This is a genomic window from Burkholderia sp. SJZ089 (assembly GCF_007828315.1).
Lineage (GTDB): Bacteria > Pseudomonadota > Gammaproteobacteria > Burkholderiales > Burkholderiaceae > Burkholderia > Burkholderia gladioli.
Map to the genome: position 1 here is coordinate 1 of NZ_VIUM01000034.1, position 41,484 is coordinate 41,484.

Below are 41,484 nucleotides of genomic sequence, written 5' to 3' on the forward strand. Positions count from 1 at the left end.
TGGCTGCCGATGTAGATCCAGCTGCCGGCCGTCATCTGGCCGTACATCATCAGGCCCTTGCGGTCGAGCTCGTTGAAGTGATCCCAGTTGGCCCAGTGCGGCACCAGGTTCGAATTCGCCAGCAGCACGCGCGGCGCGTCGGCGTGGGTGCGGAACACGCCCACCGGCTTGCCCGACTGGATCAGCAGCGTTTCGTTATCCTCCAGGTCCTTCAGCGAGGCGAGGATCTGGTCGAAGCAGTCCCAGTTGCGCGCCGCGCGCCCGATGCCGCCATAGACCACCAGCGCATGCGGATGCTCGGCCACCTCGGGATCGAGATTGTTCTGGATCATCCGGTACGCCGCCTCGGCAAGCCAGGTCTTGCAGGTTTTCTCGCTGCCGCGCGGCGCGCGGATCACGCGCGTCGGATCGAGACGCGGATCGATGTGCTTGGGATGGTTCATGACAGCCCTCGAAAGGAATAAAGCCGGATCGGCACGATCGGCTGCAGCGCAACCGGACAGGCACGAGTCTATCCGGCCAATGTTGTCTAGACAACGCGTTTTCAATAAAAAACGGTGCTTCACGGCCGAACCCGGTGTTTATCCCGATGCCGGAAAATCAGGCTAGAAACCCGGCAAGCGCACAGACGCCAGTTCACCGCACGAGCACAATCGCGCGGCCAACTTGGCTAGACAAATCGAGGAGAAAAACGAAACGCGCCACCGGCGGGCACGCGATGAAATGGCAGGGAAACGCGGGGAAGGATGCGAAAAAGCCGTGTGGAAAACCCCTGCTCAGACGCTGCCGGCCAGATGAAAACGCGAGGCCGGGTGCCACAGCTGCACCGAGGTGGCCACCGATTCGCCGACCCAGGTACGCCGCCACATCATCAGGCAGGGCTCGCCGATCTCCATCGCGAGATGGCGGCGGATCGGCGCGTCGGGCTTGTTGGCGTAGATGCGGAAATCGGCACGCTGGATCGGCGCGAGCTTCACCATGTAGCGGTTCGGCGTCTCGGTCGTGAAGTCCTGCTCGAGGTAATGCGGAAACACCAGCGGGTTGACGTAGCGATCCTCGTACTGGATCGGCTCGCCCTCCTCGTAATGCACGATGAGCGAGTGGAACACCGGCCCCTTCGACAGGTTCAGCGCGGCCAGCGCCTCCGGGTCCAGGCTGGTATCGAGCGCGAGCACCTTGGCGGTATGACGATGCCCGCGCGAGACGATCTCGTCGGCGATGTTGCGGATGTCGAGCACGGTCGACTCGACGTCGCGCGGCGCCACGAAGGTGCCCGAGCCCTGCACGCGCTTGAGCACGCGCTCGCTGGTCAACTCGCGCAGCGCGCGCGACACGGTCATGCGAGCCACGCCGAACTCCTTCACGAGCTCGGTCTCGGAGGGGATCATCTCGCCGGGCTTCCAGGTGCCGTCCGCGATATGGCCGATCACATAGCGCTTGATCTGTTCGTAGGCGGGTGCCAGCTTGCGCGCGGCCCGGGGCTGCGTCGCGTCGTCCACTGCGTTTGTCGTCATCGTTATTCTCGACTTCCTTCGTGAGGGGCTATCGGCCCGGCCCCGCGTGCGCTCGGGCGCGTCAGCCGCCGATCGCGGCCGGCAGCACGTCGTTGGCCGAGGCCAGCGGACCGCCCGCCGAAGGCGGCGCCGCATCGGCCACCAGGGTGCCGTCCACGGGCCGCACCTTGACCGGATCGGGCAGCGGCGGCGGCTCGCCATGGGCGATCAGGCCGAAGGCCAGCGTGATGTCGTCGGCCAGCGGGCGGTCGTCGCGATAGAACGCGACGTCGTGGCGGATGCGTGCGTAGAGCCGGTCCGTATAGGCCGCGCGCGGCGCCTCGACCGGCTGCAGGTCGTAGGCCTGGGCGGCGGCGAGCAATTCTATCCCAAGTATCCGGCAGCTATTTTCGATCACCGCCAGCGCCTTGAGCGCGGCCGGCGTGGCGTGACAGAGATGGTCCTCCTGCAGGCCCGAGGTGACGCCGCCGTCGAGGCTGGCGGGCGCGGCCTCGCGACGGTTCTGCGCGACCAGCGCGGCCGCCGTGTACTGCGCGATCATGAAGCCCGAGCGCGTGCCGCTGGCCTGCGCGAGGAAGGCCGGCAAGCCGCTGACCAGCGGATTGACGAGCCGGTCGACGCGCCGCTCGGCCATCGCCGCCACCTGGGCGACGGCGATCGTCAGGCTGTCCATCGCCAGCGCGATCGAGGCGCCCACCGCGTGCGCCTGCGAATAGACGCGCGGCGCCTCCGGCGTGCCGGTGACGATCGGGTTGTCGGTGGTCGAGGCCAGCTCGCGATTGACCACCTCGGCGGTGGCCGCGAGCACGTCGCGCGCGGCGCCGTGCACGTGCGGAATGGTGCGCATGCTGAGCGGATCCTGGGTATGCCGCCCCAGCGCCGCGGCCAGCAGGCCGCTGCCGTCCAGCGCCGCGCGCATGCGCTCGCCCACGCGCGCCAGGCCCGGCGAGACGCGCAACGCCAGCGAATCGGCATCGAAGGCGGCCATCTGCCCGCCGAGGTTCTCGAAGCTCATCGCGGCAACCGCGTCGGCCCAGTCGAGCATGCGCTCGGCGCGCCGCAGGGCCAGCGCGGCCAGCCCCGTCACGCAGGGCGTGCCGTTGACCAGGCTCAGGCCTTCCTTGGCCTCCAGCGAGAGCGGCGCGAGGCCGAGCCGTTGCAGCGCCTCGGCACCGCCCAGGCGCTGGCCGCGCCAGCGCACCTGCCCCGCGCCCACGCACACCAGCGCGATATGCGCCATGTGGCTCAGGTAGCCGACCGAGCCCATGGCGGGCACCTCGGGCAGGCAGTCGGCATCGAGCAGCGCCTCCAGCCGCTCGACCACCTCGGCGCGCACGCCCGAATGACCATGCGCGAAATTGTTGATCGCGGCCGCCATGATCGCGCGCGTCTCCTCGCGCCCGAGCGGCGCGCCCACGCCCACCGCGTGGCTCATCAGGATGTTGTGCGAGAGATCGTGCTGGTCGGCCGGCGACACCACCACGTCGCAGAGCGCGCCCACGCCGGTGTTCACGCCGTAGGCGCGAATCCCGCGCGCCACGATCTGCTCGACCAGGTGCCGGGCGGCGGCGATGCGCTCGCGCGCCTCGCCGGACAGGTGCAGCGCTTGCCCGGCGGCGACGGCGGCGATATCGCGCCAGTCCAGCGGGCGATCGGTACGGATGACGGCCATGGCGGTGTCCTGCGGATCAGACGAAAAACGATGTGGGTGAAAGGGCGGCCCCGCTCGGGGCTCAGTTCGCGTTGCGGTCCTCGTGGCCCGACACGAAGCGGCGGAAGCGTTCCGACTTCTGCTCGCCGAACACCTCGTCGGGCGTGCCGTCGGAATCGACCTGCCCCTGGTGCAGGAACATCACGCGGTTCGACACGTGGCGCGCGAAACCCATCTCGTGCGTCACCACCAGCATGGTGCGGCCTTCGTCGGCCAGCGCGCGCATCACGCGCAGCACCTCGCCGACCAGTTCCGGGTCGAGCGCCGAGGTGGGCTCGTCGAACAGCATCACCTTGGGATGCATGGCCAGCGCGCGGGCGATCGCCACGCGCTGCTGCTGGCCGCCCGACAGATGCGCCGGATAATGGCCGCGCCGCTCGCCGAGCCCGACCTTGGCCAGCAGCGCCTCGGCCTCCTCGACGGCTTGCGCGCGGCTGCGCTTGAGCACGCGCATCGGCCCCTCGATCACGTTCTCGAGCACCGTCATGTGCGACCAGAGGTTGAAGTTCTGGAACACCATGCCGAGCTGCGAGCGCACCCGGTCGACCTGGCGGCGGTCGCCCGGCTGCAGCGTGCCGTCGCGGCGGCGCTTCATCTTCAGTTCCTCGCCGCCCAGCGTGACCGAGCCGTCGTCGGGAATCTCCAGCAGGTTCAGGCAGCGCAGGAAGGTGCTCTTGCCGGAGCCGCTCGCGCCGAGGATCGAGATCACGTCCCCCTCGTGCGCGTCGAGCGAGATGCCCTTGAGCACGTGGTGATCGCCGAACGACTTGTGGATGTTGTGGGCGGACAGCGCCACCGGCTTAGCGGATTGCATGCGTTTCTCCAGGATCAGGCAGGCGTTCAGGGCGCGGCGCGCCGCGTCTCGAGCGAGGCGACCGGGCGCGACACCACGGCGGGCGCGGCGCGCAGGTGGCGTGACAGGCGCGTCTCGAGGAAACCGAGCAGGCGCACCACGACGAAGTTCAGGAACAGGTAGATCAGCGCGGCGCAGACGAACACCTCGGTGGTGCGATAGGTCTGCTGGATGATCTGCTGCGCGACGCCGGTCACTTCCCAGACCGTCACCAGGCTGGCCAGCGCGGTGGACTTGACCAGCAGCACGGCCTCGGTCGAATAGGCCGGCAGGCACTGGCGCAGCGCGATCGGGCCGATCACCCGGCGCAGCAGCGAGAAGCCCGACAGGCCGATCGCGTAACCGGCCTCGATCTGCCCGACCGGCACCGCCATCAGGCCGCCGCGGATGATCTCGGCAGTGTAGCCGGCGGTGCAGAGCGCGAGCGAGAGCACCGCGCACACATAGGGCTCGCGCAGCACCGGCCACAGGAAGCTCTCGCGGATCACGCCGAACTCGCCGAGCCCGTAATAGACCAGGAACATCTGGATCAGCAGCGGCGAGCCGCGGAACACCAGGATGTAGGCGCGCGCGAAACGGTTCGGCAGCCAGTGGCGCGACACGCGCATCGCCACGATCACCAGGGACAGCAGCCCGCCGATCACCAGCGACAGGAAGAACAGGCCCAGCGTGGTCGGCACGGCGGCGATCAACTGCCGCATGGTGTCGAGCAGGAACGGGAAATCGATATGCATGATGGGAGCCGTCCTCGGTCAGTTGCGGGCGAAGTTGCGCTTGAAGGAGCGGCCCACGTGCGCCTCGGCCTTGCCGAAGATGCGGTTCGAGGCGCCCGTCATCAGCAGGTACAGCACGCCGCCGGCGACGAAGAACAGGAAGTATTCGTGGGTGGAACCGGCCGCCACCTGGGTGGCGCGCAGCAGCTCGGCCAGGCCCGTCACCGAGATCAGCGCGGAATCCTTCAGGCTCAGTTGCCAGACGTTGCCCAGGCCCGGCAGCGCGAAGCGCAGCACCTGCGGGATCAGGATGCGGCGCGCGGCGGTCAGGCGCGGCATGCCGATCGCGCGCGCGGCCTCCAGCTCGCCGCGCGAGACGGCGAGCACCGCGGCGCGGTAGACCTCGGCCTGGTAGGCACCGGAGATCATGCCCACCGCCACCGCGCCGATCGCGAACGGCGGCACGCCGACGAAGCCGTCGGCGCCGAACCACTGGCCGATGGTGGTGACCAGGCTCGAACCGCCGAAATAGAACAGGTAGATCACGAGCAGCTCGGGCACGCCGCGGAACACCGTGGTGTAGCAGTCGCCGAGCACGCGCAGCAGGCGAAAGCGCGAGAGCTTGGCGGCCGCCACCAGGCCGCCGAACACGGAGCCGATCAGCAAGGCGGACAAGGTCAGCACGATCGTCATCAGCGCGCCGAGCAGCAGCACGCTGCCCCAGCCTTCCGATCCGAAACCGAGCGTGGAGATGAGAGAGGACATGGCGACTACCCCAGGCAAAGCAGGCTACGCGGCGGGCGCGCGCAGCGACATCGGAGTGGCATCGCGCGCGCCGCCGGCGGCCAGGCGCGTGATGCCGCGAGAGCGCGCGAGGCTTACGGCGTCACGTCGGTCTTGAACCACTTCAGCGCGAGCTTCTTGATGGTGCCGTCGGCCTTGGCCGCGGTGATCGCCGAATCGAACTTCGCCTTCAGGTCGGTATCCGTCTTGCGGAACGCCAGGCCCTCGCCCGGGCCCCAGATCGGGCCGGCCACCACCGGGCCGGCGGGCACCACCTTGGTCTTGCCCTGGTTGGCCGTGTAGTAGGTGATGTCGTCGAAGGAGGCGTCGATGCGGCCGTTGGCGAGATCCAGGTCGCGCTCGGGCGCGCTCTTGTAGACGCGGATCGAGGCGACGTCCTTGAAGTTGTTGTTGACGAAGGCCGTGTAGATGGTGCCCGACTGCAGGCCGATGGTCTTGCCCTTCAGGGCCTTTCGCAGGTCCTCGACGGCCGGCGCGTTGCTGCGCGCGTCGTTGTCCAGGCGCAGCGCCGCCACGTTGGGGGCCGACTTCGGCAGGATCTTGGTGTCCGCCACCGCGAAGGTGGCCGGGGTGGCCGCATAGGGCTGCGAGAGCGCGAGGATCTTCTCGCGGTCCGGCGTGATCGAGATCGCATCCATCAGGACATCGAACTTGCCGGCCTGCAGGCCCGGGATCATGCCGTCCCAGTCCTGGGTGACGAGATTGCACTTGAGTTGCGCGTGCGCGCAGAGATTCTCGACCAGCTCGGGCTCGAAGCCGCCCAGCTTGCCGCCGGGCAGCGTCAGGTTCCACGGCGCATAGCTGCCGTCGAGCGCGATCGTCACCGTCTTCCAGTCCTTCGCCTGCGCGGCGCCTGCCATCATCGCGGATCCGAGAACCGCGCCGACCAGCAGCGAAACGAGACGGCTGTGCTTACTCTTCATGTCGACATTCCCCATGGGTTTGGAACTACTTGCTTAAGCTAACGAGCGTTCTTGTATAGACAAGAATGGGTCAACAAAATCACCTTGGCAAGCAATTTCGAGAAAACCGGCGGGGACCTAGGGCATACCCGGAGACGCTTATCCAATATGGCTTTCAGGCGAATTCTCGTGATCGATTCCGGTGCAGGATTTCGCCTTGGCGAGGCATGTTCGCCAAGCTGGGGCAAGTCATCTAGTCAACTGAACAAAGCTCGATACTGTTGCCCGAGCCGCCGAGGCGCCGCGCGCGGCACGCGCCGGCCCGGTTGCACCGCTCATTGCAACCCGCGCGCGATCACGCGCTCAGCGAAGGCCTCGGCCACGCGCGGCAAGGTCCGGCCGCGCCGCTTGATCAGCGCCACCGGCCGCACGAAGGCGGCGTCGTCGATCGGCCGCGCCACCAGCTCGGGCTCGGCCAGCACCTCGCGCGCCGAGGCCGGCAGGATGGTCAGGCCCAGCCCGCCGCGCACCATCGCCACCGCCGTCATCATGTAGGTGGGCTCGCAGGCCAGCTCGGGCGTGCAACCCGCGCCGGCCAGCGCCGCGTCCACCACGGCGCGCACGCTGGTGCCGCGCGCGGTCAGTACCAGCGGCTCGGCCGCCACCTCGGCGGCGCTCACGCGGCGCCGTTTGGCCAGCGCGTAGGTGCGCGGGCAGATCACCACCAGCCGGTCCTCGCCGGCATGCAGCACCTCCAGCGCCGGATCGGCCGCCGCGCCGCCGGTCAGGCCCAGGTCCACCTCCTCGCCGCGCACCAGCGCCTCCACGCTGCTGGCCACCCCGTCGCGGATCTCGAAGCGCGCCTGCGGCACCTGCCGGCGGAAGTCGCGGATCAGCTCCGGCAAGGCGCTGGCGGCGAAGGTCGGCAGGCAGGCCAGGCGCACCGTGCCGGCGGTGCCGTCGCCGAGCGCGCGCGCATCGCGCAGCACCCGTTCCATGTCGTCGAGCGAGCGCTGCAAGAGCGGCAGCAGCGCGCGGCCGGTCTGGGTCAGCGCCACGCTGCGGCTGTTGCGGTCGAACAGGCGCGCGCCGACGGTCTCCTCCAGGCGCCGGATCTGCACCGTCAGCGCCGGCTGCGAGAGGCTCAGCCGCGCGGCCGCGCGCGTGAAGTTGCCGACCTGGGCGACGGTGACGAAGGCGCGCAATTCGCGAAGATTCAGATCCATAACGGTTCTTGATTGCTGCAATCAAATCATTTCAATTGTCTTATCGCGCTCCAAAACTTACGCTCGCCCTCACCAAAAGACAAGATCGGAGACACCATGATGCTGCCGTTACTGGGGCTCGCCACCATCGTCGTGCTGCTCGGCGCGATCCTCTCGAAACGCATGTCGCCGCTGGTCGCGCTGATCCTGGTGCCGATCGCGGCGGCCCTGCTCGGCGGCTTCGGCCTGCAGACCAGCGGCTTCGTGATCAACGGGCTGAAGAGCCTGGCGCCGGTGGTGGGCATGTTCGTGTTCGCGATCCTCTACTTCGGCGTGATCACCGACGCCGGCACGCTCGACCCGATCATCGACCGGATCCTGCGCGCGGTCGGCACGCGCCCCACCCGCATCGTGATGGGCACCACCCTGCTGGCCCTGCTGATCCACCTGGACGGCTCGGGCGCGGTCTGCTTCCTGGTGACGATCCCGGCCATGCTGCCGCTCTACGACCGGCTCGGCATGGACCGCCGCGTGCTGGCGGCGGCCGTCTCGATGGCTGCCGGCATCAACTTCCTGCCCTGGACCGGCCCGATGATCCGCGCCTCGGCCTCGCTGCACCTGCCGATCTCGGCGCTGTTCAATCCGCTGATCCCGGTGCAGGCGGTCGGCCTGGCCTTCGTGTTCGGCGCGGCCTGGTGGCTCGGCCGGCGCGAACAGCGGCGGCTCGGCGCGGGCCTGGCCGGCGGCGGCGCGATCCCGATGCCCGAGCGCGCGCTGACGGCCGACGAGCAGGCGCTGCGCCGCCCGCGGCTGTTCTGGTTCAACCTGGTGCTGACGGTGATCGTGCTCGGCACGATGGTGGTGATGGGCGAGAAGATCCCGCCCGCGCTGATGTTCATGGTCGGCTTCTGCATCGCGCTGCTGGTGAACTATCCCGATGTCGAGATGCAGCGCCGGCGCATCGACGCGCATGCGCGGGCCGCGCTGATGATGGCCGGCATCCTGCTGGCCGCCGGCGTGTTCACCGGCATCATGCAGGGCAGCGGCATGCTCAAGGCGATGGCCGCCGCCGCGGTCGGTTTCGTGCCGCCCTCGATGGCGGGCCATATCCCCGTCGCGCTGGGCCTGCTGTCGATGCCGCTGAGCCTGCTGTTCGATCCCGATTCCTTCTACTTCGGCGTGCTGCCGGTGATCGCCGAGGTGGCCGGCCAGTTCGGCGTGCCGGCCCTGCATGTCGGCCAGGCCGCCCTGCTCGGCCAGATGACCACCGGCTTCCCGGTCAGCCCGCTCACGCCGGCCACCTTCCTGGTGGTCGGGCTGTGCGGCATCGAGCTGGCCGAGCACCAGAAATTCACCTTCCCGCTGCTGTTCGGCGCCTCGGTGGTGATGACGCTGGCCTGCGTCCTGTTCGGCGTGTTCGCCCTGTGAGGCACGCCGCGACGGCCGTGGCAGCCCGCCGATACCGTCCAACCAAGTCGCGCAAGCGACCGGAATTCCCGTCATGACAGCTTCCGCATCCGCGTCTACCTCCGCTCCCTCCGCCCCGGCCGGCCGGCGCGTCCGGCTCGGCGCCGGCGCCGGCTACTCCGGCGACCGCATCGAGCCCGCCGTCGAGCTGGCCGAGCACGGCGCGCTCGACTACCTGGTGTTCGAATGCCTGGCCGAGCGCACCATCGCGATCGCGCAGCAGGCGCGGCGCGCCGAGCCCGCGCTCGGCTACGACCCGCTGCTCGGCGCGCGCATGCGCGCGGTGCTGCCGGCAGCGGCCGCGCGCGGCGTGAGGATCATCTCCAACATGGGCGCGGCCAATCCGCTGGCGGCCGCGCGCGAGACCGCGCGGATCGCCGCCGGGCTCGGCATCGCCGGGCTCAGGATCGCCGCCGTCAGCGGCGACGACGTGCTCGAGCCGGTGCTGCGCGGCGGCTTGCGTTTCGTCGAATCGGGCGAGGCGGTGGCCGACTATCGCGAGCGCATCGTCTCGGCCAATGCCTACCTCGGCGCCGAGCCGATCGTCGCGGCGCTGGCCGCCGGCGCCGATATCGTGCTGACCGGGCGCGTGGCCGATCCCGCCTTGTTCGCCGCGCCGCTGATCCACGAATTCGGCTGGCGCATGGACGACTGGGCCCGGCTCGGCCAGGCCACCGTGGTCGGCCACCTGCTCGAATGCGCGGGCCAGGTGACGGGCGGCTACTTCGCCGACCCGGGCTGGCTGGACGTGCCGGACCTGGCGCGGCTCGGCTTCCCGATCGGCGAGGTGGTCGAGGACGGCGCGGTGACGATCACCAAGCTGGCCCGCTCGGGCGGGCGCGTCAGCGCCGAGACCTGCAAGCAGCAACTGATCTACGAGATCCACGATCCGGCGCGCTACCTGCAGCCCGACGTGACGGCCGATTTCAGCCGCGTGACGGTGAGCGAGGAAGGCCCGGACCGCGTGCGCGTGACGGGCGGCACCGGCCGCACGCGGCCCGATACGCTGAAGGTTTCGGTGGCCTATGCCGACGGCCATATCGGCGAAGGCCAGATCTCCTACGGCGGCCCGGGCGCGCTGGCGCGCGCGCGGCTGGCCGGCGAGATCGTGCGCGAGCGGCTGAAGCTCACGGGCGTGCAGCTCGACGAACTGCGCATCGACCTGATCGGCGTCGATTCGCTCTACGGCGCGACCGGCATCGACGCACGCGAGGCGCGCGGCGAGCCGGCCGAGCTGCGGCTGCGCGTGGCCGGCCGTTGCGCGACGGCCGCCGAGGCGGCGCGCATCGGCAACGAGGTCGAGACGCTCTATACCAACGGGCCGGCCGGCGGCGGCGGCGCGACCAAGACGGTGCGCGAGGTGCTGGCGGTGCAGTCGGTGCTGCTGCCGCGCGAGCAGGTGCGGCCCGTATTCACGATGCTGGAGGTTGACGATGCAACTGCGTGAACTGGCGCATTCGCGCACCGGCGACAAGGGCAATACGCTGAACGTCTCGGTGATCTGCCGCGACGCGCGCGACTACGCGCACCTGCGCGAACACCTGAGCGCCGAGCGCGTGAAGGACTGGCTCGGCGCCTTCGTGCTGGGCGAGGTGGTACGCCACGAGCTGCCGATGCTGGCGGCCTTCAACTTCGTGCTCGGCAAGGCGCTGGGCGGCGGCGTGACGCGTTCGCTCGCGCTCGACGCGCATGGCAAGTCGGTCGGCTCGGTGCTGCTGGCCATCGAGGTGCCGGCGCCGCCGCGCGGCTGAACGACTGAGCTGCGCGCTCAGGAAATGGATCGCGGTGCGTGAGCCAGGGTCATGTTTTGTGCCAGGTCGTGGTTGACCCACAGGGTGGCCCCTTCCCGCTCGAGGATTTCGTCGATCCGATTCATCGAGGCGATCGATCCCAAGGCATCCGCGTTGAAGGCGGGAACGCATCTGCACTGGAAATTGCGGCGGTTGTGGGCCACGTCGCCGCTGAGCAGCACCACGCCGCTGTCCGGCAGGTTCACCATCAGCGAACAATGGCCGGGAGTATGACCGGGCGTCGAGATGATGCGAACGGCGCCGTCGCCGAACACGTCATGATCGCCCTCGATGACCTCCGTGTCATTGCCCAGCAGCGATGCATAGAGCTCGGGCTTGAATCCGAACGCACCGGGATCGGGGCCGAACATCGCCTCGTATTCGGCTTTCTGCGCGATCCATCTTGCCCGGCGAAACAGCCTGCAATTGCCGACGTGATCGTAGTGCGCGTGGGAAATGGCGAGTATCGCGATGTCGTCCGGATCCACGCCGATCTCGGCAAGCTGGGACTCCATGGTTCGGTTCACGCTGCCATGAATCCCGTGCGCGATGACTCTTCCTGCCGGTTCCTCGATCAGGTCGTCCTGCGTCCCGGTATCCCACAGCATCCATTGATTCCGATGCCGGATCAGATACGCGTTGCAGCTCAGCGTCATCGGCTTTCCAACGTCGAAACCCGGCGAATAGATCGACGCATCCTCGACCCGGGCGGTACCGCCGTCGAGAATGTAGATGCGCTCGACCGATGCCCTGCTTTCCATCGAACCCCTCCCGATATCAGGCAAATCTCACGGACAGCTCGCCCAGCCCCTCGATCGAGGACACCACTTCATCCCCGGGCGCGAGCCATCGGCGCTGTTCGCGCGGCACCTTTTGCCCCCAGATCACGCCTGGCGGCGTGCCGGTGAACACGATGTCGCCCGGCTCGATGCTCATGATGCTGGTCACGTAGCTGACGATCTTCCGGCAATCGAAAATCATGTCGGCGGTATTGCCGTCCTGCACCAGCTCGCCGTTCATCCAGGTGCGCAGCCGCAGCGCGTTCGGGTCCGGCACCCGGTCACGCGTCACCAGCCACGGACCGAGCGGGGCAAAACCGTCGGACATCTTGCCCGCCATGAACTGCGAGGTGATGTTCTGCAGCCCGCGCGCGCTGATGTCGTTGCCGATCGCATAGCCGGCAAGCACGGAAAGGGCATCGGCCTCGGGCACGTCGCGGCATCGCTCGCCGAAGATCAGCACCAGCTCCGTCTCGTAGTCGAATTCGCGATCCATTCGCGTGGGCAGCGTCACCTCGCCGCGATGGTGATTGAGGGCGTTCGCGTACTTGGCGAACAGCGGCGGCGCCTTGGGAACCGGCGTGCCTGTCTCGGCGGCATGAGCCTGATAGTTGAAGCCCACGCAGACGATTTTTCGAGGCCGGGTGACGAGCGGTGCAAACACGACATCGGCCGCCTCCAGGCCCGCGTGGCCCCCTTTGGAGCGGACCCGCTCGACGATCGCGCGCACCTGGTCCGCCAGGCCATTCTGGATCAGGTCGTCGATATCCGCGGGCGCCGGCAGGTTCAGCTCGCGGCCCGCGCGCGTGATGTTCACGATCCTGCCGTCGATCTCCGCGCCGAGCGCCAACGCGCCATCGGCACGCAGATTGGCCAGCCTCAGGTCGAGCGCGCCGACCTTGGCGCCATTTCCAGCGATACCCATATGCAATCCTCGAACAAGTGCGATGAATGGGGAGCCGCATGACGGCGCATGGGGATTTCTCGAAACCGCCCGGCGTGCGACCAATCTCCTTTGGTGGATTATATCTACGATAGGAGAATTATCAAGGGGACATGATCGGGCCGGATTCGTCTTGTTCCGGATCGACCTGGCTGGCGCTCAATTGAAACTTTCTCCCATAGTGGAAGATAATGATCGGCCCTGTAGACTGACACGATGGCCTTGAAAAACGATCGCTCATCCGTCCCTAACGCGAATGCCGATGCATCGAGCGAAGCGGACGAACTCTCCGAAGCCTTCGGCGCCCGGGTGCGCAAGCTTCGTGCCGCCGCCGGGATGACCCTGGAGCAGTTGTCGGATCGTTCAGGCGTGAGCCGCGCCATGCTGTCCAAGGTCGAACGCGGAGAAAAGAGCCCGACCATCGGCATCGCGACCCGCATCGCCCAGAGCCTGCGCACCTCGCTGACGGAACTGGTGGGGGGAAGCGCCTCGAAAGGCGCCACGGTGTTGATGCGCAGGGCCGCCCGTCCGATCTTCCGGGATCCCGAAAACGGTTTCGAGCGGCATATCGTGTCGCCGGCCACCGGCGGTGGACGTGTCGAACTCGTCTATCACCATCTCCCGCCCGGCGTGTCCACCGACCGCCTTCCCGCCTATCCCGAAGGAACCGAAAAACAGATCGTGGTGACGATCGGCCATCTCGTGGTCGACTTCTTCGACGCCAGGGAGTACCTCGGCCCCGGCGATTCGCTGTTCTTCCAGGCGAACGTCGATCATGCCTTCGTCAACCAGACCGACGAGCCCTGCGGCTACTACATGGTCATATCGCGACGCGATTGAGATCGGAAGACGACGCGACGGACGGTGCGCCGGCCCATCGCCGAAGCGGGTAGCCAACCGCCTTGCCCTCGTGCTGCGCGCAATCGAGGCAGACGAACATCGAATGCGCGCCCGGCATGCCGAACACTCTGCATACCGAACGAATCGACCTCAGCCCGCCCTCGCCTCGCGCCGCACCGCCTGCGGCGGCACCCCGAAGCCGCGCACGAAGGCCTCGCGCAGATGGCGCCGGTCGCGAAAGCCGGTCTCGCGCGCGATCACCTCCAGCGAATGCGTGCCGCGCTCGATCATCAGGCGCGCCGCCTCCAGGCGCAGGCCTTCGATCGCCTTGGCCGGCGACTGCCCCGTCTCGCTGGTGAACACGCGGCTGAACTGGCGCGGGCTCAGGTTCGCCGCGGCGGCCAGCTCCTCCACCGAAACGGCGCGATCGAGATGCTGCCGCGCGTAGTTGAGCGCGTTCTGGATGCGATCGGACTTGGGCGCGAGCGCGAGCATCTCCGAATGCTGCGACTGGCCGCCCGAGCGGCGCTGGTGCATCACCAGCTTGTGCGCGACGCTGCGCGCCACCTCGGCGCCGAGATCGTGCTCGACCATCGCCAGCGCCAGGTCGAGGCCGGCCGTCATGCCCGCCGAGGTCCAGACCGGGCCGTCGACAATGTAGATGCGATCGTCCTCGACCTGCACCGCCGGATGCTGCTGCCCCAGCGCGCGCGCATAAGCCCAGTGCGTGGTGGCGCGCCGGCCGTCGAGCAGTCCCGCCTCGGCCAGCATGAAGCCGCCGGTGCAGATTCCCGCCACGCGCCGCGCGCGCAAGCCGGAGCGGCGCAGGAAGGCCAGCAGCGGCCCGGGCGCCGGCACCGCCAGCGGATCGATCACGCCGGCCACGATCCAGGTGTCGACGCCCGCGCGCGGCGACACCGCGCGCGTTTCCACGTGCATGCCCAGCGAGGAGCGTTGCAGGCCGCCCTCGATCGAATAGTTGTCGACCGCGTAGAACGGCTCGCCGGCGGCCTGGTTGGCCACCTCGAAGATGGTCTGGGTGGCCAGCGCCATCATCTGGAAGCCGTCGCAGAGCAGGTACCCGATTCGATGCATGGCCGTCTCCCGGCGTCGATGTCATGAAAGATGTATTTATACACGATTCAAGACATGGCCGTGGCAAGGCGCTTCGGCCGTGCGAAGCGCAGCCGCGAAGCCGCGATACCGCCGGAACGGAACATCCTTAGCTGAAAAACTTGGTTGGATCGTCGGCGCGCGGCCGCGACCATGTCGGGTTGCTTCATATCGCATCAAGGAACACGGATGACCGCCCCCCTGCCCCGCTTCGGCGTCTGGGCGCTCGTGCACGGCTCGCGCGCGGCGCTGCAGGACCCCGACGAACCCTATGACGCCTCCTGGGCGCGCAACAAGGCGCTGGTGCTCGAGGCCGAACGGCTCGGCTACGACTCGGTGCTGGTCGCCCAGCACACCGTCAACCCGCACCAGCCCTCGCTCGATCAGCTCGAGGCCTGGACCGCCTCGGCCGCGCTCGCGGCGCTCACCGAGCGCATCGAGATCATCGCGGCCATCAAGCCCTACCTCTATCACCCGGTGGTGCTGGCCAAGATGGCGCAGCAGATCGAGCTGATCAGCGGCGGGCGCTTCGCGATCAACCTGGTCAATGCCTGGAACCGGCCGGAGCTGGAGCGCGCCGGCATCGGCTTCGCCGAGCACGATGCGCGTTACGCCTATGGCCGCGAATGGATCACCGTGGTCGAGGCGCTGCTGCGCGGCGAAACCGTGCGCTTCGCCGGCGAGCATTTCCGCATCGACGACTACGCGCTGCGGCCGACCGATCCCTATCGGGCGCGGCCGCGCATCTACGTGGGCGGGGAATCGGAGCCGGCGCGCGCGCTGGTGGCCGACAAGGGCGATGTCTGGTTCATCAACGGCCAGCCGCTGGAAGCCGTCGAGGCGCTGATCGCCGACGTGGGGGCGCGCTCGCGCCCGGGCGCGGCGGCGCCGCTGCGCTTCGGGCTGTCCGCCTTCGTGATCGCGCGGGACAGCGCGGCGCGGGCCGAGGCGCACCTCGCGCATCTGTTCGCGCTCGCCGAGCGCGACAAACCCTTGCGCGAGCAACAGAAGGCCAACATCGATCCGAACGCGGTGATGTTCCGCACCTTCGCCCAATCGGCGCGCGTCGGCTCGAACGGCGGCACCGCCGCGGGGCTGGTGGGCAGCCACGACCAGGTGGCCGAGCGCATCGTGGCCTTCCATCGCGCCGGCATCGAACTGTTCATGCTGCAGTTCCAGCCCTTCGAGGCCGACATGCGCGACTTCGCCGAGCAGGTGGTGCCGCGCGTGCGCTGGCTGCTGGCGCGCTAGCTTCGGGCGCCCGGCCAAGCCGCCGCCGGACGGCGGCGGGCTCGGGCGGCGCCCCGTCTCAGAACGGGTTGGCGATCTTGCCGGTGGGCGCCGGCGGCTCGTCGGCCAATTTGGCCGGCAGGTCGGGCACGGCCTTGAGCGTATCGACGATGCTGGCCAGCGCGGCCAGCAACGCCTGCGCCCGCTTGAGCCCTTCCTGGTCGCGCGCGATCTCGAGATCGCCGCTGATCTGGATGCGCGACGGATCGTTGCTGACCGTCAGCGCGTCGCCGGCGATGGTGACGACGGTGCTGTCGTCGGCAAATGCAGTGAAATTCGCTTTAGACACCGGACAACCCTCCTGGCTTGTTATCCTTCAGACGCTCCGGCACGCCGGGGAAACGCAACCCGCTGGCGGCCTCCAGTTGATGCACGGTCACGATATCGTACCGTTTCGCGTCGCTGTTCTTCACCACGATCGCGAAGGCCATGTTCCGCGACGGCAGATAGACCAGCTTGTAGATCTCGGTCGGCACGATCACGCGGCTCTCGCCGATGGTCTGCAGCTCGCTGCCATGGAACATCGGGCCCGTCACCACATAGGCCTCGCCGTCGCGCACCGCCATCGCGCGCACCGCTTCCTCGACCCGCGCCCACAACCGGCGGTTGTTCTGCGGATTCTGCGGGATCATGTTCGCCAGCGAGAAGGACTCGGCCATCGCCTGCGGGTTCCAGCGGTCGCCGGCCGGGCTCATGTGGCCGCGGTCGAAACCGCTGCGGCGATAGTCGGCCAGCGTCGCGCCCTCGCCAGCCGGCAGGCGCCGCTCGGCGAAGAAGCGATTGGTGCGGACCTCGTCCTTCGCTTCGGCCAGGTGCGCGGCGCTCAGGTGCTCGGCCGACCACAGCGGCGTGTGGGTGATGCCCGAGTGCAGCACGGCGAAATCCGAATAGCAGATCAGCCGGGCCTGCCGGACCATCTTCGGGTTGGTGAGTTCGGGTTCCAGGCCGGCGGGAGAGAATTGCGGACACGACGAAGCGAATGCCGTCGCGGAGATCGACAGCGCGCAGAGCGCGGCGAACCATTTCATGTGCGTCTTTTTTCGGGAAAAAAGGGCGCATTGTAATGGAGGGCCCGGGCGGCGCGAAACCGGCGGCCCGGGCCCTTGTGTTGCAAGATGTATCGCGCCGTCAATCGGCGCGGAGGTCGGCCCGCAGGTCGGCGCGGCGAATCCAGCGCAGCAGCTCGCCGCCGCCCGAGAAGTAATCGATCCTCAGCCAGTCGCCCTCGCGCGCGAGCACGGCGGCGACGTCGCCCTTCACCAGCCAGGCACGCGTGACGGCCTGCATGCCCGGCGCCGAATAGAGCGGCGCGCGCGGGCTCGCGACCGTGATGAAGCCGCGCCAGTCGCGCGCCTCGCCCAGGCTCAAGGTATCGCCCACGGCGATGGTGGGCACGTCGCAGTTCGGCAGATCGCCGAGCGCCTGCACCGTCCATGCGCCCCGCGCGTCCCGCTGCATCACGATGTGGCCGCCGCGCTCGCCCGCGAAGCCGGTGGCGAAATCGAGGCGGCCATGTTCGTCCGGCCGGCCCGTCATCAGGAAACGGCAGGTCGGATCGCGATCGGGATTATTGGCCGCCGGCGCGGTGGAAGGATTGTCGAACCAGCCCGTCACGAGGCCGTGGTCGACCGCGAGCCGCAGGCTGCGATAGTCGAGCTGCGCGCCGGGCAGGCTGCGCAACGCGTAGATGCCGGCGCGCGGTTCGCCGCCGGCGCGGGCGGCCGTGCTGCCCGCCAGGGCCAGGGCCGCGGCGAGGACGATGAAGATGCGCTTCACTGGATGGTTCTCCTGCTCTCCCGTTCGGCCGGGCCGCTGCCGGCCCGTGCGTCAAAACGTTTACAATATGACCCCTGCCTGACCTCACCTCGCACGCGCTTCATGACCACTGCCGACCTCACCGACGATCTCCCGCCCCTCCACGAAGACACCCTCTGGCGCGACAACGGCTGGACCGCCCGCGTGATCAAGAACGAGGACGACGACGGCTGGGCGGTGGAGATGATCAAGGACGGCGAGGCCGAGCCGGCGCTGGTCGGCCCCTGGACCATGGGCCGCGACAAGAAGAATCCGAAGCCGCTCGACGCCAATGCGTTCCGCACCCTGGTCAAGACCGCCTCGGAAGTCCTGCGCCGCCACGAGCAGCAGCGCGAGGCGATGCTGCACAAGGAAGTCACGGTGTGGACCGACGAGCGCAGCGTGTCCGTCACGCTCGACATCGTGCCCGACGAGGACCAGCCCTACGCCATCCTGAAGGCCTTCGACGACAGCGGCGAGCAGCTGGGCCAGGCCACCGTGCAAGCCGGCTTCCGCCTCGACAAGGCCAGCGCGACGCGCTGGATCGCGCGCGACTTCGAACGTCCCGACTGAACCTGCCGCCCTCGTCGATTCAGATTCAATCCTTCAAGGCATCCTGCAGGGCCTTCTTCTCGGCGCGGCGCGCGGGCGTCGCGTTCTCGCGCGCCGCGCGTGCCCTCAGGAAGGCCTGTTCGTCATACACGCATCCGGCCGCGTAATGGCCTTCGTCGATCGTGAAGGCCCGCAAGGCGTGATCCGCGTCGAGGTCCTTGCGCACGATCGCGTCCTGGCCCATCCGCAGCTCGACGCGTAGCCCCTCGCGCGGCACCATCGCCAGCAGGTCCTCGACCGGATGCGCCGAGGCCACCACCAGGAACACCGCGCTGCGACTGTTCAGCAGCACCGTGTCCGAGCTCACGCCGAGCGTGCTTAGCGCCGGGTCCACCTTCCAGGCCACGCCGGGCGCGCCGCCGAGCGTCGTCGCCGAAGGCAGGCCGACCGCGTGCCGGTCGACCTGCTCGTTGAAGGCGGCCAGTCGATCGAAGGAGACGCGGCACTGCACGATCTCGCCGAGCAGCTTGCGCGAATCGGCAGCGGTGGTGGCCCCGGTGGCCGTGGCTGCATGCACCGGCGCGGCCAGGCCCTGGGCCAGCGCGAGGCCGACTAACAGCGCGGCCAACAGCGCGGCCAGGCGCGACTTGATCAGCGCGCCCATCACTTCACCACGCAATCGGTCAGCGACAGGTAATCGGTGTGCAGGGTGTAGCCGATCGAGCAGATCGCATTGAATTTCGCCCCCACCGGCAGCGCGTCGAGCTTGCGCGCCTCGGCGTCGTCGAAGCCGCTCAGGCGCGCGAGTTCCTCGTCGGGCTGGGACGGGTCGCCCGCCGACAGGATATTGCCGCCCACCAGCGCCTGCGAATGCTCGACCACCACCGCGCTGAAGCGGATCCGCTTGTCGTCGCCGAACTCGGGCAGGCCCGACACCATGTTGTCGTTCTTCGCGTAACGCGAGTACAGCTCGATCAGGCGCACCTTCTTGACGACAGGGGCGGCGTGCGCGACGGGCAGCGCCATCGCCAGGGAAGCGGCCAGCATCGCGCCGGCCGAGACGAGTCGGATTCTCTTTGCAAGCATGCTTGTTCTCTCGGCGTCGGGGTTGTTGTTCTACGCGCCGGCGTCCAGCGGCATGCGGCGCGACGCGACGCGTAATGTATCAGAAGGACAAGACATCCATGACCACGCGCCGGCGCCCGCGAACCCGTTGCGCGAGCAAGCAGAAAACGAAACGCGCGACATGCCGTGGGACATGTCGCGCGTTTCGACGAGGCGACCGGGAAACAGCGGCGCAGCCCGCGCCGCGCCGGTTCAGCAGCCGGTATTCCTCACCCGCTCGACCTCCAGCCCGAACCAGGGGCGCAGGCGCGTGCCGAGCACGTTGCCGGCGAACGCGCAGACCAGCCACAGCCAGCCGTGCAGGCTGCCCGAGACGATCCCGCTGAAGTAGGCGCCGATGTTGCAGCCATAGGCCAGGCGCGCGCCGTAGCCCAGCAGCAGGCCGCCCACCACGGCCGCCAGCAGCGAGCGCCGCGGGATGCGCCAGACCGGCGCGTAGCGACCGGCCAGCGCCGCGGCGGCCATCGCGCCGAGGATGATGCCGATGTCCATCACGGTGGTCACGTCGTGGCTGGCCGGCGCCGACAGCGCGGCCGCGTTCGGGCCCGCGAGCCAGTACTTCCAGCTCGCCACGTCGAGGCCGAGCGAGGCGAAACCCTTGGCGCCCCACAGCGCGAAGGCCGAGGTCACGCCCCAGGGGCGGCCCGACAGCGCGAGCGTGGCGAAGTTGAGCACCGCCAGCGCCACCGCGCCGGCCAGCATCGGCCAGGGGCCGTGCAGCCAGGGCGAGGCATGCGGCGCGCGCTCGGGCGCGTTGACCAGGCGGCCGTGGCGGCGTTTCTCGATGGCCACGGTCAGCGCGGCGATCGCGGCGAACACCGCGAGGTTCAGCACGATCGCGGGCGCCACGCCGAGCGCGTGCACCAGCGAGAGCGGCTTGAGTTGCGGCATCGAGGTCCAGAACGGCATGTGGGCGGTGGCCACCACCGAGCCGACGATGAAGGCCAGCAGCGTGACGATCATGCGCGTGCTGCCGCCACCGACCGTGTAGAGCGTGCCCGAGGCGCAGCCGCCGCCGAGCTGCATGCCGATGCCGAAGATGAAGGCGCCGACGATCACCGAGGTGCCGGCCGGCGAGACCAGCCCGACCACCGGCTGCCCGAACAGCGACCCGGCCGACAGCGCCGGGAAGAACAGCAGCACGCCGATCGCGAGCATCAGCATCTGCGCGCGCAGGCCGGCGCCGCGGCCGTCGGCGATGAACACGCGCCAGGCCGAGGTGAAACCGAAGGCGGCGTGGTAGAGCGTCATGCCGAGCAGCGCGCCCACCAGGTAGAGCGCGGCCTGGCGCAGGCTGACGGTCTGCGCGAGATAGATCGCGCCGAGCAGCACCAGCACCAGCGCGATGCCGAGCGGCTTGGGATTGATGGAATCGAAGGCGCGCGGCGCGGGAGCCGGCGACGAGGGCAAGGTCGACATGGGCGGATACGGCGAAAACGTGAGAGGAGGAACGAGCGGACCGGCGAGGCGCGGATCGCGGCCGGCGGGATCGCGGCACACGGAATCAGGCGGAATCGGGCGGCCTCGATCGGCCGGGGCGCCGATCGGATGGATCGGGCCGTCCAGGCGGCCGGCCTCGCGCGATCGATGCGAGGGCGGCGGGCCCGGGCTGGCGTAGGCCGGGCGCAAGCGTAGCATGAAACGCCGTTCGCGGCCGGGGCCGGAACGGCGGCGGCGATGGTGGCGGCGCAGGCACGCTGGACGAACGCGCGGAAGTTCAGGCTCGCGATGGTTTGCGGGCCACCACCGTCATGCGAAGCGAATCGTGGTGCACATTCCCGGCGCGTCGATGCCGCCTCGGTGCCGCTTCAGCCGCCTCAGTGCGAGCCGTCGCGCTCGAAGCTGAACAGGCGCTCGGCACGCCGGATGCCGTTGCCCTCGCGATGATCGACCATCACCATGCCCTGGTCGCGTACCGCCCAGCCGGGCCGGGCCAGCACCTCGGCGCGCGGTTGGCTGTCGATGCCGCCCAGCCCCTCGTCGGGCGGCGCGGTGCTGTCGTCGAGCGAGGCGTTCGAATGAATCACGTTGTCCTGCAGCGGCGAGGCCTCGCGACGCGCTTCCTGCCCCTTGCCGTCGACGTCGACGGAATTGTCGGTGCTCGCCATGTTGGCATTGTCGAGCGAGGTGATGCGCGCCGCCGCGCGGCGCACCGGGTCGGCATGCTGGTCGCCGCGTTCGCCTCGCTCGATCGGCGGCAGGCCGGTCGGCGTCTTGCCGGCCACCGTTTCCGGCGTCTGGTTGCGCGCGAAGCCGCTGGCCTGCGCGCTCGCGTCCGGCTGGTCCTTGCCGGCGGCCGGCGTCTTCACCGGGCTCTCGCCGACCTTCTCGTGCTGTTGCTGCGGATAGGGATTCGATTTGACCGGTTTCATTCGGGCTCCTTGCCATCACCGGGATGCAACGCCCCCGGCGTTCGGCTCGATGGTTGCGGGACGGCGCGAGGCGCCGCGGATGGCGGGCGCCTCGCGCTCTGCTCCCACGGATCACGCAAATCGCATGCCGCGCCGGCACGCCGCCAGGCGGCGGCGTCTCGCGTGGCCACTGCCTCCACTACATCCTGGTTTGCAAATCTTCCAGGGACCGGCGCCCTGCTCCGACCCCGCGCCTCAAGGCGCCTCGTCGGGGCGTCGCGTCGGGTCGAAATCGCGCCAGCGGCCATCCTGCCAGTCGCCGTCGCAACGCTCGACCGACAGGGCGCCGGTGGAACGCAGGATCTCCTCGGCGGCGCCCGCATTGGCCTCGTCGACATGCGCGGCCAGCACCACGCCGTGCTCGGTGCGCGCCAGCGTGCCGGTGCCCTCCTCGGCCCGCCCGCGCATGCGCGAGAGCGCGCCGCCGAACGCGCCGACGTAGGCGCCGGCCAGCGTGGTGGCGACCGGCACCCACCAGGGCGTGTGCCCGATCGCGTAGATGACCAGCCCCAGCAGCAGCCCGAGCGCCACGCCGCGCAGCGTGCCGGCGATGGCGCCGCGGCCGCCCGGCCTGGCCGCCGAATCGGCATAGACGTCGCCGCCGATCGGAAAGCGCCCATGCTGGCCGCTCGGGTTGAGGAAGAAGATCGAGATGTCGTCGCGCCGGAATTGCCGGTCCAGCAGGCGGCGCCGGCCGTTCTCGGCGTCGTTGAAGGTGTGGAAGTTGCCTGTCACGATCATCGCCATGATGTCCTCCTGGTTCGAGCCGGCGCCTCGCGCCCCTGCTCTCGATGACGCAAGGGCCGTGCCGGCTGCGGCACACTCGCCTTCCGGCCTCGCGCGGCACGGGGCTTGCGCGCTCGACGTCGATCCACATGGAACCACCGGGAGGCTCGACCATGATTCGGGTAAGGGAGGTGATGTCGCGCGATGTCGTGTCGGTCGCCGTGCACGACACGATCCGGCACGCGGCGCAGCACATGGCGTATTACGACGTCGGCGCGCTACCGGTCTGCGAGCGCGGCCGGCTGGTCGGCATCGTGACCGATCGCGACCTCACGGTGCGCGCGCTGGCCGGCGAGGTAGGCCTGGACGAGGCGATCGGCGAGGTGCTCACGCGGCGGCCGGTCTGCTGCCGCGACGACGAGGATCTCGACACGGTCCAGCAGCGCATGGCCGAGGCGCGGATTCGCAGGACGCCCGTCGTCGACGGGCAAGGCAGGCTGGTGGGCATGCTCTCGCTGGGCGATATCGCGACGCGCGCGGGCGGCGCCTCGCGCGAGGAAGTGTCGAATACGCTGGAGCGGGTCTCGCAGCCGGAGCGCTGAGGCCAGGCCGCGAGCGGGCTTGCAGGACGTGTCGAGCGGGGAAGACCGGGCGGGATCGGAACGGAACCGAGGCGGGGCTGAAGCGGAACTGAAAAGCGGCGCCCGAAGCGGGATCAGTAGGTCGGCAGGCCGATGCAGGCGTTCGGATCGGCCGAGGCGCAGGCGATCGAATAACCGGCCGCGCTGGTGGCCAGCATGTCCTTGCCCGCGTCGAGCGCGTCGCGCACGTCGTCGGGGCAGCGTTCGTAGGTGATGAAGGCGGTGCAGGCAACGGCCGACATCACGACCAGCGAAAAAGCGATCTTTTCGAGTACGACGAAACGGTGAGGCATCCCTCAATCCTCCTTTGAGGCGCCATTCTAGCTCAGCTCAGGGTTTTTACCTAGGGTTTCCACCTAGGGTGACGAGCATCTGCCTGGCGCCGCCGCCCTTCCGCCCCGCCGGGTGCGGCGGCGCAAGGCCGCGCCGGACGCGGAGTTGCATCGAGCTGTCGGTTTCACGCAACACGCAGGTGCGCCGGCGGCCGGAAGGAAATGAGGGTCGCAAAAACGGAAACGGCGCGAGCCGCCTTCGCGGGACTCGCGCCGTGGAGGCGGCAGGCGGCCCGCCCGGCCCATGGCCCGGCGAGCGCGCCGTGCCGGCTCAGATCGCCTTGGTCACCGGCGCCTTGGCGGCCGGATCGGTGGTGCTGATCCGGCCCGTTTCGACGTGGCCGGCGATGCGGCGCAGCCAGGACGGGTTGTCGGCCACCGTGAACTGCAGGTCGTACCACGAGGCGCTGCACGACAGGTCCCAATGCGACTCGACGCTCTTGCCGGCCGGGACCGTCAGGGTCCGCGGGGCCTGGCCATAGGCCAGGTCGACCGCCGTCACCGTCATCGCGGCACTGCCGCCGTTGGCCAGCGTCACGTAGACGTTGCCGTTGGCCACGTCGTAGCAGGTCGTCAGGTCCGGATGCGCGGCGGCCTCGCCCGAGGCCGAGCCGATGAAGCGGCGGAAATAGCCGTTCGGGCCATATACATGCACCACGTAGCCGCCGCCGGCGTCGAGCGCCCAGGTGTCGGAGAGCTGCTTGCCGGCCTCGACCGTGTAGGCGCGCGGCATCGCCGTCGCGTCGTTGGTGTAGACCCAGAAGTGCGCGCCCGCCGTGCCGCCGTTGGCGAAGGTGAGGGTGTAGCCGGCATTGCCCAGCTGGCCGTTCACGTGCAGCTCGTAGGGCGTGGCGCGCGCCAGGCGCGTGCCGGGCTCCTGCGCGGCGATGCTCGGCGCGGCGGTGGCCGCCGGTGCCGCCTGCGAGGTCGGCAGCGCGCATTGCAGGTCGGCCGTGGCCACGTAGTTCGCGGTGTTCGGCAGGCTCGGGAAGCTCGCGTCCGACTTGGTGAAGTCGAGCGTCGAGGTCAGGTCGCCGCATACCGCGCGGCGCCACGGCGAGATATTGGTTTCCTTCACGCCGAAACGCTGCTCGATGAATTGCAGCACCGAGGTGTGATCGAACACCTGCGAGCTGACGAAGCCGCCCTTCGACCAGGGCGAGACCACGAACATCGGCACGCGCGGCCCCAGGCCGTAAGGCAGCGTGTCGGCGGTGTAGGTGCCCTGCTGGGTGGCCGTCACCACGTTGTGGCGCTCCAGCGAGATATCCACCGTGCTCGCGCCGACGTTGACGGGCGGATTGGCGACGAAGGTCGGCGGCTGCGGCGGCACCATGTGGTCGAACAGGCCGTCGTTCTCGTCGTACATGATGAACAGGACGGTCTTGCTCCACACCTCGGGGTTCGAGGTCAGCGCGTCGAGGATCGTCGAGATGTAGTTCGCGCCGTACAGCGGCGTGAACTTGGGGTGCTCCGAGTAGGCCGCCGGCGGCAGCAGCCAGGACACCTGCGGCAGCGCGTTGGCCTGCACGTCGGCCTTGAGCTGGTCCAGCGTGCGCGTGCTGTTGCCGCGCTGCTGCAGGGAGGAGCCGGCCGGCGCGTTCACGATGTTCTGGAACGCCGCCAGCATGTTGGTGCCGTAGTTGCCGGTGAAGTTGTCGAAGCCGGTGCCCTGCTGGTAGACCTGCCAGGAGATGCCGGCCTTCTCGAGCCGCTCGGGATAGGTCGTCCACGAGAAGGGCTGGAGCTGGATCGCGTCGAACGGGTTGTCGATGTAGTCCGTGTTGTCGAGCAGCGGGCCGCCGCCAGTGGCGAGCGGATCGACCATGCCCGTCATCAGGTACATGCGGTTCGGGTGCGTGTTGCCGGGGATCGAGCAGAAGTAGTGATCGCAGACGGTGAAGGCATCGGCCAGCGCGTAGTGGAACGGAATGTCGTCCCGCACGTGATAGCCCATCGTCATGTTGGTCTTCTGCACCGCCCACTGGTCGCCGCGGCCATGATTGATCGCGCCGTGGGTGGTCGCCCAGGTATGCGGCAGGCCGCCGATGCACTGCGCGTTCACGGCCGGGTTGGTGGTGTCGTAGCGGAACGGCGCAATTACCTTGGTCGGATCTTCCTTGCGAGGCTGGAACCAGACCGGCTGGCCGTTGGGCAGGGTCACCGGGAAGCGGTCGTTGTAGCCGCGCACGCCGCTCAGGTGGCCGAGGTAGTGATCGAAGGAGCGGTTCTCCTGCATGAACACCACGATGTGCTGCACATCCTGGATGGTGCCCGTGACCGTGGCCGGCTCGATGGCCAGGGCCTTGCGGATCGATTCGGGCAACAGCGTGGTGGCGGCGGTGGCGCCCGCCAGGCTGGCGGAGAACTTCAGGAAATCGCGTCGGGATTGGGTGACCATGTGGGGTCCTGATGATGTCGGTCGTCGTGGTGCGGCGCTCAGGATTTCGGCGCCGTGAAGCCGGGCGGGCAATGCAGCTGGGCGGTCGCGACCGCGCCGTTGCCGCAGGCCGCCTTGGGCGGCGGCGCGTTCGGGCTGGCGGGCGCCGACGAGGTGCCGTCGCCATTGCATGCGCCGAGCAGCGCCGCGCTCGCGAGCGTGCCGGTCAGGATCAGGTGCCGTAGTGCCGGCGTCTGCATGGGTTTTCTCCGTCGAATGATATCCGGCGGACGCGGGCCCGCGTCCGGGACGCGGCACCGCTCACCCACGTTGCGCGCGCCGCGTGACGATAATGACCGATTGTTACAGCGCGGTGTTCGGGCCCCGCCAAGCCGATCCCCGCTGGGCTCGGCGGGTGACATTGGAAGGCTTCTCGGAAGTATTTCGGAAGCGGGACGGGACAGATCGGGACGGCGGCGGTGGATTCCCCGGCGCGCGAATCGGGACAAACCCCGCCGGCGTTTCGCCCGCCGCCCCGTTCCGGGATCGAGGCGAATGCACTACGATGTGCGACAGGGTTCCGGCGCGCATCGAGACGCTCGCGGCATGCGCGGATCGGCACCCGCATCGGCCACGACATTCAGGGAGACGAGATCGCATGTCCAGCGCCCCCCTTCCCGCTGACGAAGCCTCGCGGCTCGCGAAGCTACGCAGCCTGCAGTTGCTCGACACCCCGGACGAGGAACGCTTCGATCGGATCACCCGGCTCGCGAGACGAATCTTCGACGTGCCGATCGCCCTCGTCTCGCTGGTCGACGAGAACCGCCAGTGGTTCAAGAGCTGCTTCGGGCTCGATGTGCGGGAGACCTCGCGCGACATGTCTTTCTGCGCGCACGCGATCCTCTCCCAACAGACGCTGGTGATCCCCGACGCCACGCTCGACCCGCGCTTCGCCGACAACCCGCTGGTGACCGGCGCGCCCGGCATCCGCTTCTACGCGGGCCATCCGCTGGCCCTGCCCGACGGCACCAATCTCGGCACGCTATGCCTGATCGACACGCGCTCGCGCGAGGTCGACCCCGACGATCTCGCCCACCTGCGCGACCTGGCCGGGCTGGCCGAGCGCGAGGTGGCGACGGTGCAGATGGCCACGCTCGACGCGCTGACCTCGCTGTCGAACCGGCGCGGCTTCGAGGCGCTGGCCCGGCACGCGCTGAACGCCTGCAAGCGCGGCGGCCGGCGCGCCTCGCTGCTGTTCTTCGACCTCAACGACTTCAAGCAGATCAACGACCGCTACGGCCATGCCGAGGGCGACCGCGCGCTGACCCTGTTCGCCCGCTCGCTGACCACCGTGCTGCGCGAGATGGACGTGGTCGGCCGGCTCGGCGGCGACGAATTCGTGGCCCTGCTGATCACCTCGCACGAGGTGGACGCGCCCGGCATCGTCGAGCGGCTGCGCGAGAATCTCGACGCGCGCACCGAACAGGCCTCGCTCGATTACGCTATCCGCTTCAGCGTCGGCCATGTCGACTACGACCCGCGCGAGGACCTCTCGGTCGAGCAGTTGCTGGCCGAATCGGACACGCGCATGTACGCGGACAAGCATCGCCGCAAGTCGGGCGGTTCGCGCTGATCGCCCCGGCCGCGCGCCGCGCTCGCCGATTGCCGTCGATTCGCGTGAGAATCCCACCTTGTGCGCTTCATTCGTTCCACCGGGAGTCATTCGATGCAGCTTGCCGCTTCATTCGTCGCCATTCTTTCCGCGCTGATGCTGGGCGCCATGATCCCCGGGCCGAGCTTCGTGCTGGTGGCGCGCAACGCGATCGGGCTGTCGCGCCGCGACGGGCTCGCCACCGCGCTGGGCATGGGCATCGGCGGCCTGATATTCGCCGGCATCGCGCTGGCGGGCCTCTATACCCTGCTGCGTTCGGTGGCCTGGCTCTATGTGGGGCTGAAGGTGGCGGGCGGGCTCTACCTGCTCTACCTGGCGCTGCAGATCTGGCGCGGCGCGAAGCGGGACTTCGCATTCGACGCCGATATCGCCCGGCATGGCGGCCAGCCGCTGCGCTCCTTGCGCGTCGGCCTGACCACCCAGCTGAGCAACCCGAAGACGGCGATCTGGTACGGCAGCATCTTCGCGGCGCTGTTGCCCGCGCATCCGCCGCTCATCACCTACCTGGTGCTGCCGCCGGCCGTGTTCGCGATCGAGATGGGCTGGTACACCATCGTCGCGCTCGGCTTCTCGACGCGCCGGCCGCGCGAACTGTACCTGCGCGCCCGCGGCGTGATCGACCGGCTCGCCGCCGGCGCGATCGCCGCGCTGGGGCTGCGCCTGATCCTCAACGCCCGCGGCACAGGGCTGTGAGCGCGAGGCCGGCGGCAAGCCGGCCTGGCTCCGCGTGCAGCCGAGGCACGCGAAGCCGGGGCCCGGCTCGCGAAATGCCGGCGCGCAAGCCACCGCGCGCCGCCCGTCGAGACGGGCGCGCGTTTCACTTCATGGATGACGAGGAATGGCCAGGGTGGCGGCGACGGGCGAAGGCCCGTCAGTGCCGCTTCTGCTGCCGCAGGTCGTCGCGCACGCGCTTGGCGGCCAGCAGGGCGACGTAGTCGAGGATGCGCGCGCCGTCGCGATATTCGGCGAGCGTCTTTTCGTAGAGTTCGGAAACGGTTTCCTTCGGCATGCGGGTTTCGGAGGCGATCGATTCGACGATCTCTTCGACGTTGATCTGCGCGGCCATGTGTTGCGCTCCAGGGGATGGACGAACGAGGGACGGACGATAACGACAACGGGCCCGGCGACGGCGGGGAAGCACATTGAACGACGCCGCTATCCGTTGCGCAAATTGAATCGCGCTATGGATTTCGCGGTGTCATCGTCGGTAATTGCCCGAGAATCGCGCCAGGAAGCCGGGCGTTAGGCCCGGCGCGGCTCGCGCACGGTCCGGCCCCGAGCGAGGCATCCCGCGTGCGTCGCGCGCCGTGTTCCGGCCGTCGCACGATGCATGCCTCGCCGCCGCCAGCCCCCCCGCCCGCGGCGCGAGCGCGGGCGATCTGCCCCCGTGCCGTTTGCCAAAGCCGCCCCAGTCAAGTACCTTGGACGCCGTTTGGCGATCCGCGCCACGTTTCCCGACCGTCCCCACCGGAGGCCGTACCACGATGGATTTCGCCGTTCGCCGCCGCCTCGTCGCGGCTTTGCCCGCCGCCCTGTCGCTCGTCGTCACGCTCGGCGCCGGCCTTGCCGCCGGCAACGCCCAGGCCGCCGACTCGATCACCGTCGCCTCGAAGATCGATACCGAAGGCAGCCTGCTCGGCAACCTGATCGCGCAGGTGCTCAAGTCGCACGGCCTTGCCGTGGTCGACAAGATCAGCCTGGGCGCCACGCCGATCGTGCGCCGCGCCCTCACGTCAGGCGAGATCGACATCTACCCCGAATACACCGGCAACGCCGCGTTCTTCTTCAACAAGACCGACGACCCGGTCTGGAAGGATGCCGCCAAGGGTTACGCCGAAGCCAAGCGGCTCGACTACTCGGCCAACCACCTGGTCTGGCTCGCGCCGGCGCCGGCCAACAACACCTGGGGCATCGCGGTGCTCGGCCCGCTGGCCGGCCAGCAGCACCTGAAGTCCTTCAGCGAGTTCGGCCGCTGGATCGCCGGCGGCGGCAAGGTCAAGCTGGCCGCCTCGGCCGAGTTCGTCAACAGCGCCTCGGCCCTGCCCTCGTTCGAGAAGACCTACGGCTTCAAGCTCAAGCCCGACCAGTTGCTGGTGCTCTCGGGCGGCGACACGGCCGCCACCATCCGCGCGGCCGCCGCGCAGACCGACGGCGTCAACGCGGCGATGGTCTACGGCACCGACGGCGCGATCGCCGCCTCGGGGCTGGTGCTGCTCGACGACGACAAGAAGGTGCAGCCCGTCTACGCGCCCGCGCCGGTGATCCGCGAGGCGGTGCTGAAGGCGCATCCGCAGATCGCCGACTGGCTCAAGCCGGTATTCGCCAGCCTCGACCTCAAGACCCTGCAGACGCTCAACAGCCGGATCCAGATCAACGGTGAACCGGCCGCGCACGTCGCCGCCACCTACCTCAAGGCCAAGGGCTTCGTGCAATGAGCGAGGCCGCCGCGCCCGCGGCGAACGCTGCCCCCTCCCCGCGCCTCGACCGGATCGGCGTGCTGGTCATGCTGGCCGTGCTCGGCGCGCTGGCCCTGCCCTTCGTGACCTTCCGCGCCAACCGGATCGTGCCCGGCCACGGGCTCGGCGTGCTCGCCGCCTTCCCCGGCACGCTCGCGGCGCTGGCGATCGCCGGCTGGCTGGCGGCGGCCGCCTTCGCGCTGCTGCCGGGCCGGCCGCTGCGGCGCGCGCTGGCGGGCGCGCTCGCGCTGGCCTGGCTCGGCTACTGGCTCGGCGCGGCGCCCGCGCGGCTGGTGGATGCCGATTCGGCCGCGATCGCGCGGATCTCGCCGGCCGCCGGCGCCTGGCTGCTGCTGTTCGCCTTCGCGGTGCTGATCGCCGACGCGCTGGCGCGGCTCGGCCTGTCGCCCGCGCGGCGCGTGCTGGCCCTGGTGGTCGCGCTGGCGGCGGTGGGCGCGGCGCTGGCCAGCGGCATCTGGGACGGCCTGTCGGTGATGCAGGAATACGCGGTGCGCGCCGATACCTTCTGGACCGAGGCGCTGCGCCATCTCGAACTGGTGGCCGGCTCGACCTTCGCCGCCTTCGCGGTGGCGCTGCCGCTGGGCATCGGCTGCGCGCACCGGCCGGCCTGGCGCGCCACCCTGATGCCGGTGCTCAACGTGGTCCAGACCATCCCCAGCATCGCCCTGTTCGGCATCCTGATGGTGCCGCTCGGCCTGCTGGCCGCCCACCTGCCGCTGGCCGCCGCGCTCGGCATCAGCGGCATCGGCCCGGCCCCGGCCCTGGTCGCGCTGTTCCTCTACGCGCTGCTGCCGATCGTCTCGAGCGTGGTGGTCGGCATCGATCGCGTCGATCCCGGCGTGGTGGAGGCGGCCGCGGCAATGGGCATGACGCGCCGCCAGCGCGTGCTCGACATCGAGCTGGCGCTGGCCCTGCCGGTGATCCTGGCCGGGCTGCGCATCGTGCTGGTGCAGAACGTCGGACTCGCCGCGGTGGCCGCGCTGATCGGCGGCGGCGGCTTCGGCACCTTCATCTTCCAGGGGCTCGGCCAGGCCGCCACCGACCTGGTGCTGCTCGGCGCGCTGCCCACCATCGCGCTGGCCTTCGTGATCTCGGTGCTGTTCGACGCCGCGATCCAACTGACACAACTGACGCAACGGAACCCGGCATGATCGAAATCGAAGGCGTGAGCCGCCGCTTCGGCTCCCTGCTCGCGGTGGACCAGGTCTCGCTCGAGATCGCGCCCGGCACCGTCACCGCCCTGGTGGGCGCCTCGGGCAGCGGCAAGTCCACCCTGCTGCGCATGATCAACCGCCTGATCGAGCCGAGCGCCGGCACCATCCGCATCGACGGCGTCGACACCGCCACGCTGCGCGGCGAGACGCTGCGGCGCGGCATCGGCTACGTGATCCAGGGCCACGGGCTGTTCCCGCACTGGAGCGTGGCGCGCAATATCGCCACCGTGCCGACCCTGGCCGGCTGGTCGAAGTCACGCATCGCCGAGCGCGTCGACGAACTGCTGCACCTGTTCGACCTCGATCCCTCGGTGTATCGCCACAAGCTGCCGCACCAGCTCTCGGGCGGGCAGCAGCAGCGCGTCGGCGTGGCGCGCGCGCTGGCCGCCGAACCGGCCATCCTGCTGATGGACGAGCCGTTCGGCGCGCTCGACCCGCTGATCCGCGGCAAGGCCCAGGACGACCTGGCGGCCCTGCAGCGGCGCCTGAAGGTCACCGTGGTGCTGGTCACGCACGACATCGACGAGGCGCTGCGGCTGGGCGACCAGATCGCCGTGATGGACGGCGGCAAGCTGCTGCAGGCGGCTCCGCCGGCGCAGCTGCTGGCACGCCCCGCGCCGGGTTTCGTCGAGCGCCTGGTGGCCGGCGCGGAACGGCCGCTGCGGCTGCTGGCCTTGACGCCGGTGGCGCGCCTGGCCGAGCCGGGCCAGGCCAGCGGCGCGCCGGTCGACGGCGCGAGCTCGCTGCGCGATGCCTTGTCCGAGCTGCTCTGGCGCGGCGCCGACGCGCTGCCGGTAACGGCGCCGCCCGGCGAGCCGGCGCGGCGCATCACGCTCGCGGCGCTGGTGGCGCACGCGCGCAGCGGCGCATGAGCGGCCGCGCCTTCCCCGCCCTGGCGCGGTTCGCCGCGCTGGCCGCCCTGCTGGTGCTGATCGGGCGGCCCGACTGGCTGCAGCCGCTGTTCGCGCCGCTCGCCGAGCACGGCGCGCCGGCCATCTACGACCGCGCGAGCCTGGTCGATCTCACCCTCTCCCACCTGGCGATCGTGGCCGCCTCCAGCCTGATCGGCTCGGCGCTGGCGATGCTGGCCGGGATCGCCGTGACGCGCCCGGCCGGCGCCGATTTCCTGCCGGTGGCGCGCAGCATCGCCAACCTCGGCCAGACCTTCCCGCCGGTGGCGGTGCTCGCGCTGGCGGTGCCGGCGGTCGGCTTCGGCGCCAAGCCGGTGCTGCTCGCGCTGACGCTCTACGGCCTGCTGCCGGTGTTCGAGAGCACCCTCGCCGGCCTGGGCTCGATCGCGCCCGCCACCCTCGAGGCCGCGCGCGGCATGGGCATGAGCGAGCGGCAGCGGCTACTGTCGATCGAGCTGCCGCTGGCCGCGCCGGTCATCCTCAACGGCGTGCGGCTGGCCGTGGTGATCAACCTCGGCACCGCGACGATCGGCTCGACGGTGGCCGCCAAGGGGCTCGGCGACGTGATCATCGCCGGCCTGCAGACCTCGAACACCGCCTTCGTGCTGCAAGGCGGCGTGATCGTGGCGCTGCTGGCGGTGCTGGTCTACGACGCGCTCGGCTTCGCCGGCCGGTGGCTTGCGCCCGCCCAGGGTGCGGCAGGCGCACGGACGACGCGCGGCTGATCCAGCCGCCGCGCGCCGCGCCATTCGGCGCCGGCACGATCGAGGCAAGGCCGCGGCATTCGCCAGGAACGATTCGCGCCGCGTGCCAATCCGCCGATTTCCCCGCAAAAACCAATCGATCGTTTCATCCATGAATAAACGATGGCGCCTTCCATATTCTCCTATCGATTTTCCGAAATGCTTTCGATTCCGATATTCATCCGTTACTACCTGAAATACGGGAATGAAATGTCTCGTATGAAAATTGGCGCGCAAACGATTGACTGATCATCCTCGCGAAATCTCCTGCCTTTCCATACTTGCAATATCCCAGAAAGCATCCTTGAATTCCGCTACCAACAAGCACTTTCGCCTATGAATAAGCTATTTATTATCGCCTCTCGATTCTCATGATCGGGGTCAACACTATTCGGGTTCCGGAAGGTAAAGAAAAAAACAAATGTCCCGTTAACGCGATTACGACAGGCACTCGTCACGCCCGTTTTCGTCTCGAACCCCAATTGAAGAGGCCACCATGAAAATTCTCAGGCTGGGCATCAAACATAAACTGCTCGGCGGTTTCGGCATACTCGCGGCGATCGTGGTGGGCGTCTCGGCATTCGCGCTGCATGCGCTCTCGGACGCCAATCTCGCCTTCACCCGCTACACGGCCGGCGTGAACGCGCGCGCCAATACCGCGGCGCAGATCCGCATGGCGGTCGACCGGCGCGCGATCGCGGCGCGTAACCTGGTATTGGTGACCAAGCCCGACGATATCGCCCTGGAAAAAGCCGACGTCGAGCGCGCGCATGCCGACGTGCAGCGCTACCTGGCCCAGCTCCAGTCGATGCTCGCCAGCGCGAGCGACACCACGCCCGAGGCGCGCCAGCTCGCCGCCGACATCGCCAACGTCGAGAGCCGCTACGGGCCGGTGGCGCTGGCGATCGTCCAGCAGGCGCTGGCCGGCCAGCGCGAGGACGCGATCGCCGCGATCGACGACAAGTGCCGGCCGCTGCTGGCCGAGCTGGTGCGCGCCACCGACGCCTACGCGAGCTACACGCGCGAACGCGAGAGCGCGCTCGCGCAGGCCGGCGTGGAACGCTACGACACCGCGCGCAACCTGATGCTGGGGATCTGCGCGGCGGCCGTCGCGCTGGCCGCGCTGGCCGGGGTGGCGATCACCCGCTCGATCACGCGGCCGCTGTCCGAGGCGGTGCGCGTGGCGCGCACCGTCGCCGACGGCGACCTGACCAGCCACATCGAGGTGCGCGGCCACGACGAGACGCGCGACCTGCTCGACGCGCTCGACACCATGAACACGCGCCTGGCCGGCATCGTCAGCCGCGTGCGCGAGGGCAGCTCGGGCATCGCGCTGGCGGTGGGCGAGATCGCCGCCGGCAACGTCGACCTGAGCCAGCGCACCGAGGAACAGGCGGCCTCGCTGCAGGAAACCGCGGCCACCATGGAGCAGTTCACCTCGACCGTGCGCCTGAACGCGGAAAACGCCCAGCAGGCCAGCACGCTGGCCAGCAGCGCCTCCGAGGTCGCGCAGCGCGGCAGCCACGCGGTGAGGCGCGTGGTCCACACCATGAACGACCTGGGCGAGCGCTCCTCGAAGATCGCCGAGATCACCGGCATGATCGAGGGCATCGCGTTCCAGACCAATATCCTCGCGCTCAACGCGGCGGTCGAGGCGGCGCGCGCCGGCGAACAGGGTCGCGGCTTCGCGGTGGTGGCCAGCGAGGTGCGCGCGCTGGCCCAGCGCTCCTCGGGCGCGGCCAAGGAGATCAAGGAGCTGATCACGGCCTCGGTGCAGACCGTGCAGGACGGCGCGGTGCTCGCCGACGAGGCCGGCAGGACCATGAACGAGGTGACCCAGGCGGTGGCGCGCGTGACCGACATCATGGGCGAGATCGCCGCCGCCTCCTCCGAGCAGAGCCGCGGCATCGACCAGGTCAACCTGACCATCACCCAGATGGACGAGACCACCCAGCAGAACGCGGCCCTGGTCGAGCAGGCCGCGGCCGCCTCGAAGTCGCTCGAGACCCAGGGTCGGCAGCTCGACGAGACGGTGGCGACCTTCCGCATCGCGCAGGAGCGGGCGAGCGGCATCGATGGCCTCGACGGCGGCGAGCGCCGGCCGGGCCGCGCCAACTGGCGCATGGTGCCGGCATGAGCCCCGCGCCCTGCCTGTTTCGCGACGGCGCGAGCCCGGCCGCGCGCGGCGCCCGGCGACGCGGCCTGGCACGGCGCGGCGATGCGCTGCACCACTGCCTGCGGCACGCGCGCTGGCGCGCGCCGCGCGAGCGGCGGCCGATGCCGCGTGCGCTCTGAGGAGCCGCTGCCGGCGCAAGGTCGGGCGTCAGCCCCGGCCGGCAGCGGTTCGCGGCGTCGGAACGAGAAGGCCATCTTCGTTCCGATGCGTTGCGGGCGGCTTGCCCCGAGCGGCGTGATGGCACGCGGCCCGGGGCAGCCGCCTTTTTTTCGTGCTGGCGCAAGCGCCCGAACGTGACGATGCCGACGGCGCTCAGCCGGGCCGGGCCGCCATTACGGTGCCGTTTTTCGCCACGACCGGAACAGATCGAGCAAGGCTCGACAGGGCGTCGACATGCTCCCTGCTCGCCGCCAGACCGCGCCGACATCCATGGTCGGCACCGTCACGCTCAGCTCGCGGCGGCTGATCCGATTGCCCTCCAGCGACCAGGGGCGATAAACCAGGTCCGACAGGATCGTGACGCCGTGCCCGAGCGCGACCAGGCTCCTGACCGCTTCGATCGATCGGCTCTGCATCCGGACCCTGGGCGCGATACCGTAGCTTCCCCAGTACCTGCCCACCGTGCGCAGATGCTCGTCCATGTCCAGCAGCAGGTAGTCCTCGCGCGCGACATCCTCGAGCGTGACGCGCGGCGCCTCCTGCAGCGGATGATCGGGACGGGTCCACAGGCGGCGGGCGTAGCGAAGGATCGTCTCGTACCTCAGGCCCTCGACTTCCGCCGTGTTCGATACCAGCAGCAGCGCGATATCGAGGCGATCGTCGGCCAGCATCGCCTCGATGGTTTCCCGCTCGCTTTCGACGATGCTCACGCTCAGCTTGCCGTAACGCTCGGCGACGGCCGACATCAGCGAGGGCATCAGGTAGGCCGAGATGGTTTCGGTCACGCCGATGCGAACCTGCCCCGCGACCTGCTCGGGCACGTCCTGCGCCGCCGCGACGGCGCGATCGACCGATATCGCCGCGTGCTGCACATGACGCAGAAAGCGCTCGCCCGCCTGGGTGAGCCGAACCCCTCTGGAATGACGCTGGAGCAGGGCCGTGCCCACCGCGTCCTCGAGCTTTTTCAAGGCGATCGTCATCGACGATTGGGACACCGCGCAAAGGTTCGCCGACTGGGAAATCTGCCCGGTGTCGGCGACGGACACGAAGTATTCGATCTGGCGCAGGGTGATGGATGTGCTCACGGGCGGAAACCTCGAAGGGCCTGGCTGCGCCGCAACGGCCTTGCCTCGAAGGCCCGAGCGCGGCATCGGATCGAGCCTGGCGATATTGATGAAATATATATCAGGCCATCAAAAGTATGAATTTGCCATGGCCGAGCCGGCTTCCTAGCATGGACGCCATCATGCAGCAGTCGATGCGGGCGGATCGGGATTTCCGAGGAACAGCACGCACGCCCACCATGCCCCAACTCGCTCCAGGCTCCCCATGACCGAACGAATCCGCCTGAATCTCGCCGCGCTGCGCGCGCTCGAAACGGCCGAACGCTGCCACAGCTTCACCGCCGCCGCCAACGAACTCTGCCTGACGCACAGCGCGATCAGCCATCAGATCCGGCAGGTCGAATCGATGCTGGAGACGGCACTGTTTACGCGCACGCAGTCGCGGATGATTCCGAGCACCGCCTGTACGCGGCTGGCCGAGCGAGTGCGCCGGGGGCTGACCGATATCGAATCGGCACTGCAGGAGGCAAGACAGGCCGACCGGCCGCGGCGTCTGTCGCTCAAGCTCAGCGTCATGGCCGACTTCGCGACCGCGTGGCTGATCCCCTCGCTCGAGGCCTTCCACGGCCGGCACCCGCATCTCGATCTCTCGATCTCGGTGCGCCATACCCGCGATGCTTCGGACGCGCAGGAAGCCGATATCGGCATCTGGCACAAGAGCGTCGATCGACATGGATTCCAGTCGCGGAAACTGCTGGAGGATCGGGTGATCGCAGTCTGCACGCCGGGGTTCCTCGACCGGCACCCGCCATTGGCGACGGCCATCGACCTGGTTCGCGTTCCGCTGCTGCGCTTCTCCGGTCGCTCGTGGCAGGAATTTTTTCTTGCCGCCGGTCTCGATGCCGTCGCGCCCGAATCGGGTCCGATGTTCGACGATGCGGCATCGCTGCTGCATGCCGCCCTCGCGGGCCAGGGTGTCGCCATGCTGCGGGAGCGCTTGATCCATCCTTACCTGCGGGAGGGAAAACTGGTGCAGGTCGGGCACACCCGGATCCCCTCCCATCTCGACTACCATCTGTGCTGGCGCGAGGACACGCGCAAACAGGCCGCGATCCTGCAGTTCGTCGCCTGGCTGGAGGACATGATCCAGCAGACGGGGCGAGCGTCACCGCCACCGCAAGATGATCCGACGGATATGCCGGGCACGCCGCGCCTCAGGCGCGAAGCCGCGCGTCGTAGAACGTGATGTCCTCGCCGTCGCGCAGATCCAGCACTTCGCAGCCGGATTCGGTGACCGCGACCACGTGCTCCCAGTAGACGGCCAGCGACTTGTCGGCGGTCTGTGCCGAACGCGTGACGTTGTTCAGGCGGATGCCCGCACCGGATCCCGCGCAGATGAACGGCTCGACCGTGATCACCATGCCCTTCTCCAGCACCCGCCCTTCGTTGATGGACGAGTCGTAGTAGGGAATCAGCCATCCGTCCGCGTGGACCTGGCCGATCGAATGCCCCGTTCCGCTCGGCACGCGCAGCATCGAGAACCCGAACGACTCGACATAGGCCTGCACGCGGCGGGCGATATCCTGCACCTTCGCGCCGGGGCGGACCAGGCTGATGCCCAGGCACATGGCCTGGTACCCGACGGCCATCAACAGGCGCGCCTCGGCGCTGGTCTCCTCGCCGACGATCCACATGCGCTGGGTGTCGCCGCACCACCCTTCCTTCTTGATGCTGACGTCGACGCCGAACAGATCGCCCTTCTTCAGGGGCAAGTCGCTCGGTTCGCCGCTGAAGGCATTCTCGTTATGCGCGATCGAGATGCAGGCGTACTGGCTCGAATCGTAGCCGGCGAGATCCTCCCGATCGATTTCCGCGTGGTACTTGTTGACGATCAGGTCGTAGGCCAGGTCGTTGATCCGGCGCGAGCTCACGCCAGGCTGGATATGCGGCGTGAGATCCTGCAGGACCTGGGCAGCAATGCGACCCGCGGCGCGCAGCATCGCGATTTCCTCAGGAGTCTTGATGGAAATCCTGTTGTAATCGACATCGTGGCTCATGTTCCTATCCTGCTTTTCCGGTTGAACGCACGTTGCGATCTCCAAGCGGATCGCAACCTCGTGTCGAGCAGTTGATCCATCGCGTCGACATGGAGGAAGTATTGGATTTCGAGCGTCCCCTCGTCCAACGATAGGTTTTCACATCTGATGTGAGAGATTTTCGCCGTGCCCTGCCGGCATCGCGCCGAATGGCCGGCCTCTGCGCGCGCCGATTTCCAACTCTTATATAAGATATAAGATGTTTGACACCCCCTCATGCGACGATTAAAATGCCGTCCGAAGCCGTGCCCGGGGCAGTTCTCGGGGCGTCTGACGCGCCTTCCCCTGAAACACAATGCCAGCAGGTTCCCCCATGCTTGAAAACTATCGCGCTCACGTGGCCGCCCGCGCCGCGCTCGGTATTCCCCCCCTGCCGCTGACGGCTCAGCAAACCGCCGAACTGGTGGAACTGCTGACCAACCCGCCGGCCGGCGAAGAGCAGACCCTGCTCGAGCTGATCACCCATCGCGTGCCTGCCGGCGTGGACGAAGCCGCGCGCGTGAAGGCCGGCTTCCTGGCCGCCGTCGCCAAGGGCGAGACCGCCAGCCCGCTGATCTCTCGCGCGCACGCCACCGAACTGCTCGGCACCATGCTGGGCGGCTACAACATCCAGCCGCTGATCGAGCTGCTGTCCGACGAGGCGGTCGCCGCCGTGGCCGCTGACGCGCTGAAGAAAACCCTGCTGATGTTCGACCAGTTCCATGACGTCAAGGAACTGGCCGACCAGGGCAACGTGCACGCCAAGGCCGTGCTGCAGAGCTGGGCCGACGCCGAATGGTTCACCAGCCGCCCGGAAGTGCCGCAGAGCCTGACCATCACGGTCTTCAAGGTGACCGGCGAAACCAATACCGACGATCTCTCGCCGGCCCCGGACGCCACCACCCGCCCCGACATCCCGATGCACGCGCTGGCGATGCTGAAGAACGCCCGCCCCGGCATCACGCCGGAAGAGGACGGCAAGCGCGGCCCGGTCAAGTTCATCGAATCGCTGAAGGAAAAGGGCCACCTGGTTGCCTACGTGGGCGACGTGGTCGGCACCGGCTCCTCGCGCAAGTCGGCCACCAACTCGGTGCTGTGGTTCACCGGCGAGGACATCCCCTACGTCCCGAACAAGCGCTTCGGCGGCGTGTGCCTGGGCAGCAAGATCGCCCCGATCTTCTACAACACCATGGAAGATGCCGGCGCGCTGCCGATCGAGCTCGACGTCTCGAAGATGGAAATGGGCGACGTGGTCGAGCTGCGCCCCTATGAAGGCAAGGCCTTGAAGAACGGCGAAGTGATCGCCGAATTCCAGGTCAAGTCCGAAGTGCTGTTCGACGAAGTTCGCGCCGGCGGCCGGATTCCGCTGATCATCGGACGCGGCCTGACCACCAAGGCGCGCGAGGCGCTGGGCCTGGCCCCGTCGACGCTGTTCCGCCTGCCGCAGCAGCCGGCCGACAGCGGTCGCGGCTTCTCGCTCGCGCAGAAGATGGTCGGCCGCGCCTGCGGCCTGCCGGAAGGCCAGGGCGTGCGCCCGGGCACCTACTGCGAACCGAAGATGACCTCGGTGGGCTCGCAGGACACCACCGGCCCGATGACGCGCGACGAGCTGAAGGACCTGGCCTGCCTGGGCTTCTCGGCCGACCTGGTGATGCAGTCGTTCTGCCACACGGCCGCTTATCCGAAGCCGGTGGACGTGAAGACCCACCAGACCCTGCCGAACTTCATCAGCACCCGCGGCGGCATCGCGCTGCGCCCGGGCGACGGCGTGATCCACTCCTGGCTGAACCGCATGCTGCTGCCCGACACGGTCGGCACCGGCGGCGATTCGCACACGCGCTTCCCGATCGGCATCAGCTTCCCGGCCGGTTCGGGCCTGGTCGCCTTCGCGGCCGCCACCGGCACCATGCCGCTGGACATGCCGGAATCGGTGCTGGTCCGCTTCAAGGGCAAGATGCAGCCGGGCGTGACGCTGCGCGACCTGGTCAACGCGATCCCGCTGTACGCCATCAAGCAGGGCATGCTGACGGTGGCCAAGCAGGGCAAGAAGAACATCTTCTCGGGCCGCATCCTCGAGATCGAAGGCCTGCCGGACCTGAAGGTCGAGCAAGCCTTCGAGCTGTCGGACGCTTCGGCCGAGCGCTCGGCCGCCGGCTGCACGGTGCACCTGAACAAGGCGCCGATCATCGAGTACCTCAACAGCAACGTCACGCTGCTGAAGTGGATGATCGCCGAGGGCTACCAGGATCCGCGCAGCCTGCAGCGCCGGATCGCGGCGATGGAGCAGTGGCTGGCCGACCCGCAGCTGCTGGCCCCGGATGCCGACGCGGAATACGCCGCCGTCATCGAGATCGACCTGGCCGACATCCACGAGCCGATCGTGGCCTGCCCGAACGATCCGGACGACGTGAAGACGCTGTCGGACGTGGCCGGCGCCAAGATCGACGAAGTGTTCATCGGCTCGTGCATGACCAACATCGGTCACTTCCGTGCCGCCTCGAAGCTGCTGGAAGGCAAGCGCGACATCCCCGTCAAGCTGTGGGTGGCGCCGCCGACCAAGATGGACCAGAAGCAACTGACCGAGGAAGGCCATTACGGCGTGTTCGGCACCGCCGGCGCGCGTACCGAAATGCCGGGCTGCTCGCTGTGCATGGGCAACCAGGCACAGGTGCGCGAGGGCGCGACGGTGATGTCCACCTCCACCCGCAACTTCCCGAACCGCCTGGGCAAGAACACCAACGTGTATCTCGGCTCGGCGGAACTGGCGGCGATCTGCTCGCGCCTGGGCAAGATCCCGAGCAAGGAGGAGTACATGGCCGACATGGGCGTGCTCAACGCCAATGGCGACCAGATCTACAAGTACATGAACTTCGACCAGATCGCCGACTTCAAGGACGTGGCCGATACGGTCAAGGCCTGAATGGGTGAATCGCGTGCGGCGTGAGGTTGGCGCTGTCGCGAGGTGAAAAAGGCGCCGCGGGCTCACTGCCCGCGGCGCCTTTTTTTGTGCGGTTGACCCGTCCTGAAATAGGTTGACACTTTTTCGACGAATCGAAGAGGTGGCAAGTGGGGCAAGGGATCAAGCGGACGCAGCGCGACTACAGCCTG

The 41,484-nt window shown here is 68.9% G+C and carries 41 protein-coding genes and 1 pseudogene; 17 read left to right on the forward strand and 25 right to left on the reverse strand.

What is annotated here, in order from left to right; genetic code table 11:
- The 8 genes and pseudogenes from FB600_RS35510 to FB600_RS35545 all read right to left on the reverse strand — a co-directional run.
- Positions 1-443, reverse strand: a pseudogene (locus tag FB600_RS35510) (urocanate hydratase); the annotation flags it as partial.
- Between the two features lie 333 nt (positions 444-776).
- Entirely contained in the window at positions 777-1,514 is a 738-nt protein-coding gene (gene hutC, locus FB600_RS35515; RefSeq protein WP_096748950.1) for a histidine utilization repressor, read from the reverse strand.
- Positions 1,515-1,575: 61 nt separating this feature from the next.
- The gene (gene hutH / locus FB600_RS35520) at positions 1,576-3,186 is read right to left on the reverse strand and encodes a histidine ammonia-lyase (RefSeq protein WP_096748951.1); all 1,611 of its coding nucleotides are present in this window, start codon (positions 3,184-3,186) and stop codon (positions 1,576-1,578) included.
- Between the two features lie 61 nt (positions 3,187-3,247).
- Positions 3,248-4,039 (reverse strand): ABC transporter ATP-binding protein, encoded by a 792-nt coding sequence (locus FB600_RS35525; RefSeq protein WP_013697954.1) that lies wholly within the window; start codon positions 4,037-4,039, stop codon positions 3,248-3,250.
- Positions 4,040-4,065: 26 nt separating this feature from the next.
- Positions 4,066-4,812 (reverse strand): ABC transporter permease, encoded by a 747-nt coding sequence (locus FB600_RS35530; protein ID WP_013697953.1) that lies wholly within the window; start codon positions 4,810-4,812, stop codon positions 4,066-4,068.
- An 18-nt stretch (positions 4,813-4,830) separates the two neighbouring features.
- Positions 4,831-5,556 carry an ABC transporter permease gene (locus FB600_RS35535; RefSeq protein ID WP_013697952.1) on the reverse strand — a complete coding sequence of 242 codons (726 nt, stop codon included), beginning with the start codon at positions 5,554-5,556 and terminating at the stop codon, positions 4,831-4,833.
- 113 nt (positions 5,557-5,669) lie between these two features.
- Positions 5,670-6,518 carry a transporter substrate-binding domain-containing protein gene (locus FB600_RS35540; protein ID WP_036039092.1) on the reverse strand — a complete coding sequence of 283 codons (849 nt, stop codon included), beginning with the start codon at positions 6,516-6,518 and terminating at the stop codon, positions 5,670-5,672.
- A gap of 314 nt (positions 6,519-6,832) precedes the next feature.
- The gene (locus tag FB600_RS35545) at positions 6,833-7,723 is read right to left on the reverse strand and encodes a LysR family transcriptional regulator (RefSeq protein ID WP_145758210.1); all 891 of its coding nucleotides are present in this window, start codon (positions 7,721-7,723) and stop codon (positions 6,833-6,835) included.
- A 99-nt stretch (positions 7,724-7,822) separates the two neighbouring features.
- Between FB600_RS35545 and FB600_RS35550 the strand changes: the two genes are divergently transcribed.
- The 3 genes from FB600_RS35550 (at position 7,823) to FB600_RS35560 (ending at position 10,920) form a co-directional block, all read left to right on the forward strand.
- Entirely contained in the window at positions 7,823-9,130 is a 1,308-nt protein-coding gene (locus FB600_RS35550) for a CitMHS family transporter (RefSeq protein WP_096750594.1), read from the forward strand.
- Positions 9,131-9,203: 73 nt separating this feature from the next.
- The gene (locus FB600_RS35555; RefSeq protein WP_145758209.1) at positions 9,204-10,616 is read left to right on the forward strand and encodes an acyclic terpene utilization AtuA family protein; all 1,413 of its coding nucleotides are present in this window, start codon (positions 9,204-9,206) and stop codon (positions 10,614-10,616) included.
- Positions 10,603-10,920: a hypothetical protein gene (locus FB600_RS35560; protein ID WP_145758208.1), complete on the forward strand. Its 318-nt coding sequence runs from the start codon at positions 10,603-10,605 to the stop codon at positions 10,918-10,920. The genes FB600_RS35555 and FB600_RS35560 overlap by 14 nt, the downstream gene beginning before the upstream one ends.
- 17 nt (positions 10,921-10,937) lie before the next feature.
- Here the strand turns inward: FB600_RS35560 and FB600_RS35565 are convergent, their stop codons facing one another.
- Both FB600_RS35565 and FB600_RS35570 read right to left on the reverse strand, forming a co-directional pair.
- Positions 10,938-11,720: an N-acyl homoserine lactonase family protein gene (locus FB600_RS35565; RefSeq protein WP_098154066.1), complete on the reverse strand. Its 783-nt coding sequence runs from the start codon at positions 11,718-11,720 to the stop codon at positions 10,938-10,940.
- A 16-nt stretch (positions 11,721-11,736) separates the two neighbouring features.
- Entirely contained in the window at positions 11,737-12,747 is a 1,011-nt protein-coding gene (locus FB600_RS35570; protein ID WP_227742986.1) for a fumarylacetoacetate hydrolase family protein, read from the reverse strand.
- 150 nt (positions 12,748-12,897) lie between these two features.
- On the opposite strand from FB600_RS35570, the gene FB600_RS35575 reads away from it, so the two are divergent.
- Positions 12,898-13,521: a helix-turn-helix domain-containing protein gene (locus FB600_RS35575; protein WP_036039023.1), complete on the forward strand. Its 624-nt coding sequence runs from the start codon at positions 12,898-12,900 to the stop codon at positions 13,519-13,521.
- 150 nt (positions 13,522-13,671) lie between these two features.
- Here the strand turns inward: FB600_RS35575 and FB600_RS35580 are convergent, their stop codons facing one another.
- Positions 13,672-14,616 (reverse strand): GlxA family transcriptional regulator, encoded by a 945-nt coding sequence (locus tag FB600_RS35580; protein ID WP_096748958.1) that lies wholly within the window; start codon positions 14,614-14,616, stop codon positions 13,672-13,674.
- A 207-nt stretch (positions 14,617-14,823) separates the two neighbouring features.
- On the opposite strand from FB600_RS35580, the gene FB600_RS35585 reads away from it, so the two are divergent.
- Positions 14,824-15,885, forward strand: a complete 1,062-nt coding sequence (locus FB600_RS35585) for an LLM class flavin-dependent oxidoreductase (RefSeq protein WP_013697942.1) — start codon at positions 14,824-14,826, stop codon at positions 15,883-15,885.
- A gap of 58 nt (positions 15,886-15,943) precedes the next feature.
- On the opposite strand, the gene FB600_RS35590 is transcribed toward FB600_RS35585, so the two are convergent.
- The 3 genes from FB600_RS35590 to FB600_RS35600 form a co-directional block, all read right to left on the reverse strand.
- The gene (locus FB600_RS35590; protein ID WP_013697941.1) at positions 15,944-16,213 is read right to left on the reverse strand and encodes a hypothetical protein; all 270 of its coding nucleotides are present in this window, start codon (positions 16,211-16,213) and stop codon (positions 15,944-15,946) included.
- Positions 16,206-16,952 (reverse strand): DNA/RNA non-specific endonuclease, encoded by a 747-nt coding sequence (locus FB600_RS35595; protein ID WP_047837091.1) that lies wholly within the window; start codon positions 16,950-16,952, stop codon positions 16,206-16,208. Before FB600_RS35595 ends, FB600_RS35590 begins: the two co-directional genes overlap by 8 nt.
- A 100-nt stretch (positions 16,953-17,052) precedes the next feature.
- Complete coding sequence (locus FB600_RS35600) at positions 17,053-17,700, reverse strand: hypothetical protein (RefSeq protein ID WP_145758207.1); 648 nt, start codon at positions 17,698-17,700, stop codon at positions 17,053-17,055.
- A 102-nt stretch (positions 17,701-17,802) separates the two neighbouring features.
- Here FB600_RS35600 and FB600_RS35605 point away from each other — a divergent pair, with 102 nt between their 5' ends.
- Positions 17,803-18,291 carry a hypothetical protein gene (locus tag FB600_RS35605; RefSeq protein WP_013697938.1) on the forward strand — a complete coding sequence of 163 codons (489 nt, stop codon included), beginning with the start codon at positions 17,803-17,805 and terminating at the stop codon, positions 18,289-18,291.
- Between the two features lie 25 nt (positions 18,292-18,316).
- Here the strand turns inward: FB600_RS35605 and FB600_RS35610 are convergent, their stop codons facing one another.
- The 5 genes from FB600_RS35610 to FB600_RS35630 all read right to left on the reverse strand — a co-directional run bounded on the left by FB600_RS35610 (position 18,317) and on the right by FB600_RS35630 (position 22,553).
- Positions 18,317-18,934 (reverse strand): hypothetical protein, encoded by a 618-nt coding sequence (locus tag FB600_RS35610; RefSeq protein WP_098154069.1) that lies wholly within the window; start codon positions 18,932-18,934, stop codon positions 18,317-18,319.
- Positions 18,934-19,356, reverse strand: a complete 423-nt coding sequence (locus FB600_RS35615; RefSeq protein WP_025098802.1) for a hypothetical protein — start codon at positions 19,354-19,356, stop codon at positions 18,934-18,936. Before FB600_RS35615 ends, FB600_RS35610 begins: the two co-directional genes overlap by 1 nt.
- A gap of 231 nt (positions 19,357-19,587) precedes the next feature.
- Entirely contained in the window at positions 19,588-20,814 is a 1,227-nt protein-coding gene (locus FB600_RS35620; RefSeq protein WP_036051642.1) for a YeeE/YedE family protein, read from the reverse strand.
- A gap of 398 nt (positions 20,815-21,212) precedes the next feature.
- The gene (locus FB600_RS35625; protein ID WP_046579391.1) at positions 21,213-21,767 is read right to left on the reverse strand and encodes a DUF3005 domain-containing protein; all 555 of its coding nucleotides are present in this window, start codon (positions 21,765-21,767) and stop codon (positions 21,213-21,215) included.
- 234 nt (positions 21,768-22,001) lie between these two features.
- On the reverse strand, positions 22,002-22,553 hold the full coding sequence (locus tag FB600_RS35630; protein WP_098180864.1) for a hypothetical protein: 552 nt from the start codon (positions 22,551-22,553) through the stop codon (positions 22,002-22,004).
- A gap of 152 nt (positions 22,554-22,705) precedes the next feature.
- Between FB600_RS35630 and FB600_RS35635 the strand changes: the two genes are divergently transcribed.
- Positions 22,706-23,134 carry a CBS domain-containing protein gene (locus FB600_RS35635; RefSeq protein WP_145758206.1) on the forward strand — a complete coding sequence of 143 codons (429 nt, stop codon included), beginning with the start codon at positions 22,706-22,708 and terminating at the stop codon, positions 23,132-23,134.
- 113 nt (positions 23,135-23,247) lie between these two features.
- Here FB600_RS35635 and FB600_RS35640 read toward each other — a convergent pair whose 3' ends face one another.
- The 3 genes from FB600_RS35640 to FB600_RS35650 form a co-directional block, all read right to left on the reverse strand.
- Positions 23,248-23,466: a hypothetical protein gene (locus tag FB600_RS35640; protein ID WP_013697934.1), complete on the reverse strand. Its 219-nt coding sequence runs from the start codon at positions 23,464-23,466 to the stop codon at positions 23,248-23,250.
- Positions 23,467-23,776: 310 nt separating this feature from the next.
- Positions 23,777-25,906, reverse strand: coding sequence for a phosphocholine-specific phospholipase C (locus FB600_RS35645; RefSeq protein WP_098180865.1), 2,130 nt, complete (start codon positions 25,904-25,906; stop codon positions 23,777-23,779).
- 38 nt (positions 25,907-25,944) lie between these two features.
- Positions 25,945-26,145 (reverse strand): hypothetical protein, encoded by a 201-nt coding sequence (locus FB600_RS35650; RefSeq protein ID WP_098154075.1) that lies wholly within the window; start codon positions 26,143-26,145, stop codon positions 25,945-25,947.
- A 398-nt stretch (positions 26,146-26,543) separates the two neighbouring features.
- Between FB600_RS35650 and FB600_RS35655 the strand changes: the two genes are divergently transcribed.
- Positions 26,544-27,518 (forward strand): sensor domain-containing diguanylate cyclase, encoded by a 975-nt coding sequence (locus tag FB600_RS35655; protein ID WP_098154076.1) that lies wholly within the window; start codon positions 26,544-26,546, stop codon positions 27,516-27,518.
- 93 nt (positions 27,519-27,611) lie between these two features.
- Positions 27,612-28,250, forward strand: coding sequence for a LysE family translocator (locus FB600_RS35660; protein ID WP_096748967.1), 639 nt, complete (start codon positions 27,612-27,614; stop codon positions 28,248-28,250).
- 178 nt (positions 28,251-28,428) lie between these two features.
- Here the strand turns inward: FB600_RS35660 and FB600_RS35665 are convergent, their stop codons facing one another.
- Positions 28,429-28,623, reverse strand: a complete 195-nt coding sequence (locus FB600_RS35665; protein WP_025098794.1) for a DUF3562 domain-containing protein — start codon at positions 28,621-28,623, stop codon at positions 28,429-28,431.
- A gap of 418 nt (positions 28,624-29,041) precedes the next feature.
- Here FB600_RS35665 and FB600_RS35670 point away from each other — a divergent pair, with 418 nt between their 5' ends.
- The 6 genes from FB600_RS35670 (at position 29,042) to FB600_RS37445 (ending at position 35,197) form a co-directional block, all read left to right on the forward strand.
- The gene (locus FB600_RS35670; RefSeq protein WP_098180866.1) at positions 29,042-29,992 is read left to right on the forward strand and encodes an ABC transporter substrate-binding protein; all 951 of its coding nucleotides are present in this window, start codon (positions 29,042-29,044) and stop codon (positions 29,990-29,992) included.
- The gene (locus FB600_RS35675; RefSeq protein WP_103691297.1) at positions 29,989-31,185 is read left to right on the forward strand and encodes an ABC transporter permease; all 1,197 of its coding nucleotides are present in this window, start codon (positions 29,989-29,991) and stop codon (positions 31,183-31,185) included. The genes FB600_RS35670 and FB600_RS35675 overlap by 4 nt, the downstream gene beginning before the upstream one ends.
- On the forward strand, positions 31,182-32,120 hold the full coding sequence (locus tag FB600_RS35680) for an ABC transporter ATP-binding protein (RefSeq protein ID WP_036051665.1): 939 nt from the start codon (positions 31,182-31,184) through the stop codon (positions 32,118-32,120). The genes FB600_RS35675 and FB600_RS35680 overlap by 4 nt, the downstream gene beginning before the upstream one ends.
- A complete protein-coding gene (locus tag FB600_RS35685) occupies positions 32,117-32,884 on the forward strand; it encodes an ABC transporter permease (RefSeq protein ID WP_098180869.1) in 768 nt (255 codons plus the stop codon). The genes FB600_RS35680 and FB600_RS35685 overlap by 4 nt, the downstream gene beginning before the upstream one ends.
- Before the next feature lie 514 nt (positions 32,885-33,398).
- Positions 33,399-35,039, forward strand: a complete 1,641-nt coding sequence (locus tag FB600_RS35690; protein ID WP_145758205.1) for a methyl-accepting chemotaxis protein — start codon at positions 33,399-33,401, stop codon at positions 35,037-35,039.
- A complete protein-coding gene (locus FB600_RS37445) occupies positions 35,036-35,197 on the forward strand; it encodes a hypothetical protein (RefSeq protein WP_164467535.1) in 162 nt (53 codons plus the stop codon). Before FB600_RS35690 ends, FB600_RS37445 begins: the two co-directional genes overlap by 4 nt.
- Positions 35,198-35,410: 213 nt before the next feature.
- Here FB600_RS37445 and FB600_RS35695 read toward each other — a convergent pair whose 3' ends face one another.
- Positions 35,411-36,322 (reverse strand): LysR family transcriptional regulator, encoded by a 912-nt coding sequence (locus FB600_RS35695; protein ID WP_098154080.1) that lies wholly within the window; start codon positions 36,320-36,322, stop codon positions 35,411-35,413.
- 244 nt (positions 36,323-36,566) lie between these two features.
- Here FB600_RS35695 and FB600_RS35700 point away from each other — a divergent pair, with 244 nt between their 5' ends.
- Complete coding sequence (locus tag FB600_RS35700; RefSeq protein ID WP_145758204.1) at positions 36,567-37,547, forward strand: LysR substrate-binding domain-containing protein; 981 nt, start codon at positions 36,567-36,569, stop codon at positions 37,545-37,547.
- On the opposite strand, the gene FB600_RS35705 is transcribed toward FB600_RS35700, so the two are convergent.
- Positions 37,516-38,358, reverse strand: coding sequence for a M24 family metallopeptidase (locus FB600_RS35705; protein WP_098154082.1), 843 nt, complete (start codon positions 38,356-38,358; stop codon positions 37,516-37,518). The two genes, FB600_RS35700 and FB600_RS35705, sit on opposite strands and share 32 nt — an antisense overlap.
- A 352-nt stretch (positions 38,359-38,710) precedes the next feature.
- Between FB600_RS35705 and acnB the strand changes: the two genes are divergently transcribed.
- Entirely contained in the window at positions 38,711-41,296 is a 2,586-nt protein-coding gene (acnB, locus tag FB600_RS35710) for a bifunctional aconitate hydratase 2/2-methylisocitrate dehydratase (protein ID WP_096748975.1), read from the forward strand.
- Positions 41,297-41,484: the final 188 nt, after the last annotated feature.

Excerpts from the sequence above, each read along its gene's own strand:
- hutC (WP_096748950.1), bottom strand. The coding sequence starts at position 1,514 with ATGACGACAAACGCAGTGGACGACGCGACGCAGCCCCGGGCCGCGCGC.
- hutH (WP_096748951.1), bottom strand. The coding sequence starts at position 3,186 with ATGGCCGTCATCCGTACCGATCGCCCGCTGGACTGGCGCGATATCGCC.
- FB600_RS35525 (WP_013697954.1), bottom strand. The coding sequence starts at position 4,039 with ATGCAATCCGCTAAGCCGGTGGCGCTGTCCGCCCACAACATCCACAAG.
- FB600_RS35530 (WP_013697953.1), bottom strand. The coding sequence starts at position 4,812 with ATGCATATCGATTTCCCGTTCCTGCTCGACACCATGCGGCAGTTGATC.
- FB600_RS35535 (WP_013697952.1), bottom strand. The coding sequence starts at position 5,556 with ATGTCCTCTCTCATCTCCACGCTCGGTTTCGGATCGGAAGGCTGGGGC.
- FB600_RS35540 (WP_036039092.1), bottom strand. The coding sequence starts at position 6,518 with ATGAAGAGTAAGCACAGCCGTCTCGTTTCGCTGCTGGTCGGCGCGGTT.
- FB600_RS35545 (WP_145758210.1), bottom strand. The coding sequence starts at position 7,723 with ATGGATCTGAATCTTCGCGAATTGCGCGCCTTCGTCACCGTCGCCCAG.
- FB600_RS35550 (WP_096750594.1), top strand. The coding sequence starts at position 7,823 with ATGCTGCCGTTACTGGGGCTCGCCACCATCGTCGTGCTGCTCGGCGCG.
- FB600_RS35555 (WP_145758209.1), top strand. The coding sequence starts at position 9,204 with ATGACAGCTTCCGCATCCGCGTCTACCTCCGCTCCCTCCGCCCCGGCC.
- FB600_RS35560 (WP_145758208.1), top strand. The coding sequence starts at position 10,603 with ATGCAACTGCGTGAACTGGCGCATTCGCGCACCGGCGACAAGGGCAAT.
- FB600_RS35565 (WP_098154066.1), bottom strand. The coding sequence starts at position 11,720 with ATGGAAAGCAGGGCATCGGTCGAGCGCATCTACATTCTCGACGGCGGT.
- FB600_RS35575 (WP_036039023.1), top strand. The coding sequence starts at position 12,898 with ATGGCCTTGAAAAACGATCGCTCATCCGTCCCTAACGCGAATGCCGAT.
- FB600_RS35580 (WP_096748958.1), bottom strand. The coding sequence starts at position 14,616 with ATGCATCGAATCGGGTACCTGCTCTGCGACGGCTTCCAGATGATGGCG.
- FB600_RS35585 (WP_013697942.1), top strand. The coding sequence starts at position 14,824 with ATGACCGCCCCCCTGCCCCGCTTCGGCGTCTGGGCGCTCGTGCACGGC.
- FB600_RS35595 (WP_047837091.1), bottom strand. The coding sequence starts at position 16,952 with ATGAAATGGTTCGCCGCGCTCTGCGCGCTGTCGATCTCCGCGACGGCA.
- FB600_RS35605 (WP_013697938.1), top strand. The coding sequence starts at position 17,803 with ATGACCACTGCCGACCTCACCGACGATCTCCCGCCCCTCCACGAAGAC.
- FB600_RS35610 (WP_098154069.1), bottom strand. The coding sequence starts at position 18,934 with ATGGGCGCGCTGATCAAGTCGCGCCTGGCCGCGCTGTTGGCCGCGCTG.
- FB600_RS35615 (WP_025098802.1), bottom strand. The coding sequence starts at position 19,356 with ATGCTTGCAAAGAGAATCCGACTCGTCTCGGCCGGCGCGATGCTGGCC.
- FB600_RS35620 (WP_036051642.1), bottom strand. The coding sequence starts at position 20,814 with ATGTCGACCTTGCCCTCGTCGCCGGCTCCCGCGCCGCGCGCCTTCGAT.
- FB600_RS35625 (WP_046579391.1), bottom strand. The coding sequence starts at position 21,767 with ATGAAACCGGTCAAATCGAATCCCTATCCGCAGCAACAGCACGAGAAG.
- FB600_RS35630 (WP_098180864.1), bottom strand. The coding sequence starts at position 22,553 with ATGGCGATGATCGTGACAGGCAACTTCCACACCTTCAACGACGCCGAG.
- FB600_RS35635 (WP_145758206.1), top strand. The coding sequence starts at position 22,706 with ATGATTCGGGTAAGGGAGGTGATGTCGCGCGATGTCGTGTCGGTCGCC.
- FB600_RS35640 (WP_013697934.1), bottom strand. The coding sequence starts at position 23,466 with ATGCCTCACCGTTTCGTCGTACTCGAAAAGATCGCTTTTTCGCTGGTC.
- FB600_RS35645 (WP_098180865.1), bottom strand. The coding sequence starts at position 25,906 with ATGGTCACCCAATCCCGACGCGATTTCCTGAAGTTCTCCGCCAGCCTG.
- FB600_RS35650 (WP_098154075.1), bottom strand. The coding sequence starts at position 26,145 with ATGCAGACGCCGGCACTACGGCACCTGATCCTGACCGGCACGCTCGCG.
- FB600_RS35655 (WP_098154076.1), top strand. The coding sequence starts at position 26,544 with ATGTCCAGCGCCCCCCTTCCCGCTGACGAAGCCTCGCGGCTCGCGAAG.
- FB600_RS35660 (WP_096748967.1), top strand. The coding sequence starts at position 27,612 with ATGCAGCTTGCCGCTTCATTCGTCGCCATTCTTTCCGCGCTGATGCTG.
- FB600_RS35665 (WP_025098794.1), bottom strand. The coding sequence starts at position 28,623 with ATGGCCGCGCAGATCAACGTCGAAGAGATCGTCGAATCGATCGCCTCC.
- FB600_RS35670 (WP_098180866.1), top strand. The coding sequence starts at position 29,042 with ATGGATTTCGCCGTTCGCCGCCGCCTCGTCGCGGCTTTGCCCGCCGCC.
- FB600_RS35675 (WP_103691297.1), top strand. The coding sequence starts at position 29,989 with ATGAGCGAGGCCGCCGCGCCCGCGGCGAACGCTGCCCCCTCCCCGCGC.
- FB600_RS35680 (WP_036051665.1), top strand. The coding sequence starts at position 31,182 with ATGATCGAAATCGAAGGCGTGAGCCGCCGCTTCGGCTCCCTGCTCGCG.
- FB600_RS35685 (WP_098180869.1), top strand. The coding sequence starts at position 32,117 with ATGAGCGGCCGCGCCTTCCCCGCCCTGGCGCGGTTCGCCGCGCTGGCC.
- FB600_RS35690 (WP_145758205.1), top strand. The coding sequence starts at position 33,399 with ATGAAAATTCTCAGGCTGGGCATCAAACATAAACTGCTCGGCGGTTTC.
- FB600_RS37445 (WP_164467535.1), top strand. The coding sequence starts at position 35,036 with ATGAGCCCCGCGCCCTGCCTGTTTCGCGACGGCGCGAGCCCGGCCGCG.
- FB600_RS35700 (WP_145758204.1), top strand. The coding sequence starts at position 36,567 with ATGACCGAACGAATCCGCCTGAATCTCGCCGCGCTGCGCGCGCTCGAA.
- FB600_RS35705 (WP_098154082.1), bottom strand. The coding sequence starts at position 38,358 with ATGAGCCACGATGTCGATTACAACAGGATTTCCATCAAGACTCCTGAG.
- acnB (WP_096748975.1), top strand. The coding sequence starts at position 38,711 with ATGCTTGAAAACTATCGCGCTCACGTGGCCGCCCGCGCCGCGCTCGGT.